The organism is Sphaerisporangium fuscum (assembly GCF_018531465.1).
Lineage (GTDB): Bacteria > Actinomycetota > Actinomycetes > Streptosporangiales > Streptosporangiaceae > Sphaerisporangium > Sphaerisporangium fuscum.
On sequence record NZ_JAHDTF010000042.1, the window covers coordinates 1 to 57326 of the forward strand.

The 57326-nt window shown below is 70.6% G+C and carries 46 protein-coding genes and 2 pseudogenes (1 of these 48 running past the window's edge); 24 read left to right on the plus strand and 24 right to left on the minus strand.

All coding sequences use genetic code 11. The features are described 5' to 3' along the window. Nucleotides 1-167: 167 nt before the first annotated feature. Genes KIK05_RS40265 through KIK05_RS49230 form a run of 4 tightly spaced genes read left to right on the plus strand, consistent with a single transcriptional unit; the run spans nucleotide 168 to nucleotide 7486 of the window. Nucleotides 168-1076 (plus strand): hypothetical protein, encoded by a 909-nt coding sequence (locus KIK05_RS40265; protein ID WP_214416158.1) that lies wholly within the window; start codon nucleotides 168-170, stop codon nucleotides 1074-1076. Continuing rightward, nucleotides 1073-1897: a hypothetical protein gene (locus KIK05_RS40270; RefSeq protein ID WP_214416159.1), complete on the plus strand. Its 825-nt coding sequence runs from the start codon at nucleotides 1073-1075 to the stop codon at nucleotides 1895-1897. The genes KIK05_RS40265 and KIK05_RS40270 overlap by 4 nt, the downstream gene beginning before the upstream one ends. Then, a complete protein-coding gene (locus KIK05_RS40275; RefSeq protein WP_214416160.1) occupies nucleotides 1881-6401 on the plus strand; it encodes a coiled-coil domain-containing protein in 4521 nt (1506 codons plus the stop codon). The genes KIK05_RS40270 and KIK05_RS40275 overlap by 17 nt, the downstream gene beginning before the upstream one ends. Continuing rightward, nucleotides 6398-7486 (plus strand): Wadjet anti-phage system protein JetD domain-containing protein, encoded by a 1089-nt coding sequence (locus tag KIK05_RS49230; RefSeq protein WP_214416161.1) that lies wholly within the window; start codon nucleotides 6398-6400, stop codon nucleotides 7484-7486. The genes KIK05_RS40275 and KIK05_RS49230 overlap by 4 nt, the downstream gene beginning before the upstream one ends. Before the next feature lie 475 nt (nucleotides 7487-7961). Here KIK05_RS49230 and KIK05_RS40285 read toward each other — a convergent pair whose 3' ends face one another. The 3 genes from KIK05_RS40285 to KIK05_RS49235 form a co-directional block, all read right to left on the minus strand. Next, nucleotides 7962-8693, minus strand: a complete 732-nt coding sequence (locus KIK05_RS40285; RefSeq protein WP_214416162.1) for a MerR family transcriptional regulator — start codon at nucleotides 8691-8693, stop codon at nucleotides 7962-7964. 11 nt (nucleotides 8694-8704) lie between these two features. Then, nucleotides 8705-9568 carry an alpha/beta fold hydrolase gene (locus tag KIK05_RS40290; RefSeq protein WP_214416163.1) on the minus strand — a complete coding sequence of 288 codons (864 nt, stop codon included), beginning with the start codon at nucleotides 9566-9568 and terminating at the stop codon, nucleotides 8705-8707. A gap of 177 nt (nucleotides 9569-9745) precedes the next feature. Next, nucleotides 9746-10156 (minus strand): helix-turn-helix transcriptional regulator, encoded by a 411-nt coding sequence (locus KIK05_RS49235; RefSeq protein ID WP_214416164.1) that lies wholly within the window; start codon nucleotides 10154-10156, stop codon nucleotides 9746-9748. A 295-nt stretch (nucleotides 10157-10451) separates the two neighbouring features. Here KIK05_RS49235 and KIK05_RS40300 point away from each other — a divergent pair, with 295 nt between their 5' ends. The 3 genes from KIK05_RS40300 to KIK05_RS40310 all read left to right on the plus strand — a co-directional run bounded on the left by KIK05_RS40300 (nucleotide 10452) and on the right by KIK05_RS40310 (nucleotide 12809). Further along, entirely contained in the window at nucleotides 10452-10922 is a 471-nt protein-coding gene (locus KIK05_RS40300) for a riboflavin synthase family protein (RefSeq protein WP_214416165.1), read from the plus strand. Nucleotides 10923-11100: 178 nt separating this feature from the next. Continuing rightward, nucleotides 11101-11541 carry a YybH family protein gene (locus KIK05_RS40305; RefSeq protein ID WP_214416166.1) on the plus strand — a complete coding sequence of 147 codons (441 nt, stop codon included), beginning with the start codon at nucleotides 11101-11103 and terminating at the stop codon, nucleotides 11539-11541. A 23-nt stretch (nucleotides 11542-11564) separates the two neighbouring features. Beyond that, the gene (locus KIK05_RS40310; protein WP_214416167.1) at nucleotides 11565-12809 is read left to right on the plus strand and encodes an NAD(P)/FAD-dependent oxidoreductase; all 1245 of its coding nucleotides are present in this window, start codon (nucleotides 11565-11567) and stop codon (nucleotides 12807-12809) included. On the opposite strand, the gene KIK05_RS40315 is transcribed toward KIK05_RS40310, so the two are convergent. From KIK05_RS40315 to KIK05_RS40330, 4 genes are all read right to left on the minus strand, one after another. Then, nucleotides 12781-13677: a LysR substrate-binding domain-containing protein gene (locus KIK05_RS40315; RefSeq protein ID WP_214416168.1), complete on the minus strand. Its 897-nt coding sequence runs from the start codon at nucleotides 13675-13677 to the stop codon at nucleotides 12781-12783. The genes KIK05_RS40310 and KIK05_RS40315 overlap by 29 nt on opposite strands. Nucleotides 13678-13760: 83 nt before the next feature. Continuing rightward, nucleotides 13761-14690: an SMP-30/gluconolactonase/LRE family protein gene (locus KIK05_RS40320; protein WP_214416169.1), complete on the minus strand. Its 930-nt coding sequence runs from the start codon at nucleotides 14688-14690 to the stop codon at nucleotides 13761-13763. A 78-nt stretch (nucleotides 14691-14768) separates the two neighbouring features. Further along, nucleotides 14769-15653 carry an SDR family oxidoreductase gene (locus KIK05_RS40325; RefSeq protein ID WP_214416170.1) on the minus strand — a complete coding sequence of 295 codons (885 nt, stop codon included), beginning with the start codon at nucleotides 15651-15653 and terminating at the stop codon, nucleotides 14769-14771. A 12-nt stretch (nucleotides 15654-15665) separates the two neighbouring features. Then, a complete protein-coding gene (locus tag KIK05_RS40330) occupies nucleotides 15666-16928 on the minus strand; it encodes an MFS transporter (RefSeq protein ID WP_250564249.1) in 1263 nt (420 codons plus the stop codon). A gap of 89 nt (nucleotides 16929-17017) precedes the next feature. Between KIK05_RS40330 and KIK05_RS40335 the strand changes: the two genes are divergently transcribed. After that, nucleotides 17018-17929 carry a LysR family transcriptional regulator gene (locus KIK05_RS40335; protein WP_214416172.1) on the plus strand — a complete coding sequence of 304 codons (912 nt, stop codon included), beginning with the start codon at nucleotides 17018-17020 and terminating at the stop codon, nucleotides 17927-17929. A 66-nt stretch (nucleotides 17930-17995) separates the two neighbouring features. Here KIK05_RS40335 and KIK05_RS40340 read toward each other — a convergent pair whose 3' ends face one another. Beyond that, nucleotides 17996-23320, minus strand: a complete 5325-nt coding sequence (locus KIK05_RS40340) for a non-ribosomal peptide synthetase/MFS transporter (RefSeq protein ID WP_214416173.1) — start codon at nucleotides 23318-23320, stop codon at nucleotides 17996-17998. A gap of 43 nt (nucleotides 23321-23363) precedes the next feature. Then, on the minus strand, nucleotides 23364-28154 hold the full coding sequence (locus KIK05_RS40345) for a non-ribosomal peptide synthetase (RefSeq protein ID WP_214416174.1): 4791 nt from the start codon (nucleotides 28152-28154) through the stop codon (nucleotides 23364-23366). A gap of 404 nt (nucleotides 28155-28558) precedes the next feature. Here KIK05_RS40345 and KIK05_RS40350 point away from each other — a divergent pair, with 404 nt between their 5' ends. The 3 genes from KIK05_RS40350 (at nucleotide 28559) to KIK05_RS40360 (ending at nucleotide 31605) form a co-directional block, all read left to right on the plus strand. After that, on the plus strand, nucleotides 28559-28894 hold the full coding sequence (locus KIK05_RS40350; protein WP_214416175.1) for an RICIN domain-containing protein: 336 nt from the start codon (nucleotides 28559-28561) through the stop codon (nucleotides 28892-28894). 117 nt (nucleotides 28895-29011) lie between these two features. Beyond that, on the plus strand, nucleotides 29012-31015 hold the full coding sequence (locus KIK05_RS40355) for a beta-1,3-glucanase family protein (protein WP_214416176.1): 2004 nt from the start codon (nucleotides 29012-29014) through the stop codon (nucleotides 31013-31015). A 56-nt stretch (nucleotides 31016-31071) separates the two neighbouring features. Beyond that, a complete protein-coding gene (locus KIK05_RS40360) occupies nucleotides 31072-31605 on the plus strand; it encodes a S26 family signal peptidase (protein ID WP_214416177.1) in 534 nt (177 codons plus the stop codon). Here KIK05_RS40360 and KIK05_RS40365 read toward each other — a convergent pair. Then, nucleotides 31506-33425 carry an ABC transporter ATP-binding protein gene (locus tag KIK05_RS40365; RefSeq protein ID WP_214416178.1) on the minus strand — a complete coding sequence of 640 codons (1920 nt, stop codon included), beginning with the start codon at nucleotides 33423-33425 and terminating at the stop codon, nucleotides 31506-31508. The genes KIK05_RS40360 and KIK05_RS40365 overlap by 100 nt on opposite strands. 160 nt (nucleotides 33426-33585) lie before the next feature. Continuing rightward, a complete protein-coding gene (locus KIK05_RS40370) occupies nucleotides 33586-33732 on the minus strand; it encodes a hypothetical protein (protein WP_214416179.1) in 147 nt (48 codons plus the stop codon). Between the two features lie 216 nt (nucleotides 33733-33948). Between KIK05_RS40370 and KIK05_RS40375 the strand changes: the two genes are divergently transcribed. Then, a complete protein-coding gene (locus KIK05_RS40375; protein ID WP_214416180.1) occupies nucleotides 33949-34878 on the plus strand; it encodes a helix-turn-helix transcriptional regulator in 930 nt (309 codons plus the stop codon). A gap of 106 nt (nucleotides 34879-34984) precedes the next feature. Here the strand turns inward: KIK05_RS40375 and KIK05_RS40380 are convergent, their stop codons facing one another. Together KIK05_RS40380 and KIK05_RS40385 are read right to left on the minus strand one after the other, a co-directional pair. Continuing rightward, entirely contained in the window at nucleotides 34985-36061 is a 1077-nt protein-coding gene (locus KIK05_RS40380) for a winged helix DNA-binding domain-containing protein (protein ID WP_214416181.1), read from the minus strand. Further along, a complete protein-coding gene (locus tag KIK05_RS40385) occupies nucleotides 36058-37182 on the minus strand; it encodes an epoxide hydrolase family protein (protein ID WP_308250321.1) in 1125 nt (374 codons plus the stop codon). The genes KIK05_RS40380 and KIK05_RS40385 overlap by 4 nt, the downstream gene beginning before the upstream one ends. A 125-nt stretch (nucleotides 37183-37307) precedes the next feature. On the opposite strand from KIK05_RS40385, the gene KIK05_RS40390 reads away from it, so the two are divergent. Further along, a complete protein-coding gene (locus tag KIK05_RS40390; protein WP_214416182.1) occupies nucleotides 37308-38282 on the plus strand; it encodes a helix-turn-helix transcriptional regulator in 975 nt (324 codons plus the stop codon). Nucleotides 38283-38761: 479 nt separating this feature from the next. Here the strand turns inward: KIK05_RS40390 and KIK05_RS47655 are convergent. From KIK05_RS47655 to KIK05_RS40405, 3 genes and pseudogenes are all read right to left on the minus strand, one after another. Then, a pseudogene (locus KIK05_RS47655) lies at nucleotides 38762-38998 on the minus strand (transposase); the annotation flags it as partial. A gap of 4 nt (nucleotides 38999-39002) precedes the next feature. Beyond that, nucleotides 39003-39899, minus strand: a complete 897-nt coding sequence (locus KIK05_RS40400; RefSeq protein ID WP_214416184.1) for a CU044_5270 family protein — start codon at nucleotides 39897-39899, stop codon at nucleotides 39003-39005. Between the two features lie 167 nt (nucleotides 39900-40066). After that, nucleotides 40067-40627, minus strand: a complete 561-nt coding sequence (locus KIK05_RS40405) for an RNA polymerase sigma factor (protein WP_214416185.1) — start codon at nucleotides 40625-40627, stop codon at nucleotides 40067-40069. A gap of 182 nt (nucleotides 40628-40809) precedes the next feature. Between KIK05_RS40405 and KIK05_RS40410 the strand changes: the two genes are divergently transcribed. Beyond that, the gene (locus KIK05_RS40410; RefSeq protein ID WP_250564252.1) at nucleotides 40810-41514 is read left to right on the plus strand and encodes a ferritin-like domain-containing protein; all 705 of its coding nucleotides are present in this window, start codon (nucleotides 40810-40812) and stop codon (nucleotides 41512-41514) included. Here KIK05_RS40410 and KIK05_RS40415 read toward each other — a convergent pair. Beyond that, the gene (locus KIK05_RS40415; RefSeq protein WP_214416186.1) at nucleotides 41495-42691 is read right to left on the minus strand and encodes an amidase; all 1197 of its coding nucleotides are present in this window, start codon (nucleotides 42689-42691) and stop codon (nucleotides 41495-41497) included. The two genes, KIK05_RS40410 and KIK05_RS40415, sit on opposite strands and share 20 nt — an antisense overlap. A 268-nt stretch (nucleotides 42692-42959) precedes the next feature. Here KIK05_RS40415 and KIK05_RS40420 point away from each other — a divergent pair, with 268 nt between their 5' ends. Together KIK05_RS40420 and KIK05_RS40425 are read left to right on the plus strand one after the other, a co-directional pair. After that, on the plus strand, nucleotides 42960-43346 hold the full coding sequence (locus KIK05_RS40420) for a nuclear transport factor 2 family protein (RefSeq protein ID WP_308250322.1): 387 nt from the start codon (nucleotides 42960-42962) through the stop codon (nucleotides 43344-43346). A gap of 104 nt (nucleotides 43347-43450) precedes the next feature. Continuing rightward, nucleotides 43451-43933, plus strand: coding sequence for a hypothetical protein (locus KIK05_RS40425; RefSeq protein WP_214416188.1), 483 nt, complete (start codon nucleotides 43451-43453; stop codon nucleotides 43931-43933). Here the strand turns inward: KIK05_RS40425 and KIK05_RS40430 are convergent, their stop codons facing one another. Continuing rightward, the gene (locus KIK05_RS40430) at nucleotides 43934-44857 is read right to left on the minus strand and encodes an RNA polymerase sigma-70 factor (RefSeq protein WP_214416189.1); all 924 of its coding nucleotides are present in this window, start codon (nucleotides 44855-44857) and stop codon (nucleotides 43934-43936) included. It abuts the gene before it with no gap. 271 nt (nucleotides 44858-45128) lie between these two features. Between KIK05_RS40430 and thrS the strand changes: the two genes are divergently transcribed. After that, nucleotides 45129-46361 carry a threonine--tRNA ligase gene (thrS, locus tag KIK05_RS40435; protein WP_214416190.1) on the plus strand — a complete coding sequence of 411 codons (1233 nt, stop codon included), beginning with the start codon at nucleotides 45129-45131 and terminating at the stop codon, nucleotides 46359-46361. An 11-nt stretch (nucleotides 46362-46372) separates the two neighbouring features. Here thrS and KIK05_RS40440 read toward each other — a convergent pair whose 3' ends face one another. The 3 genes from KIK05_RS40440 to KIK05_RS40450 all read right to left on the minus strand — a co-directional run bounded on the left by KIK05_RS40440 (nucleotide 46373) and on the right by KIK05_RS40450 (nucleotide 49624). Next, a complete protein-coding gene (locus tag KIK05_RS40440; RefSeq protein ID WP_250564253.1) occupies nucleotides 46373-47227 on the minus strand; it encodes a glycerophosphodiester phosphodiesterase in 855 nt (284 codons plus the stop codon). A gap of 235 nt (nucleotides 47228-47462) precedes the next feature. Beyond that, nucleotides 47463-49046: an FAD-dependent monooxygenase gene (locus KIK05_RS40445; RefSeq protein ID WP_214416191.1), complete on the minus strand. Its 1584-nt coding sequence runs from the start codon at nucleotides 49044-49046 to the stop codon at nucleotides 47463-47465. After that, a complete protein-coding gene (locus KIK05_RS40450) occupies nucleotides 49043-49624 on the minus strand; it encodes a TetR/AcrR family transcriptional regulator (protein WP_214416192.1) in 582 nt (193 codons plus the stop codon). Before KIK05_RS40450 ends, KIK05_RS40445 begins: the two co-directional genes overlap by 4 nt. Before the next feature lie 103 nt (nucleotides 49625-49727). Here KIK05_RS40450 and KIK05_RS40455 point away from each other — a divergent pair, with 103 nt between their 5' ends. Continuing rightward, nucleotides 49728-50588 (plus strand): alpha/beta fold hydrolase, encoded by an 861-nt coding sequence (locus KIK05_RS40455; protein ID WP_214416193.1) that lies wholly within the window; start codon nucleotides 49728-49730, stop codon nucleotides 50586-50588. Nucleotides 50589-51077: 489 nt separating this feature from the next. Continuing rightward, nucleotides 51078-51122: pseudogene (locus tag KIK05_RS49605) on the plus strand (hypothetical protein); the annotation flags it as partial. A 170-nt stretch (nucleotides 51123-51292) separates the two neighbouring features. Here KIK05_RS49605 and KIK05_RS40465 read toward each other — a convergent pair. Both KIK05_RS40465 and KIK05_RS40470 read right to left on the minus strand, forming a co-directional pair. Then, on the minus strand, nucleotides 51293-51775 hold the full coding sequence (locus tag KIK05_RS40465; RefSeq protein ID WP_214416195.1) for a metallophosphoesterase family protein: 483 nt from the start codon (nucleotides 51773-51775) through the stop codon (nucleotides 51293-51295). 37 nt (nucleotides 51776-51812) lie between these two features. Further along, complete coding sequence (locus KIK05_RS40470; RefSeq protein WP_214416196.1) at nucleotides 51813-52499, minus strand: GntR family transcriptional regulator; 687 nt, start codon at nucleotides 52497-52499, stop codon at nucleotides 51813-51815. A gap of 232 nt (nucleotides 52500-52731) precedes the next feature. Here KIK05_RS40470 and KIK05_RS40475 point away from each other — a divergent pair, with 232 nt between their 5' ends. Genes KIK05_RS40475 through KIK05_RS40490 form a run of 4 tightly spaced genes read left to right on the plus strand, consistent with a single transcriptional unit; the run spans nucleotide 52732 to nucleotide 55870 of the window. Continuing rightward, nucleotides 52732-53541 carry a LamB/YcsF family protein gene (locus KIK05_RS40475; protein WP_308250324.1) on the plus strand — a complete coding sequence of 270 codons (810 nt, stop codon included), beginning with the start codon at nucleotides 52732-52734 and terminating at the stop codon, nucleotides 53539-53541. Continuing rightward, nucleotides 53538-54158 carry a 5-oxoprolinase subunit B family protein gene (locus tag KIK05_RS40480; protein WP_214416197.1) on the plus strand — a complete coding sequence of 207 codons (621 nt, stop codon included), beginning with the start codon at nucleotides 53538-53540 and terminating at the stop codon, nucleotides 54156-54158. Before KIK05_RS40475 ends, KIK05_RS40480 begins: the two co-directional genes overlap by 4 nt. 37 nt (nucleotides 54159-54195) lie before the next feature. Further along, on the plus strand, nucleotides 54196-55041 hold the full coding sequence (locus KIK05_RS40485) for a 5-oxoprolinase subunit C family protein (RefSeq protein ID WP_250564266.1): 846 nt from the start codon (nucleotides 54196-54198) through the stop codon (nucleotides 55039-55041). A gap of 46 nt (nucleotides 55042-55087) precedes the next feature. Then, nucleotides 55088-55870 carry a putative hydro-lyase gene (locus tag KIK05_RS40490; RefSeq protein ID WP_214416236.1) on the plus strand — a complete coding sequence of 261 codons (783 nt, stop codon included), beginning with the start codon at nucleotides 55088-55090 and terminating at the stop codon, nucleotides 55868-55870. Here KIK05_RS40490 and KIK05_RS40495 read toward each other — a convergent pair. Further along, entirely contained in the window at nucleotides 55867-56703 is an 837-nt protein-coding gene (locus KIK05_RS40495) for a GDSL-type esterase/lipase family protein (RefSeq protein WP_214416198.1), read from the minus strand. The two genes, KIK05_RS40490 and KIK05_RS40495, sit on opposite strands and share 4 nt — an antisense overlap. 149 nt (nucleotides 56704-56852) lie before the next feature. Here KIK05_RS40495 and KIK05_RS40500 point away from each other — a divergent pair, with 149 nt between their 5' ends. Next, nucleotides 56853-57326: the 5' portion of a (2Fe-2S)-binding protein gene (locus KIK05_RS40500; RefSeq protein WP_214416199.1), read on the plus strand. 309 nt of this gene lie beyond the right edge of the window; only the first 474 of its 783 coding nucleotides appear in the window; it begins with the start codon at nucleotides 56853-56855; the stop codon falls past the right edge of the window.

Sequence of the window (57326 nt, forward strand, 5' to 3'; positions counted from 1 at the left end):
CTACAAGGTCATCCGCGAGTTACAACTGCTACTCGCGACCTGGACCGGCGCATGCCCCACCTGCCATCAAAGACTGAAACCGTCACGCCGCAACCGCCATCGACCGACCTAACAAAGCACTACTAGTTCGACGTGGGCGGCTGGCTGACGCCTATCGCGCTGCAGAGATGGCGTTGCGCCGCACGGTGCAGTACGCCGAGTACATCCGTACGCGCCTGGAGGGAATGCGCCGCGACGTCCGCTCGGTGAACTGGGTCCGTGACGTGCAGAGGACGCAGACGGAAGCGCTGGAGCACATCGAGGACCGCATCAACGCCGAGAGCACCATCAAGGACAACTTGGTCCGAATGATGGATAACAGCACCGAGGACGCCACCCCGGCTCAAGCCGCCGAACTGATCGCGATTCTCGATGAGTGTCTGCGTAGGCACGCGGCACTGCAAGCGAACCTGCAGGAAGTCGGCGAACGGTTCCGCGCCGAACAAGAACGGCAAACCTTCGTGCCGTCCCCAAGCCGGTCCTACGTCGACCTCGAGCACCAACTCCTGGAGCCGCTCTTGGAGCTGCCGATACGGCTGGCCCTGCCCCTGTTGGAGGGATTCACTACGGCGGCGGTGCCGCCGCGCCGACCTGCGATCGTCTACCTTCCCGATTTGATCACCGGCTTGATGACGCTGCCGGCGGAGCAAGATGGTGAGGACGGCTTGATCGTTGAGCCAGAGTTCGGCGATGCCGAAGACGTCTCGGCGTTCTCTGACGAGCAGTACGCAGCCGTCGAATCGCTGCTGGCGTCGGCCGATGCCGATGGCGTCCGCCTATCCGAGCTCCTGAAGGCGGCGCGCCGGCTTATTGCCGCGAAGGCCGGTCGAGAGGAGCTCGATCACTTGCTGGCGCTGCACGTGCTGGGGCTGTTCGGTGCGCCACGCTACGACCCCGAGCATCACACGATGCTGGCCGCACTGGCTGACGACAGTGAGCTGGACGACGAGGTGTTCGCCGGGAACGACCTGCTGGTGGTACATGGTCCGGCGTCCACTCCCCCACCGATCAAGAACCGTCCGAACGGGGCCGTATGAGCGACTTCGAGGATATAGCCGCAGTGAGCAGGCTGCTCGCATTCGGATTCCAGCCCGGGCTGACGCCCCGGCGCAACGCCGAATATGCCGCGCTGGTGAGTCGTTACCGCACCGATCCGGCGTTCGCACGGCTGCTACATGCCGCTGCGCGAGGCTTTGACCTGACCGTCATCGCGGTCGGCCCTCGGGCCGGGCTCGTGCTCGGGGCGACGGCCGAAACGCAGTTCGCAGTCAGCATCGCCGACCACATCCGGCAACCCGCCGACCGGCCGATCGCGGCTCTGGCCCACCTGGCCATAGCCGCGCTCGCCTACTACCGGCCCGAAGATCTAGACGATGAATCCCATGTCGGCCGGGTCACGGTCCGCCATGTCGACGAGATGGTCGAGCAGGCTGCCAAGGAGTTGGAGCGCCGCGCGGCAGAAGCCGACGAGGACGACGGGGTTCCGGTCGACCATCCGGATCTGGTCCAGCTGTGGCGCTATTACCAGCGACGCAACCCAGTGGCTCCCACCGGGGACGCCCGGGCCCACTCCAAGAGCAGGCACGCGATCATCAAGCGGGTCGCCGAGTACCTAGCGGACAACGGCATGCTGCGGCGCGCAGGCAACGAGAACGGCGGCACCTACACCACCACGGCCCGATATCAAATCCAGGTGCGAGAAATGGCCGGGCAACAGATGCTCGGCGAGTTGGCCGCGCTCGGGGTTACGGTGGGGCCGGACAGTAAGCCCGCGTTCAGCAGCCCGGATACCGAATCTGCCGATGCGGCCGACACCGTAGTGTCCCCCGCCCCTGCACCAGATGAGCCAGGAGCCTGATGCAGCGATGTATGAGCTAAACCGCGTCCGCCTATACAACATCGGTCCCACCGGAGCCCGCTATGACGACGTCCTGCTTGACTTGTCCGATGGAGGCCCGCGTATCCCGGCCAGCACCCTGATCCCGTCGGCCGGCCAGTTGTTCCGGCGTCCGGCTCTGGCGACGCTACTGGTGTTGGAGAATGGCGGCGGAAAGTCCGTGTTCATTCGGATGCTGCTGTCCACGGTGCTTCCTGACCGACAGTCCCGCAAAGGCCGTGAAGCGTTGCGCGCATATGTGGTCTCCGCGGCGGCCCCATCACATGTGGCCTTGGAATGGGTCAATGTCCGCACCGGTGAAACGCTGGTGACCGGCCACGTACTGTCCCCCGCGGCGGAAGGCAAGATCGACCGGCTGTTCTACTCCCTTAACCCCAACGGGGTCACGACCCTGGCCACGCTGCCGTTCGCCGAGGGCCGTCGGCGGCTGCCGATGAACGCCTTCCACGACGCGCTCAAGCGACTGGACGCTGCCGACAAGTCGCTGCACGTGGAGATCGAGAAACGGCAAGGCGAGTGGGAGAACCACCTACGCCGACTCGGCCTGGAGCCGGACCTGTTCGCGGTCCAGCAAGCGATGAACGTCGACGAGGGCGACGCGGCCGAGGCGTTCAAGACCACCACCGGTCGGCAGTTCGTCGAGTGGTTGCTCAGTAAGACCCTGGACGCCGAGAACTTCACCGAGCTGGGCAACGCCTTCGGCGCCTACGCCAAGAACATCGGGCGACGCGAACAACTACTGCTTGACCGCGACTTCTCCACCGCCACGGCGGCAGCCGCCCAGCGCCTCGCCTCCCGGCACACCGAACAGGTTGCGGCGGCCAAGGCCGCCCAAACAACCGTGGCAACCTTGGCGCAGCTTGCGGCTGAGGTGCAGGAATCTGTCCAGCGTTCGGAGGACGTGCTGCGCACGCACCGCGAGGACCTGGAGACCACGAAGACGAACGCTGCAGGACGGCAACAGATTCGCGATGAGGCAGACCTGGTCCACAAGGAAATACGGCGCAGAACTCTGGTCCTTCGCTACGACGAAGCGCGTGCCGACGCCAAGAAGATCGAGAAGCAGCTTGTCAGAGGACGCCTGGAGCTGGCCGCCTGGACGCTCGTCCCCAAGCTGCTGAAAGCCGCCGCCGCGCACGAGAAGTACCAGGTCGCCAGCGAATTGCTGGATGCCGCCGAACAAGCTGCGGGAGCTGCCCGGCTACGTCGCGATCAGGCAGGGGCTCGATTCGCCGGCGCCCTTCACAGTGCTGAGCAGCGTTGCACAACACAGGCAGACGATCTCGCCCGCAACAGCGCGAAGGACAAGTCGAATGCGGCCGAGGTCGAACGCCGTGCTGGGGAGGATGAACGGCAAGCCACCTCGAAAACCGTCCGTGCCGAGCTGCTGGCCAAGCAGGTCGAGGACGTGGACTACCGCGTGGAGGTGGCGCGGGAACAAGACCTCATTGAGGAAGGCGAATCCGTCTTCGAAGCCGACGCGCGATTGCGCAATAAGGCCGAGGAAAGCAAGATCAAGGCAACGCGAGAACGTGAGGCCGACAAACAACTCAAGCTGGAGGTCCGCCGACTCCATGAGGCCGCGAACCAGTTGATCGAACCCGAGGTGAAGGCCCGGCAGGCAGCCGAGGCTGCGATACGGGCGGTCGAGGACATGGAAGCCGCCGCACGAACGCTTGCCGCAGGGACACTGTTGCGCGAACTCGCCGAACTCGACCGCGACGAGGAAGTCCCTGGCAGCGACCCAGCCCTGTGGTTGGAGGCGAACGCACCCGCGCTGCGCGACCTGGCCACCGCAGCGCAGGGATCAGCTGAGGACCGACTGGACGCGCTGACCTCCGACAACCGGGCGGATCAGCGACTGATCGAAGCACTCGCCGTCGAGGATGAAGCGCTCATGCCGCCGCGCCAGGCGCTTGAGGACCTGTTGGAGCTGCTGGCAGACCACGAGGTCACAGCGACCGCAGGCTGGCGGGCACTGGAACAGCTGGTGAACCCCCGCCTCCACGCCGAGGCCATCCAGGCCCACCCCGCGCTGGTCGACGGGATCGTAGTGGCCGACCAGATCGCCTTGGAGAAGGCGCGGGCGGTACTGGCTGAGGCGCGTCTGCTGCCATCGGCAGCGGTGCTCGTCGCCACCGCCGAGTCGCTGGAGGGAGACCCCGAAGAATCGGGGATCGGGTTCGTCGTGGAGCCGACGCCCGCCCTGCACGATCCGAAGGCTGCTGCCGAGCTGCGGGAACAAGCCGAGGAACGCATCGAAGGCCGCAGCCATGCTCTTCGCGAACTCGCCGAACGCCGGACAGCGGCCTTCCAACTGGGCTATCAGCTCGACAACTGGCTTGTCGAGCACCCGGCAGGCAACGCCGAGCAGCTGCGCTCTGTGGCGGAAACGGCCTCGGCCGCCGCGGCCGAGGCCAAGTCCGTACTCGATACCACCCGCGACGCGCACACGCAGGCCGTTGATGCCCTCGACGAGCATGCCATTGTGGTCGCGGATGCCGAAGAGGCCGCCGCTGCCGATATGCGCATCGCGGAGTCCTTCGGTCGGCTCGCGGTAGACGTCGCCGAGGCCGACAAGAATCGTCTCGAGATCGGCAAGCTCGAAGCGGAAGCAGAAGGGCATCGCGCGGTAGCCCAAGAGCTCCGAGAAGAAGCCGAGCGGCTGCGCAACCAAGCCACCGAATACGCGGTGCAAGCCGAGTCGCTCCGCCGTGACGCCGCCTCGTACGCCGAGCGACTCAAGAAGGTCATCTATGGGAATCAGCCGCTCAGCCTCGACGCGGATGAAGCCGACGTGGCCGCGCTGGAGATTTCCTATGAGGAAGCCGCAGATGGCTTCCGCGCCGTAGAAGTCGGCGAGGACCTACGGCGGCGCGTCAATGACGCGCAGAAGGAAGCGTCGGATCTCGACGCGGAACTACTCGACGAACCGGCCGACATCGTGGCCCGGGCCAAGGCGCTAGTAACCTCCCCGGAGGCTGGAAGCTCCGAGTCCCTCGAGGCCACGAAGCGCCGACTTGACCGCGCCGTGAAGACACTGGAGGTCGAGCACGGCAGACTGACTGAGCGGATCGGCCGCCTGAAAGCGGAAGCATCCTCAGCCACCCAGCGAAACGGGATGCCGTGGACCAGCCTGGATGCCGACTGGACGCCATCGAACCCCTCCGAAGGCGTGATGCTCACCGAACGGGCAATCGCCGCGCTGACCGACGCTGAGGCCCTTCTCAAGGCAGCTTCTGAGTCGAAACAGACTGCCGAGCGCAAGCTCCACAACGCCGAAGCTGCGGCCCGGGACATGACGGTCGTCCACCGCGGCCTTGCCTCCGCAGTCCGCAAGCTGGAGCTTCCGTCCGATTCCGGACCATTCGCCGGAACCGCCGACGAAGCGCAGCAGGCTGCCGATAAGGCGACTGAGGCGCACGGCAAGGCGTCCGACCAACTGCACGAAGCGAACCAGGCCGTGGAGGAGGCCGTCATCACCTTCCGCGAAATGGCCAACCAGAACCGGTTCGGCAAGCTCAAGGCGCCGATTTACAAGCAGCTCACCGAGATCGACAAAGCGTCGCTGATCAAGCGTGCCGACCAGTGGGCGGTCCAGCTGACAGGGCGGGCCGCGAGCCTGACCACCGACCTGGAGAGCTCTGAGCGTCACCGGAAACTCCTGATCGACCAGCTTAAGCACCACGCCGGCGAGGCACTGGCCCTCCTGGAGAAGGCCGAGCGCCTTTCCCGGCTCCCCGAAGGGGCGGGGGTGTGGGCCGGTCGTAGGATCTTGAAAATTGGCTTCGCCAAGCCGGAGTCGCAGGTCTTGGCAGTGCGGATCGCCGAGGTGCTGGACGAGCATGCTCGCACTCAGCCGAACCTGCCCGGCCGGGACCTCGTGCTGCGCTGTGTGGGGGCTGCGGTACCGCGTGACTTCAAGGTGGAGATCCTCAAACCGGACTCCGCAGGCCGCGCCGAATACGCGTCCATCAGTGAAATGAGCAAAGTGTTCTCCGGCGGCCAGGAGCTCACTGGCGCGATCATGCTGTACTGCACACTGGCCGCACTGCGCAGCAGCACACGGACCGGAGCCCGCAGCAGCACCCGCTTGGGTGGGATGCTGATCCTGGACAACCCGATCGGCAAGGCCAGCGCCGACTACCTGCTGAGCCTGCAGATGAACATGGCCGCCGCGCTCGGCGTCCAGCTGATCTACACCACCGGGAACATGGAAGACCGGGTGCTGGCCACGTTCCCGCTGTGCATCCGGCTGCGAAACGATGCCGATCAGCGCACCGGGATACGGCATCTGCACATCACCGATCGCGTCCTCGGCGAGACAGTGCCGGACGAGGACGGTGTTACCGGCCGAGTCTTTGCCGCGCGGTTGCTGGTGAAGCCGCGCGAGCTTGATGCCATGCCCGATGCCAGCGCAAAGGTGCAGCAGGAAAGCTACGACGAGATGGATGACGACCGGTGAGCGACAGCCGCGGTGACGAGGAGGCCGACCGACTACCGCTGTCGGAATCGGCGGCATGCCTATCAGCGATCCTGAACTCGGCGGCGGAACGCCGCGTCGAGCAGGCCGCGATCCTCGCGGCTTTCGTCCAGGCATGCCCGGGGACAGCCGGGACGTCGCAAGGCCGCCCCGTTCTATCCGCGCTCCTCGATGAACTCGCCGACCATCACCTGGTAGAGCTGCCACGCGGTCGTGCCGGGTGGGACAACGCACAGCCACCGCTGCCCCGCTGGCTCCGTCTGCCCCTGCCGCCGAAGCCGGAGACCCGATCTATGCGCGCAACGGCGCCTGTCGTTTGGCGTCGCGAGCTGTCCTGGGCGGGGGCAGACCAACTGACTGCTACGCAGATCGAGATCCTCAAGACGATCAATCGATGGCTGCGCGACACCGACAGGGATGACATCCGGCGGACTGTCGTACCCATGCGCGAACGCTCCTTAGAGATCTTCGGTGATGAGAAGCGCCTTGACGCGCTCGCGACCACCACCTTGTTCGCGCCCGGCCGCCTCACCCTGGCCACACTGTTCGCAGAGCGGATCCCCGCGCCACTGGCCTACGAACGCGTCGGCGACGGCGGCATCGTCCTAGTGATCGAGAACAGCGACACCTTCGAAACCATCAGAGCACTACTGGCTGGCAACGGCGGGCAAATTGGGTACGTGGCATTCGGCGGCGGCCACGCCTTCGAGGCGTCCGTCGCCCGTATCAGGAGGCTGGTCGGCGTGACGGACATCGCCTACTACGGCGATCTTGACGATGCCGGGCTGACCATCCCGCAGCGGGCCAACGTGTCCGCTGCAGCGTTGGGACTCCCGCCGGTCCGTCCCGCCGCCAACCTTTACCGGCTTCTTGTCCGGCAAAACGTCCGAGGGCCAGCCCCGAAACGGGTCGATCCGCTCGTCGCCGAACGCCGTGTCTCTTGGCTGCCCACCACCGTCCGCCGTCAGGCGGCTGACATCCTTGTCACAGGGGATCGGCTGCCGCAGGAAGCCACTGGAACAGTGCTGCTACAACGTGATGATTCGTGGCGTAGAGATCTGCGATAGGCATATGTAGGTCGTTGGCCATGGTGCATCGTCTCTGGCCCGGGACACGATTCCCTTTAGCCGCGGAGTAGGCGCGCGAACGTGAGGATCGGGGATCTCCGGATCCCACGCCTGCTTGCTGCGACGCAAGGATGTTTCCTTTCCCACCCTCAGCACAGAGTTTCATGTCCGTTTGTCACCTCTGTCCAGTTCGGCAGGAGAGGACCGGGTGCTGCGGAGCATCATCACCACACACTATGCGCCTCGTGTTCACACTGAAGCACGGCGGACTTGCCGCGCCACTACCTGACGGGCAGGCGGCCGGGTGCGCCAGAGGGCCTGTTCTAATGGCCAAAGAGGTGCAAGCTCATGGCGCTGTTTGAGCACACGGCTCCATATGCAACATTCGCCTCACCGCCGCGACAGGACCAAGCGCCAGCAGCCCCGAGCCGTTGGCGGCAGAGCTCGTCGGGTGATCACGGCTCCGTCAGGAACTCTAGGGTGAGCCTTGGAGCGAGGGCGGGGTGGAAGCCGACAGTTGGAGGATGCGTCGCCAGGCCGGGGAGGACGCCATGGAGCGGGAGAACATCAAGCTCACCGTTTCGGCGGCGACGACGTCGCCCTGAGACCTGCCTGGGTCCCAGGCCGCCACATCGGCCGCGAGCGCGGGCAGGCGAGGATCGCCGGGATCCCAGTCGATGGCCTCGTCCAGGGCTCGGTAGATCCGGAGGAACTCGGGGTCGTCGAGAGCGGCGTTCTTCGCGGCGACGAATTCGGGGATCGACTCCGGGGACAGGGCCGCGACGATGATCCATACGTCACGTTCGACGCGTATCATCTGTTCGCTGAAGCCCAGGGCGCGTTGCCGGTCGAGGATCTGGGCCACCTCGTCCGATACGAACAGCCGGTCGCCCGCTGTCAGGTCGGCGATGCGCCGGCGGTGCCGGTTGAGCTCGCGCGCCTTCTTCGCCAGCGCCTTGTCGATGTCGGCGACGGCCTTGGCGAACTCCTCGGGCTCCGCGCTGAGCAACTCGTCGATGCGGGCCAGGGGCACCCCGGCGTCGGCCAGGGTCTTGATCCGGATCAGGTCCACCACGGCCTGGGCGGTGTAGCGCCGGTAGCCAGAGCCGTCGCGCTCAGGCTCGGCCAGTAGGCCGCGCTCATGGTAGTGGCGGACGGCGCGGACCGTCACGCCCGCATGCGCGGCGAGCTGGCCGATCGTGAGCATCGGCACCCCTTTCACGACACGCGCCGCCACAGGTCGTCGATGGCCCGCAAGACGGCGTCCGGAGCATCGATGTGAATCGTACTGTGGCGCGCATCAGGCAAAACGCGCGTTTGGCCGTCCTGCACCGAAGCGCCGAGAGCCTGGTAGAGACGGGTCTTGCCCTCGGTCATCTCGCGCAGCGCCTGCTTGGACATGAGGAACTTCAGGCTGGTGTCGATGCCGAGCGCGGCGAGTGCGATCAGCGGCTTGTCCGGAACCTGGCCCGCCGCCTTGAGCTCGTCGCGAAGCTCGGGCATGTTGCTGCGCTCCTCCGCGCCCGCTCGCTGCGACTCGACGCTGGTGTGCTTGGCCAGGAGCGCCTGCCTGATCTCTCCCGGCCACGTGGCGAACATCTTCTTGTACAGGCCACGTGAGAGGAAGGCGACGAGGCGGAGCATCAGGTCGCCCGGCACTGGTTGCGGCTTGAGATGCGTCTTCGCCCCGATCATGTGGATGTCCCATTCCTCGTAGAAGGCGTCGAGATACACCACTCCCGCCACCTCCTCGGGGAACAGCTGGATGAAGCGCCGGGCGTATGCACCGCCGAGCGAGTGCGGCACGAGCACGTACGGGGCGGGCACGCCCGCGGCCCGCAGCAGCTCGCGCAGCTCGGTGGCGACCTCGGCGGCGGTGCGCGGCAGCTCGGCCGGGTCGCTCCAGCCGGTGCCCGCGCGATCGTAGAGGACGGAGGTGGTGAACTCGGCGACGCGCTCGTGCAGATTCAGATAGTCGAGTCCGACGGCGCTGGCTCCGGGCAGGAACACCACGGCGGGACCGCCGCTGCCCGACCGGTGGAGGAAGAGACGGCGACCCTGGACTTCGTAGTGGCGGCCCACGGGGGGGTTGGGTGAAGTAGTCATGCCTCGATGGTGCGACCCTGACGCTGCGTCAATGTCAAGCCCTGCTGTTCGCCCAGGTCAGGCGGCAGATCATCGGCCGCCCTCGCATCACGTGGACACAACGGACGAACCCGCAGCGCTCGCCGGCGCGCACCGAAGGCCCTCGGGCGGACATCATGCTCCCAGGTCGAGGCGAGCGAGTTCGGTACGGCTGGTGACACCGAGTTTGGGGAAGGCGCGGTACAGGTGATGGCCGACGGCCTTGGGGCTCAGGAACAGCTGGGCGGCGATCTCCTTGTTCGTCGCTCCAGCCGCCGCCAGCCGGACCACCTGCGTCTCTTGGGCGGTGAGCTGGGCGGCCAGGGCCGAGGCAGCGGTGGCGGGGACGGCGCGTTCGCCCGCGGCGCGCAGTTCGGCGCGGGCTCGGCCGGCCCACAGAGACGCGCCGAGCTGCTCGAACAGGTCCACCGCCCGGCGCAGGGGGGCGCGGGCCTCGTGCTTCTTGCGCTGGACGCGGCGTAGCCACTCGCCGTGGAGGAGTTCGGCGCGGGCCTGCCCGAACGGGCGGTCGGTGGCCCGCGCCACGGCCTCGAAGAGCTCTGCCGCCTCGACGTCCGGGGCGAGCCCACCAGACGATCGACCTCACATGAATCCAGTGCGCCGATCGTGGTTGATCTTGGCGGCTGATGGGTGGTACAGGTGGGTCGGTGCGATTCCAAGGTGCGGCGGTGACAGCCCGCCGGTCCCGCTGATCGCGGCGGGACGACTCGGTGTGATTCCGGGCCACGCGGTGAGCCCCCGCCACCTCTCGGGCCCTGCTTGCGGCCCCTGATTCTTCATGCGGTGAGGACCGTCCTCCCGCTGTGAGAGGTGGTGTCGGATGTTCACCGGGCACATCCATGAAGTCGGCATGGTGGTGGCCGTCGACCAGACTGGTATCGCGGTCAGAACGCCCAAGGTCGCCGCGAGCGCGCCAGGTTCGGTCTGCCTGAACGGCGTCAGGCTGATGGTCGCCCAACTCGAGCACGAGACGGGCGTGCTGCAAGCCAGACTTACGGGCGAGACCCGCCGCAGATCGACGCTCGATCGGCTCCGGCCCGGTGCGTGGGTCAATGTGGAGACGCCGTTGGCGCTGGGCGACCCGCTGGGCCGTCAGCAGCCTCGTCCTGCATTACGTGGCCGACTACCCGGGGCTGGTGCGGCGCGTCGCGCACTGGCTGCGGCCGGGTGGACGCTCTGCGGGCTGGAAGTGTTCGGTGTTCAGGACGGGCGCAGGTCGCTCGTCGCGACAGGCCAGCAGACGCTGATATGCGTGAAGGAAAGATCCGAACAGCCGGAGGAACGCCGCTGAGGTCGGTGGCGCGAGACGCCTCGCGGCCCGCCCAGCAGGAACCGCTCGCGCACTATGTCATGCCATCGAGAGCATAACGCCATAGCAATATTTATCTTGGACAAGATAGCTCCTGAGCCATAGTTTCGGAGGTGCGAGAAGCCAGGATTGCACCGCGAACGGAAGGGGCGGGATGGCGATGTCCACGCAGCGCGAGGTAGATGAAGCCGAGATCCGGCAGCTGGTCGACAAGATCGTCGAGGGGGTCCAGGGCAAGGATCTCGAAGGTCTGAGGCGCCTTTACGCGACGGACATCGTGTCCTTCGACATCGAGCCGCCCCTCCAGCATGTGGGGGTCGAGGCGAAGCTCGCGAACTGGGCGCCGGTGTTCACGTTCTTCGACCGCGTGAGGTACGAGGTTCGCGACCTGACGCTCACCGTGGGAGATGACATGGCGTTCGGGCACGCCTTCGCGCGTCTCAGCGGCACGCTGAAGAACGGGACGGCGACGAGCGGTATGTGGGCCAGGGTCACGTACTGCCTCCAGAAGATCGACGGCACGTGGTCGATCGCGCACGACCAGGTCTCGGTGCCGCTCGACGTCGCCAGCGGCAAGGGAGTCGTCGACCTCGAGCCCTGATCCCCGAGCTTAGGAGGATCGCCATGAGCGCCGATCCCGGCATCGTCGTCATCGGAGCGAGTCTCGCCGGAGCGAAGGCCGCCGAGGCCCTGCGCCTGGACCATGGCTACGACGGGCCCATCACCCTCGTCGGTGACGAACCCCACCTGCCGTACCAGCGCCCCGCCCTGTCCAAGGGCTACCTCCTGGGCACCACCGAGGCCGGCGAACTCGACGTCCTGGAGCCGCGGTTCTACGCCGACCAGGACGTCACCCTCGCACTCGGATCGCCCGCCATCGCCCTCGACCTGGACGCCCGGCGGGTACGGCTGGCCGGCGGCGCCGAGTTCCCCTTCACCCAGGTGCTGATCGCCACCGGCGCCCGCCCGCGCCGCCTCCAGGTGCCGGGCGCCGACCTCGACGGCGCCCGCTACCTGCGCGACCGCGACGACGGCGAACACCTGGCCACGGCCCTGCGCACGGCCACCGACGTCGTCGTCATCGGCGCCGGCTGGCTCGGCTCCGAACTCGCGGCCGCCAGCCGTACCCTCGGCAACCACACCACCGTCATCGACCCGCTGCCCACGCCGCTCTACCACGTGCTGGGCGACCAGATCGGCGACCTCATCGCCCGCCGCCACCACGACCACGGTGTGAACCTGCTCCTCGGCGACGGCGTCGAGGCCATCCTCGGAACACACTCGGTCGAAGCCATCCAGACCATCACCGGACGGACGATCCCCGCCGACCTCGTCATCGTCGCCGTCGGCGCCACCCCCAACACCGAACTCGCCCGGACGGCCGGGCTGCGCGTCGACGGCGGCGTCCTCACCGATGAGCACCTGCGCACCTCGCACCCGGCCGCCGTCGCCGCCGGTGACGTCGCCCGCCACCAGCACCCGCGCTACCTGAACCCCGTACGGATCGAGCACTGGGACAACGCCGTCACCCACGGCACCGCCGCCGCGGCCTCCCTTGTCGGCAAGCCCACGACCATCGACCACGTCCCGTACTTCTTCTCCACCCAGTACGGCTCCACCCTCGAATACCTGGGGCTCCCCACCACCTGGGACCGCATCGTCACCCGTGGCGAACCCGGCACGCCCGGATTCACCGCCTTCTGGCTCCACCGCGGCATCCCCGTGGCCGCCCTGACCATCGACAACCCGGGTGCCGCCGAACACCTGCGCACCCTCATCGCCACCGCCTACCCCGCCGACCCGGGACGACTCGCCGACCCCGGCACACCCGTGCCGGACCTCAGCGCTTCTCCTGTGGTTCGCCGGTGATCCAGTTCCAGTTGGCGATCGTGGTGCGCATCAGGCGGGCGGCGGTGGACAGGTGGCTGCCGGTCCCCCAGTAGAGAGTGACCACTCGCCGGCAGTCAGGGCTGTCGACGGGCACCCAGGCGGCGGGGACCCGCGTGGCGCTGTTCCGGGCGAAGGCGGGGACGAGACCGACGCCGAGCCCCGAGCTGATCAGGGCCGCGATGGCGCTGAGCTCATCGACCTCGCAGACGATCTTCGGGGTGAGGCCGCGTGCGGCGAAGAGCCGGTCCAGGAGCCGCCGCTGCCAGTGCCCTCTGCCGGCGCTGACGAAGGGCTGATCGGCGAGCTCCTCGACGCTCACCGAGGTGCGGCCCGCCAGCGGATGGCCGAGCGGCGTGGCCAGCCCCACCGCCTCGTCGAGCAGCTCCACCGACTCCAGGCCCTCCGCGGGGATCGGCTGCGAGGCGACGCACAGATCGACGTCTTGAGAGCGCAGCCGGCGGGCCATGTCCTCGGCCGGCGCCCAGCGGAGCTCGACCTCGACGGCGGGGTGGGCGCGCTTGTAGGCCGCCAGCGGCCCGGTGAGCGTGAGGAAGGTCTCCGACGCCAGGCGCACGCTGCCCACCCCGTTGCCGGCGGCCTCTTCGACGGCTCGCCGCCCCGCGTCGAGTTCGCCCAGTGCGCGCTCGACGTGATCGCGGAAGATCCTGCCCGTGTCGTTCAGCCGGAGCCGGCCGCTCCGGTCGAACAGCGGCGTCCCCAGCTCGCTCTCCAGGCGGGCGATGGTACGGCTCAGCGACGGCTGGGCGACGCGAAGCTCCTCGGCCGCGCCACTGAGGTGTTCCAGCCGCGCCACCACCAGGAACTGCCTGAGCGAGTTCAGCTCCATCACGCCTCCAGGTTCATAGCATCGAAGCGATATCAACCTTAGACGAGATAACTCGCAAGCCATGGGACGGGCCGCAGTGCCGTTCAGGGGCGGGAGATGGCGACGGTCGTGTACGGCGTGTCCGGGGTCTGCTCGGTGGTGAAGCGGGCGTTGGGGAGGTACAGGCGGGACCTGAAGGCGGCCACGGTCGCCGGTACGTCGAACCGGGGGCTGCTCACCCGCCGTACGACACGGCCGTCGGTCCCCGCCGCGTTCAGCCGCAGGACGGCCACGGCGTCGAGCCGGTTCTGCACCGCGAACAACGTCCGGCCGCGCAGCAACAGGCCGTCGCCTTCCCGCAGCGACTCGCCGTGCAGGTTCACCCGGCGGGTCCTGCCGGACCAGGTGACGCGGAACAGGGTGCCGGTGTTCGACTGCACGACGATCAGGCCCCGGCCGTCCGGAGTCGGCGTGATGCCGTTGGCGTTGAAACCCGCGTGGTACACCAGGTCCCCCGTGAGCGGGATCCGCCGCGCGGCGGCGGGCAGCCGTCCGCCGCGCAGCGGCAGCTTGTAGAGCACCGGGTTGGTGGAGTCGGTGAACCAGGCGGCGCCGCGGGTGAGGATGACGTCGTTGACGAACGCCGGGCCGGTGGCCAGCCGGTAGGAGGCCAGCACCCGGCCGGTGCGGGTGTCGACGACGCGTGCGTCACCGCCCGTGCCGCCCGCCACGAACAGCCGGCCACGTGAGTCGATCTTCATGCCGAGGGACGGTGTGCCGGGCCCGCGGCTGAAGATCGCGCCGCGTCCGGTGCGGAGGTCCGCGCGGTAGATGGAACCGTCGGCCATGGAACTGATGAAGGCGGACCCGCCGGGCCCGATGGCGATGCCCTCGGGCCGGAAGCCGTCGGGCAACGAGATCGTCGTCGGGAATCTCCCGGCCCGCTGGTCCGATGTCGCCCCGGCGGTGCCGTCCATGCTGACGGCCAGTGTGAGTGCGGCGAGAGCCGTACCAAGGCCCCTGATCATTCGCATCGTCCGATGCCCTTTCCAGCTCTGTGCGGGTCTTGCCGAGTGCCGCCGGCGGCGGCGTGCGGAAGAAGACCGGCGGGGTCAGTCCCCGTCGGCCGGGGTGAACGCCGCCGCGTGGTCGCGGGCGAAGTCGGCGACGTCGCGGGGCGGACGGCCGAGGAGGTCGGCGACCGTGCCGGTGGTGAAGTCCCCCCAGCCGGAGGCGTACGCCCGCGCGTACTCCTCGAGCATGTCGACGATCCATCGCGGAACGCCGTGGCCGAGCAGTGCCTTGCGCTTGACGTCGTCTCCGACCGGCAGGTAGGTGATGGGCCTGCCGAGAGCGAGGCTCAGCCGGTCGGCGACGTCGTCGAACGTCAGCGAGCGCGGGCCGGTGAGGGTGTACGTCCGGCCGTGGTGGCGGTCGGGGTCGTCGAGGAGCACGCGGGCGGCGCACTCGGCGATGTCACGTGCGTCGATCATGCCGATCCGCGCCGTGGCCATGTTCAGCGAGAACGTGCCGCCGGTGGAGATGTCGCCCGCCTCGTTCAGCAGGTTCTGCATGAACCAGTGGGGACGCAGGATGGTCCAGCGCATGCCGCACCGTTCGGTCTCCCGGTCGGACAGCGCGTGCAGCCTGCCGCTGCGGGTGGGGGCGTCGTGTGCCGCGCCGACGACGGACAACCGCACGACGCGCTCCGCGCCGGCCTGGCGTGCGGCCCACAGGATGTTCATGTTGTGCTCCGGTGCGCGCGGGCCGTTCGGGGTGAGCAGCCACACGTCCTGCACGCCCTCGAAGGCGGGCGGCAGCGAGCGGGCGTCGTCGAGGTCGCCGACGACGACCTCGGCGCCCTGCACGCGCGGGCCGTCCGCTCCGGACTCTTCACGGACGAGAGCACGAAGGTCCACATCGGCCCCTGCCAGCGCTTCGATCAGTGCGGTGGACACGGTTCCGGTGGCTCCGGTGATCAGTACGGTGCGTCGCACGCTCGTTCTCCTTCAGAGGTGTCGGTTGGCCGAGGCGATCGGTGTCGTGTCAGGGGCGTGGTGGACCGAGGTCGCCGGGGGTTCGCCTGCCGCCCGGCCGGTGGTGACGCGCTCCAGGACCCAGAGCACGACGGTCCCGGCCGCGAAGGCGCCGCCGAGGACGCACACGCCGGTCCAGCCGGTGTGCGCCCAGACCACGGAAGCCAGCGCGGACCCCACCGCGCCGCCGACGAAAAGGGAGGTCATGAAGGCGGAGTTGATCCGGTTGCGGGCCTCGGGCCGCAGCGCGTAGAGGACGTTCTGGCTGCTGTTGAGCACCGCCTGATGCGCCAGGTCCAGCACGATCACACCGGCGAGCAGCCAGACCAGCGAGCGTGCCCCTGCGGCGATCGCCGGCCAGGACGCCACCAGCAGGACCGCCCCGGTGCCGGTCACACGCTGGACGTGGCCGCGGTCGGCCAGCCGTCCCGCCACCGTGGCGGTCAGCGCGCCCACGGCGCCGACCAGCCCGAACAGGCCGATGGCCGACTCCGACCAGCCGTACGGCGGCCGCACCAGCAGGAAGGTCAGCGCCGTCCACAGCGCGCTGAACGAGGCGAAGCTGGAGGCGGTGATACCGGCCCGCCACCGCAGCAACGGTTCGTACCGGAACATCGCGACCGTCGAGCGCAGCAGGTCAGGGTAGGACCGGCGTCCGCCGTCTCCGCCGAGCCGGGGCAGGAAGGTGCGCAGCAGCACCGCCATCAGCGCCATCAGGACCGCGTTCGCCCAGTAGACCGTCCGCCACCCGCCCAGCTCGGACAGGGCTCCGGAGGCGGTACGGGCCAGCAACAGGCCGAGCATCAGCCCGGTCATCACCGTGCCGACCACCCGGCCGCGCTCGGCCGGGTCCGCCAGCGTCGCCGCGAACGGCACCACGACCTGTGCTCCCACCGAGGTCAGCGCGGTCAGGGCCGTACCGGTCAAGAGCACCGTGCCGTTGGGGGCGGTGGCCGACACCAGCAGGAACACCGCGGTCGCCGCGTAGAGCGACACGGCGAGCCGCCGCCGTTCCATCAGGTCGCCGAGCGGCACCAGCAGGATCAGCCCCAGCGCGTACCCGGCCTGTGCGGCCGTCACCAGCAGCGCCGCCGTCGATGGCCCGATCCCCAGTTCCCGGCCGACCAAGTCGAGCAGCGGCTGCGCGAAGTAGTTGCCCGCGACGGCCGAGCCGGTCGCCACCGACATGAGCAGGAGCAGCCCGCGCGACAGGCGGCCGTCCGTGTGAGGTCTCATCCCCGTCATGCCCCCAGCCTCGGGGACACCGGATCAATGAGTCCAACGCATGTTTGTCATCGACATCGATCGTGTAACACGATTGATCCATGGAGCTTCAGCAAATGCGCTACGTCGTCGCCGTCGCGGAGACGAGCAACTTCACCCGGGCCGCCGAGCAGTGCCTGGTCGTCCAGTCCGCGCTGAGCCACCAGATCGCGCGTCTGGAACGTGAGCTGGGCGCCAAGCTGTTCGACCGCACCAGCCGCCGCGTCCGGCTGACCTCCGCCGGCGAGGCGTTCCTCCCCGCGGCCCGCCAGGCTCTCGACGCCGCCGAACGCGCCCAGGCCGAGGTGGCGGCCGCCGTCGGCGAGATCCGCGGCCGGCTCGCCATCGGCGCCATCCCGACCGTCGCGGCGGTCGACCTGCCGGCCGCGCTGAAACGGTTCCACCTGCGGCACCGGCAGGTACGGATCAGCCTCCGCTCGGGCGCGAGCGAGGAGCTGATCGAACGGGTGCGGCAGGGCACCCTGGACGCCGCCTTCCTGGGACTTCCCCTGGACGCACGCCCCAAGGGCGTCCGCGGCCGCGAACTGGCGCGCGGCGACCTCGTCGCCGTGGTGGCGCCCGATCACCCGCTGGCGGCCAAGGACCACGCGAACCTGCACGAGCTTTCGGACGAACCGTTCGTCGACTTCCCTCCGGGCAGCGCCGCGCGGGCCCAGTCGGACGAGGCGTTCGCGGCGGCCGGAGCCCGGCGCGACGTCGCCTTCGAGGTGACGACCGTGGACTTCATGGCCCGCCTGATCCGCCAGGGCCTCGGCATCGGGATGCTGCCCGCCGCCTTCGTGTCCGAACTCCCCGACCTGCGCGTCCTCCGGCTCGGCGACGCTCCCGCCCGCATGGAGTACCTCGTCTGGAGCCGCTTCCCGCTGTCCCCTGCCGCCGCGGCGTTCCTGTCCGCCCTCGGCGTCCCGGCGGCGGGGTCCTCCCCCCAGCTTGGGCAGGACCACGCCGAGTAGGCGGTCGGTCGTCAGGTATCCGGCGTGGCGGGGGTCGTGCGAGCGGCCCCCGGCTCGGCCGGCCTGTCAGGCGTGGGTGCGGGTCAGCTCCTTGTCGGCCTCCTCCTGCAGGCTGTCGAGGTCGTCGGCGATCTCGGCGCCCACCAGCGCGTCCGGCAGGTCGTCCTCCATCCGCCGCAGCGGCCGGAACCACAGCCCGAGGGCGCCCCACACCACCAGCAGCAGGCCGGTGACCGCGAGCAGCAGTCCTACGCCGCGACCGGGACCGACCCCCACGATGTCGCCGAGGACCGTGCCGTCCAGCGCCCCGCCCGGGTCCAGCAGCGGGCCGAACAGGGCGGCCAGCGGCGGCGCGGTGAGGAAGGCCAGCGGCGTCATGGACACCGCCATCATCTGGTTGGTCGCCAGCACCCTGCCCTGCAGCTCCAGGCCCACCTTGCGCTGGATCATCGACAGCCAGTGGGCGTTGAGCATGCTGAGGAACAGCCACGACAGCAGGCCGCCCACGGCGGCGAGGACGACCGACGGGCGCAGCCCGATCAGCGTGATGCCGAGTCCGAAGCCGCTGACGAAACCGACCATGCCGATCGCCCGCCGTTCGGTGCCTCCCCAGAGCATCATGACCAGCGCGCCGAGCACCGCTCCGAGGCCCTGCGCCGCGGTGACCGTACCGACGGCCGCCGCGTCGCCGAAGGACAGCACGGCCGGCACGGTCACGGCCAGGGCCAGCATGCCGAGGTAGTTCTCCACCATGAAGAACCCGATCATGATCATCAGTGGGCGCCGCCGCAGGAGGAAGCGCCAGCCGCCGGCCAGGGCCTTCCCGAAGCCCTCCTCCAGGCGGTGGAACATCCGGTCGGGGAAGCGCACCATCAGCAGCGTGGACAGGCCGAAGACGAACGTGACGACGTCCACCGCCACCACGCCGTGCAGCCCGATCATCGTGATCAGCGCCGCCCCGGCGATCGGCGCGATCAGCATGCCGAGGCCGGTGCCGAGATTGGCCACGGCGTTGGCCTGCATGAGGTACGGCTTGGGTACGAGCTGTGCCACCGCCGCGAGGTACGCGGGCCGGTGGAAGGCCGTCACCAGCGACAGCAGGCCGGACACGACGCCCACCTGCCAGATCTCCAGCCGCCCCACCGCCAGCAGCACCACCAGCGCGGCGGTCGCCACGGCCGACACGGCGTCGCAGGCCAACATGACCAGCCGGCGGTCCACCCGGTCGGCGACGGTGCCGCCGACGGGCGAGGCGAGCAGCGACGGCAGGGTGGCCAGCATCGAGACCAGCGCGTAGTCCGACACCCGCCCGCTCTTCTGGTAGGCCCACACACCGAGGGCGAACGCGGTCAGCGCGCTGCCCAGCAGCGACATCGTCTGCCCGGCCGCGACGGTGTAGAAGCGGCGCAGGTCGCGGCGGGCGGCCTCACCGACCACCTCCACGTCGGCGACCGGCTCCGGCACCCGGCCCGCCGCCCAGTCGCCCAGATGGGCGTCGATCAGCTCGGCCAGCCGCGTGGCCTGGTGCTTGAGGAAGTAGTGACCCGCACGGGGGATCGTGGCGAGCGCCACCCGTTCGGCGAACGCGCCCCACTCGCGGTAACGCTCCTGGTAGAGCTCGGTGGTGCGGTCCCGTTCACCGATCACGCACAGCACCGGCGCCGCCAGCCGGCGTTCGCCGCCGCTCGCCAGCGCGCCGCTGAACCACGCGTGAGACTGCTCCACGTCGTGCTTCAGCGCGCGCAACATGATCGTGGTGTCGCCCATGTCCTCCTCAAGCCCGCCCAGGGTGCGCAGGAAGTCACGCGTGGCGCGGTCGGAGGTCCACTTGCTCGCCGGGAACATCTTGTTCCACCAGGCGGAGACACGGCCGGGCAGCCGGGCGTCGGGGAAGCTGCCGCCGACGAACAGCCCGGCCACGGGCACACCCGACTCCTCCAGCCGGAGCGCCAGCTCGGTCGCCGCGGCCGTGCCGACGCAGTGTCCGTAGACCGCGACGGGTCCGGTGGTCAGCGCCGAGAGCTCCTCCACGACGCGATCGGCCAGCTCGGGCAGGGTGAGCATTCCCTCCTCGGGCCGGGCGGGGTCGTGACCGGGCAGCTCGACGGCCAGCACCGCCGTCCCGGGCCGGCGGGCCGCGAGCTCGGTGGCCAGCGGCCCGTACGCGGCCGCCGACCCGCCGCCGTACGGCACGCACAGGACGGTACGGGTCGCCACGGCGGGGCCCGCCAGCCGGTGCAGCAGGCCGGGCTCGGCCGTGTCGCCGGAGTCCAGGTGGGCGGCCAGCTCGCGGATCGTCGGCCGGGTGAACAGATCGATCACCCGCAGCGCCGGGTCGATCTTCTTGACGGCGCGCACCGCGGTGAACGAGTCGCCGCCGAGGGCGAAGAAGTCGTCGTCGACGCCGAGGTCGTCGGTGCCGAGCATCTCCGCCCAGACCTCGGCGACGCGCAGCTCGGTCGGCGTGCTCGGAGGAACGCGGCCGGCGGCCGCCGCCACCTCCGGCGCGGGCAGCGCGGCCCGGTCGACCTTGCCGATCGGGGTGAGCGGCAGCTTGTCGAGGACGACGATCGCCGACGGCACCATGTAGTCGGGCAGCCGCTCCCGCAGGCCCGCCCGCACGGCCGCGACGTCGACGGTGCCGGGCGCGACCCAGGCGGCCAGCCGCCGCGCGTGACCGTCGCCGGTGGGCAGCACCACCGCCTCCAGCACGCCCGGCTGGTCGTGCAACGCGGCCTTGACCTCGCCCAGCTCGACCCGGAACCCACGGATCTTGACCTGGTCGTCGATCCGGCCGAGGAACTCGAACCTGCCCTCCGCGTCGAGCCGCACCCGGTCGCCGGTGCGGTAACACCGGATGGTGCCGGTGACCGGGTCGGGCACGAAGCGCTCGGCCGTCAGGTCGGGGCGGCCGAGGTAGCCGCGCGACACGCTGGGGCCGCCCACCCAGAGCTCTCCCGGTACCCCCGGGGGCAGCGGCCGCCCGGCCGGGTCGACCACGTACAGGTCGATGTTCGCCACCGGTCGGCCCAGTGGGACGACGGCGGAACCCGTGGGCGTGCCGGGCACGGTGAAGGTCAGCACCGCCACGGTGGTCTCCGTCGGGCCGCAGTGGTTCTGCAGCTCGAGGTCCGGCCGGACGGCTCTGATGCGGGCGGCGAGATCCCAGGAGGTCGCCTCGCCCGCGAGGATGAGCAGCTTCGCCGGGAGCATGGCGGCCAGATCGCCGTGCGCCGACAGCAGCTCCAGATGGCTCGGCACCATCTTCAGCACGTCGAGCGGGTGGGCCGCGAGGTAGGCGGCGAACGCGCCCGGGTCGGTGGCGGTGTCCTGGTCCAGCAGGTGCACGGTGGCGCCGCTGAAGATCCCGCCGAGCAGGGAGGTCAGCACCAGGTCGGACGCCGTGGTCGAGACGACGCCGAACGAGGCGTGCCCGTCGCCGACGCGCTCGAACACCGCGTGCAGGTAGTGCACGATGTTCCGGTGCTCCACCGCGGTGCCCTTCGGCCGCCCGGTCGACCCCGAGGTGAACAGCACGTAGGCCAGGTGCTCCGGGGCGACGGCCACGCCGGGGGAGGTCTGCGGCAGGTCCTGGGCCAGCACGTCCTCCAGGACCAGCGCGCCGGGCAGCCGCGCCGCGTGCGCCCGTTCGGCCAGCGCCAGGCGGGCGCCGCACGACATCATGTACGCCAGCCGGTCGGCCGGATAGGCAGGGTCGATGGGCATGTACGCGGCGCCCGCCTTCAGCACGCCGAGGATCGCGGGGATGAGCGGCGGGTGCCGCTCGACGAGGACGCCCACGACGTCGTCGGCCCCGATCCCTTCGGCGATCAGCCGGTGGGCGATCCGGTTGGCCTGCCGCTCGACCTCGGCGTACGTCAGCGAGCCCAGGGGGCCGGCGACCGCGACCGCGTCGGGTGTGCGCGCCGCCCAGTCCTCGAACCACGCGTGCAGTGGTCTGGTCAGGTCGTATTCGCGACGCGGGCCCGAGGCCGCCGGGCCGGTGACCGGCTCCAGCGGCACCGCCGCCGCGGGGGCGTCCAGATCGGCGAGCATGCCCTCCAGCAGCGACACGTACCAGCCGGCCAGCCTCCGTGCCGTGCCTTCGTCGAACAGGTCGGCGCGGTAGGCCAGCGTCCCTTCGTAGCCGTCGCCGGCGTTGGTCAGCGCCAGGCTGAGGTCGTGCTTCACGCTCCTCGCCGGCGGCTCGAAGACCTCTGTCTCCACACCGGGGAAGTACGGCGGCTGCGGGCGGCTGTCCACGACGTTGAGCAGCGCCTGGAAGACCGGTGTGGTGGCGAGGCTCCGCTCCGGGTGCAGCAGTTCCACCACCCGCTCGAACTGGACCTCCCGGTGCGCGAACGCGTCGAGCGCGGCGTCGCGCACCCGGGAGATCAGCTCGCGGCCCGTCGGCCCGCCCGACCGGTCGCCTCGCATGACCAGGGTGTTGACGAAGCAGCCGAGCATCGTCTCGGTGTCGGGGTGCAGCCGGCCGGCCTCCGGGACGCCCACCGGCACGTCCTCGGTGCCGGACACCCGGCCGAGCACCTCCTGCAGGGCCGCCAGCAGCACCATGAACGGCGTACCGCCGGCCTCGGCGGCGGCCGCCCGTACCTTGGCGGTGAGCTCGGGGCCGAGCCGGACGGGGACCTCCCCGCCCACCCAGTCGGCGACGGAGGGCCGGGGGCGGTCGGTGGGCAGGTCGAGCACCGGTTCCAGGCCCGCCAGCCGGTCGGTCCACCAGCCGACGTCGCCTTCGGGCTGCTCGGCGAGCCACTGCGCGTAGTCCCCGTACTGCACGCGGGGCTCGGCGGGACGCTCGCCCAGGCCGAGCCCGGCGCTGTAGAGGGCCGCCAGCTCGGCCAGCGCGAGACCCCGGGACCAGGCGTCGAAGGCGATGTGGTGCACGGTCAGCAGCAGCACGTGCTCGTCGTCGTCCAGGCGGTACAGCACCGCCCGGGCCGGGGGCTCGGCGTCCAGCGCGAACGGCCGGTAGGCCTCCTGCTCCAGCCGCTCGGCGAGCAGTTCACGGTCGGTGATGTCCTCCACGGTCACCGGCACCTGTTCGGCCCCGACCACGGACGTGGCGTCCTGGTCGACCAGCGTGCGCAGCACCTCGTGCCGCTCCATCAGCTCGCGGACGGCGGCCAGCAGCGCTGCGGTGTCCAGCGGGCCGCGCAGCCGGACGGCCGTCGGGACGTTGTAGGCGCCCCGGTGCTCCGGCGTCGCGAACTGGGACAGGAACCACAGCCGTGCCTGTGGCGGCGTCAGCGGCGCGGGAGAGTCCGCGGCTCTGACGGGAATGCCGGGCACGGCGCGGGTCGCGGTACGGCGGGCGGCGGCCAGCCGCGACGCCAGCCGGTCCTGAAGGCTCTGCCGCACCTCGGTCATCGGGTCACTCGCTTTCTCGCGGGAGCCGTCACGATGTCGTGTCTCATTCGGCCGCCTCCAGCTCGGCGAGCAGCAGCGCTTCGACGGCCGCGGCGAACCCGGAGAGCACCGGTCGCTCGAACAGCAGCCGCACCGGCACCTCCAGGGCCAGCGCCTCCCTGAGCCGTCCGATGACGAGCATCGCCGCCAGTGAGTGGCCGCCGATCGCGAAGAAGTCGTCGTCCGCGCTCACCACCTCCAAGCCGAGCACGGCCTGCCAGATGTCGGCGACCAGCAACTCGGCGTCGCCGCTCGGCGGGACGAGGGCGCGGGTGACGGCGTGGTCGGGTTTGGGCAGCGCGCCCCTGTCCACCTTGCCGGAGGAGGTCGTGGGCAGCGTCTCCAGTGCCACCCACTGACGGGGGACCATGTAGTCGGGCAACCGCTCGCGCAGCACGGCCTCCAGCTCGGCGGTGTCGGGCGCCGCGCCGACGAGGTAGCCGACGAGGTGCTCCTCGTGCACGGCGACCACCGCGTCGGGCACGTGCTCGCGCAGCACCACCTCGATCTCGCCCAGCTCGATCCGGTGCCCACGCACCTTCACCTGGTGGTCGCGGCGTCCGAGGAAGTGGAGCGTCCCGTCGGGGCGCCAGCACGCCAGGTCACCGGTGCGGTAGCGGCGCTCGCCCGGGGCGAAGGGGTCGCCGGCGAACGCGCCGGTGCGCAGGCCGCGGTAGCCCCTGGCCACGCCCACACCGCCGATCCACAGCTCACCGGGCACGCCGGGCGGGACGAGACGGCCCGACTGGTCGAGCACGTACGCTCGTTCCCCGGGCAGCGGGCCGCCGATCGGCACGCTGTCCCCGACGGGCGCGACGATCCTGACCATGGTGGAGTAGATGGTCGTCTCGGTCGGGCCGTAGGAGTTCCACAACTCGCCCACTCTGGTCAGCAGGTCGACTGCCAGCGCCGGGTCGAGGACCTCGCCGATGCTGACCACGCGGACCCGGTCGCCGCCCGCCCAGCCGGCGGCAACCAGCATGCGCAGGGTGGTGGGGGTGGCGGTGAGCAGAGTGACTCCCGAGCCGTCGATGCGCCGGGCCACGGCGTGCCCGTCGACCGCCGAGTCGCGGTCGAGCAGTTCGAGGCGGAGCCCGTTGCACAGGCTCACCCACAGGTCGAAGCCGAAGACGTCGAACGAGAACGGCGTCAGGCCGAGCATGACGTCGTCGTCCCGGACGCCGGGCATGACCCGAATGGCCGCCACGAACGCCACCAGGTTGGCGTGGGTCACCTCCACGCCCTTGGGCCGTCCGGTGGAACCGGAGGTGTAGAGCACGTACGCCAGACCGTCGGGCGGGACGTCCTCGTCGGGCGGGGACGCCGGGTCGAGAGCGGTCACGTCGAGCACGGTGGCGCCGCTGGATTCGGCGAGGCCTCGCGCGACCGGCACGGTCTCCCCGGCCGCGAGCACGACCGTCGCGCCGGAGTCGGTGAGCTGGTGCCGCAGCCGTTCGGCCGGGTGGTTCGGCTCCAGCGGCACATAGGCCGCCCCCGCCCTGGCCACGCCGAGGAGCGCGGCGGGCAGGTACCTGTCCCGCGGCAGGCAGACGCCCACGACGTGGCCGCCCTCAGGAGCCGGGTACGGCGCGAGGGCCGTACGCAGCGCGGCGGCGACGCGGGCCGACGTCTCCGCCAGCTCGGCGTAGGTCAGCCGCCCCTCCCCGTCGGCCACCGCGACCCGGTCGGGGACGCGTCGGACCTGTTCGAGGATCTCGTGCACCACCGTGGCGCCGGCTCCGGGAAGCGGCTCGCCGTTTCCCCAGGTCAGCAGAGTGGCACGTTCCTTCGCGGTCACCAGTTCGAGCGCCGAGATCGGCCGGTCCGGATCGCCGGCCACGGCCTCCAGCAGCCGCAGGAACCGGTCGGCGAAGGACTCGGCGTCCTGCCTGGCGAAATGGTCGACGTCGTACTCGAGCTGGATCTCCATGCCGTCGACCGTGGTGTTCACGAACAGGGTGTACGGCGCCTGCGCCCCGCCGCCGCTCACCTCGCCGAGCAGTTCCACGGTGAGGTTGCCGCGTTCCAACCGCACGGGCAGCGCCGGCGGCTGGTACGACAGCACGACCGGGGTGAGCATCGTGCCGCGCGGGCGCTGGACGCCGGAGACGGCCAGGCGCTCCTCGGCGGTCAGGCCGATGTGGTCGAGCGAGCGGGCCGTGGCCGCCGCCGACCGGGTGACGGCGCTCCGTACCGGCAGGTCGCCGTCGAGGCGAAGCCGTACGGGGAGCACGTCGACGAGCGGGCCGACCAGGGCCTCCAGCTCGGGATGGGCCCTGTCGGCGACGGCCGCGCCGAGCAGCACGTCAGGCCGGTCGGTCTGCGCGGCCACGAGCAGGCCGAGGACGGTGAAGTACACCGCGAACGGCGTCGTGCCGGTCGTCGCGGCCAGCTCCGCGATCTTCTCCGCCGTCCGGGGCGGCACCTCGCGCACCAGCCGTTCGCCGAGGAAGCGGCTCGGGCCGCTCCGCGCGCGGCCCGACAGGTCGTACGGCGGCACCGCCCCCGCCAGTTCCTCCGCCCAGAACGCGCGCAGCCGTTCGGTCCTCGCCGCGTCGGCGGCGAGCTCCCGTTCCATCAGCGCCACGTCGCCGACCTGGACGGGCTGCTCGGCGACGGCGCCGGTCAGCGCCGTCATCAGCGTGGCGGTGGACCAGCCGTCGTAGGCGGTGTGGTCGGCGACGACGAGCAGGTCGGCGGTCCGTTCGTCGTGCCAGAGCAGGGCCGCGCGCAGCAGCGGGACGTCGGTGGTCACGTCGAAGCCGTGGACGGCGAGCCGTTCGGCCAGGCCGTCGGCGTAGCGGTGCTCCTCCAGCGGGACCGGCGCGGGCGGCCGTACCTCGGCCACCGGCTCGCCGTCCTCGCCGGTGACGATGACCGAGCGCAGCACCTCGTGCTCACGGACCAGCGCGTCCAGCGCGGCCCTGACGGGCTCGGCCGAGTCGAGGCCGGTGAGGCGCAGGCGGACGGCGATCGTCGTGGCGTTCCCGCTGCGGCCGACCTGACGCAGCAGCCACATCCCGTACTGGGCGGAGGTCAGGGGATAGCGGTCCCTGCCGGGGTGGCGGACCGGAGGGTGCGGTGCGGGGACGGTGTCAGCGGCCGCCACGAGCGGGGCGAGCTCCGCGATCGTGGGGCGGCCGAGGAACGTGGTGAGCGCGACCCGGACGCCGAACTCCCGCTCGATCAGCGCGCAGATCCGCGCCGCGGCCAGCGAGTGGCCGCCGAGGTCGGTGAAGTGGTGACCGACGCCGACCCGCTCGACGCCGAGCACCGAGCCGATGATCTCGGCGAGCCGCCGTTCGGTGTCGTCGCGCGGCGGGACGTAGGCGCCGGCCTCGTGGGTGAACTCCAGCGCGGGCAGCGCGGCCCGGTCGGCCTTGCCCGTGGGGCCGAGGGGGATGTGCTCCATCAGCGCGATCCTGGACGGCACCATGTAGTCGGGCAGCCGCTCGCGCATCCACTGGCGAAGGCCCGCCTCGCTCGGCGCCTGTCCCGGGGACGGTTCCACGTAGGCGACCAGCCGCCGTACACCGCGGGCGTCGTCCCGGCTCAGCACGACCGCGTGGTTGACATCCGGGTGCCGGGTGAGCATGCCCTGCACCTCGCCCAGCTCGACCCGGAATCCCGCCACCTTGACCTGGTCGTCGTCGCGGCCCGCGTAGTGGTGGACACCGTTCTCGCGGCGGACGAGGTCTCCGGTGCGGTAGTGCCGCACGCCCTCGTCGTCGGTCACGAACCGCTCGGCGGTCAGCTCCGGGCGGTTAAGGTACCCGCGGCCGACCAGCGCTCCCGCCACCCACAGCTCGCCGACCTCGCCGTCGGGGAGCGCCCGTCCCTCGGCGTCGCGCACGCTGAGCACGCAGCCGGCGTAGGCGGAGCCGATCGAGGGCTCGTCCGTCCCCTCGCGGGGCACGTCGGACGATGTGCAGGTCACCGTGCATTCCGTGGGGCCGTACACATTGACGACCCGGCGGACGCCGGGGTTGGCGTACATGCGGTCGGCCAGTGCCCTGGTCAGCGGCTCGCCACCGGTGAACACCGTGCGAACCCCGCCGGGGAGCGGCTCACCGAGCAGCGCGACCATCGCGGAAGGCGCGCCGTACACCGTCGTCACCTCGTCGCGCGCCGGGAGCGTGTGCAGCGCCAGCAGGTTGTCGGCCACGATGACGGTCCCGCCGCAGAGCAGCGGGAGGAACATCTGCGACACCGAGGGATCGAAGCACACCGAAGTGGCGAACAGCATGCCTCCGAGTTCGTCGGGGTACAGCGAGGCCTCGTGGCGCAGCAGCGCCATGACGTTACGGTGCTCGATCACCACGCCCTTGGGGCGTCCGGTCGAACCGGAGGTGTACATCACGTAGGCGGGATCCGCCGGCGTGCCGGGTGCCGCGGCCTCCTGTTGGCCTGGTGCGGCGGCCCCCGAAGTGCCGGCGCCGATCGACTCGATCAGCAGAGCCTGGGCGCCGCTCGCCCGCAGCACCGCCTCCTGCCTGCGGGCCACCGGCCGCGAAGTGATCAGGTGGGCCATGTCCGCGTCGGCGGCGATGAACTCCAGCCGGTCGGCGGGGTACGCCGGGTCGAGGGGCACGTACGCCGCGCCGGCCTTCCACACGCCGAGCAGGGCCGCGATCAGGAATTCGTCCCGGTCCAGGCACACGCCCACGAAGTCGCCCCGGCCCGCGCCGCGGGCACGTAGTTCACCGGCGATCCGTTCCGCGCACGCGTCGAGGTCCGCGTAGGTCACGCGGGTCGTGCCGGCCACCACGGCGGTGCGGTCAGGGGTACGCCGCACCTGCTCCGCGAATGCCTCATGGACTAAATCGGTTTCGAGGATGCCGCCCATAAAGGATCCCCCCAGTCAGGTCCTGTCAGTCGCGGCAAGGCTCGCATGATCGTGTGACGAGACGGGAATTATGTGGGGTTCCGTTATCATAACGATCAACATGACGGTAAGTAAGGATGAATGACCGTATCGTGGTCTTCCTTCCCTCGTCTCCGGCGCCGCCGGTGATGCTCTTCGTCAGCACCCGCCACTGAGACTCCCCACGTCTCACCCGGTCCCACATCGTCGCTGGTCGACAGCCGGGAGCCGTGCGACCGCAGATCACCGGGGGGCTTGACGAGCAGTGAAGAAACTGTAAATGTTCTTTGCAGAGAGCGCTCTCACGCCTCATCGACCCCCCATTGAGAATCGCCGTGAGACTCATCGCACTGACCGGCGCCGCGGTGTTCGCCGTCGCGCTCAACAACACCAACGCGCAACGCTGGACGTTCACCGGCGGCACGCTGCGCAGCCAGAACAACAAGTGCATGGACGTCGCCTGGGGATCGCGCGACAACGGCGCGGTGATCCAGATCGCGAACTGCAGCGGCAACCCCGCCCAGCAGTTCGTCCTGAGCGGCGCGGGCGACCTGGTCAATCCCCAGTCCAACAAGTGCGTCGACATCAAGGACTGGAACGGCAACGACGGCGCCGCGCTGATCCAGTACGAGTGCCACGGCGGCGCCAACCAGAAGTGGCACCGCGGCTGATCCGCACCCGCCCGTGCCTCTGCCGCCCGTCCGGCACGGCCGGGCGGCACCACCGCAGTCCCCTTACGCCGGGCGGAGAGCCGTCCGCCCGGCGTACAGGCCCAGAGGAGTCGAGGTATGCGCCTCTTGTCCCGACGATGGCGGCCGGCTCTGGTCGCCGCCCTGCTACTCGCCCAGGCGGTCGTCCTCACGACCGGTCAGCAGGCGGCCGGCGCCGCCGTCTCGCAACTGCCGTTCACCGTCACCAACAACTCCGGCCGCGGCGACGCGACCTACATCTACGTCACCGCCCGCACCCCCGCCGGCCAGCAGGGATACGTGGACGCCTCCGGCACCTGGCGCGCGTGGAGCTACCCGCCGTCGATCCCCAACGGCCCCGTCCCGGCCCCCGACGTCTCGATCCCCGGGCCGGGAAACGGTGCGCGCAAGACCATCACCTTGCCGCCGAACCTGGTCGGCGGCCGCGTCTACGTGTCGATGGGGTCCAAACTGCAGTTCTTCCTGACGACGAACGGCCTCGTCGAGCCGGCGCCCTGGGTCGCCAGCGACCCGAACGCCAACGTGCTCTACGACTGGACGGAGTTCGCCCGGCAGAGCAACGGCGGCACCGGCATCTTCATCAACTCCACGACGGTCGACATGTTCGGCATCCCGCTGACGGTCAGCGTCACCGACACCTCCAACAACACCCAGACGCAGGGCATCACCGGCAACCGCACCGGCATCCTGAACGCCTTCGGCGCACTGGGGTCGCCCTGGTCGGGCCTGACCACGACACGCTCCTCCGACGGCCTCCCGCTGCGGGTGCTCGCGCCCCCGCACGGCATCGAGAGGGGCTCGTTCTCCTCGACCTACCTCGACTCCTACATCGGCGACGTGTGGTCGTACTACGCCACTCACCCGTTGACCGTGCAGACGTCACTGGGCACCTTCACCGGCACGAACTGGACCTTCAGGGGAACCTCCGGCAACGTGATCGGCACGATCCCGAAGCCGACGACCCGTGAGGTCTTCGCCTGTTCCGGTGCGATGCAACCGCCGAACCAGCCCGACCAGGCCGCGATCCTCGCGGTCGGCGCGCGCGTGTGCGCCGGGCTGAACCGGGCCACACTGTCGACGGCGAGCCGGGTCATGTACGACACCCAGCCGACGACGGACCCGACGAAGTTCTACGGGCAGTCCGCCTCGAACCTCTACAGCAAGACCATCCACGCCAACTCGCTGAACGGCCTGGCGTACGGCTTCCCGTACGACGACGTCGGCAACTTCGGCCCGACGATCGACCAGCCCGACCCGTCGTCCGCCGGCATGACCATCGGCGGCTTCGGCACGGGCGGCGGCGGCACCGTAAGCGGCCAGCCGATCACCGGCCCAGGAGGCAAGTGCGTGGACGTCGCGGGCGACGACACCGGCGGCAACGGCGCGCCGGTGCAACTGTGGGACTGCCAGTCGTACGCCGTCGACCAGCACTACACGATGGTCGGGAACACGCTGCGCACCTTCAACGGCGGCAAGTGCCTCGACGTCGTGGACAGCGGCACGGCGAACGGGTCGAAGGTGCAGATCTGGGACTGCTCCGGCACCGGGAACCAGCAGTGGGTGCTGCAGTCCGACGGCTCCATCAAGAACACCGGATCCGGCCGGTGCCTCGACTCCCCCGGTGGCGCCACCGGCAACGGCACGCGGCTCCAGATCTACGACTGCAACGGCAGCGCCGCCCAGCGCTGGACGTTCCCCGGCGGGGCGAACATCGCCGGCCCCGGCGGCAAGTGCGTCGACGTCGACGGCGACGACACCGGCGGCAACACCACGGCCGTGCAACTGTGGGACTGCCAGTCGTACGCGAAGGACCAGTTCTGGACCTGGAACGGCCAGACGCTGCGCACCCTCGGCCGCTGCCTCGACGTGAAGGACGGCGCCACCGGCAACGGGGCCGTGCTGCAGCTGTACGACTGCAACACCACGGGCGCACAGAACTGGGTGCAGCTGTCCAGCGGTTCCATCCAGAACCCGCAGTCCGGCCGCTGCATCGACGCCCCCGGCGGCAACACCACCAACGGCACCCGCCTACAGCTCTACGACTGCAACAACACCGCGGCCCAGCACTTCACCGTCCAGTGACCTCCGGCCCCGGCTCCGGCGCACCACCGGAGCCGGGGTGCCAGGTGCAGGTCGGTTTGATCGTTTTCGTCTACAGTGAGACCGTGTGGTACGCGCTCATCCTCGCGGCGCTGCTCGTCGCCGTCGCGGCCGTCGCGGTGGTCGCCGCCCGGCGCAGGTTCGTCGTCGTCCAGGTGAGCGGATTGAGCATGTGGCCGACGTACCGTCCGGGTGACCGGGTGCTGGTCCGCCGCACCGCCGGGAGCGAGGTGCGGCGCGGTCACGTGGTGGTGTTCGAGTCGGCCGGCCGCTCGGAGTGGAGCTCCGGTCCACTGCCCCCACCCGCCGCGGGGGCCTGGACCATCAAGCGGGTGGCCGCCCTGGCGGGCGACCCTGTGCCGGACGACGTGGTGCGGGCGGTGGCGGCGCAGCCGGGTGCGATCGTTCCCGAGGGTGCGCTCGTGGTCCTGGGAGACGGCGCCGAGTCCAGCGCCGACTCCCGCATGTGGGGCTACCTACCGGCCGACCGCGTACTCGGCGTCGCCGTACGCAGACTGTCACCCGGTCCCTCGTCCCCCGACTCCGAGCCATCGGCGTTCCCGGTCCCGTAGCCGTCGGCGTCGCCGGTCCCGTAGCCGTCGGCGTCGCCGGTCTCGTAGCCGCTGGCCTGCAGGATGAACAGGCGGGCGTACTCGCCGCCCGTCGCCATGAGCTCGTCGTGGGTGCCGCGCTCGGTGATCCGGCCGTCGCTCAGCACCACGATGAGGTCGGCGTCCCGCACGGTGCCGAGCCGGTGCGAGATCAGCACGCTCGTCCGGTCACCGCGGTAGCGCCGCAGGCCGGTGTGCACCTCGTGCTCCGCCTCGGCGTCCAGGCCCGAGCTGGGCTCGTCCAGGATGAGCAGGTCCTGGCGCCGGCGCATGTACGCGCGGGCCAGGGCCAGGCGCTGCCACTGCCCGCCGGACAGACTGACCCCTGCCTGGCCGCCACGATCGCCGAAGATACGGCTGAGCATGGTGTCGTACCCGCGCGGCAGAGCGGCGATCGCGTCGTGGACGCCCGCCTGGCGGGCCGAGTCGTGGACGTGGTCACGGTCACCGGCGGCGGTCAGGTCGCCCAGCATGATGTTCTCGGCGGCGGTGAGGTCGTAGTCCATGTGGTCCTGGAACACCGCGCCGATCCGCCGGCGCAGGTCGTCCGGGCTCGCGTCGCGCAGATCCACTCCGTCCCAGGTGATCCGCCCCCGCACCGGGTCGTACAGCCTCAACAGCAGCTTGACCAGCGTGCTCTTGCCCGCGCCGTTCACCCCGACGAGGGCGACCGTGCCGCCGGACGGGATGAACAGGTTCACCCCGCGCAGGATCCAGGGGTGCTCCTCGCTGTAGCGGAACCACACGTCGCGCAGTTCGATCCCCTCGCGCAGCGCGGGCAGCGCGGTGGGCACGGCCGGAAGGGGCAGGTCGGGCTCGGACTCGACCACCGCCGTGTAGTGGCCGAACATCAGCAGCGCGTTGTGGGAGTCCGCCCACTGGCTGACGATCGTGGTCATGGCCGCCTGCACTCCGGCGACGGCCGCGACGAACACCGTCACGTCGCCCACGGTGATGCCTCCGGAGGCGGCGCTCAGGATGGCCCACAGCAGGCCTCCGGCCGCCACGGCGCTCCCGACCAGCGCCATCACACCCTGGCTGCGCAACGTGCGACGATCGACGTCCCTTTCGGTGAGGTTGATCCCGCGCACCTCGTCGAGCATCCGCGTCCGCAGGAAGTCGCCCAGACCGAACAGCCGCACCTCCTTGGCCGCCTCCGGCCGGGTGAGGAGCTCGCCGTAGAACACCTGGCGGCGCATGGCGGGGGTCATCTCCCACATCACCTCGGCCCGCCGGCGACTGAGCACGAGCTGGATGCGTACCGACGGCAGCGCGGCGACGACGATGACGGCCACCATGAGCGGGTTGACGGCGAACAGCGTGGCGACGAAACCCGACAGGGTGATGAGCGCCTGGCCGATCGCCAGCGCGCCGACGACCAGCCGATCGGGTGCGTTGTGGCTCGACTCGTACGCCAGCTGGAGGGTGTCGTGGAAGGCCGGGTTCTCGAAGCGGCTGAGCCCCGGGTGGCGGTTGACGGCCCGGAACAGCCGGTCGTAGATGAGCAGCCGCAGTGACCTGCGCAGTTGCCCCTCCACGTACACCGACACGTGCGGCAGCACGATGGCGGCCAGGCCGGCGAGCGCGAGGCCACCGCCCAGCGGCAGCAGGGCGACCAGCCCGCCGCCCCTGGCCAGCGCGTCGAGGACCAGCTTCGTCAGCCAGGCGGTCGCGACCGGCGCCACGCCGGTGAGGACGCCGAGGACGGCCGAGCCGACGGTCGCCGCCGGGTGCGCCTTCCAGGCGAGGGCCGCGACGACCTGGACACGCCTGAGCAACATCGGCGTCCCTTACGGTTCAGCGGTACGAGGTGCGAACGGCCGCGCGAGAGGCACGGGCGAGGGGGATCCCTCCGGAGAAGATGAACGGCACGGCACCGTCCCGCGGCGCCGTGCCGCTCCGTCGTCAGCGGTGCCAGGGCTCATACCTGGCCGCTCACCATCAGTAGTGGCAGTACGTCTTGCCGGCGTAGACGCAGCACGTCATGCGGCGGAGAGTGTCCCACCAGCAGGCCTCGGCCTTGGCGGTGGTGGTGGGCAGAAGCTTGTCGAGCAGACGGTCGCTCATCTTGTTGAGAGCACGGAGCATGGGGGGATCCTCCTTTGTCGCGGACCTCGGCGGCGAATATCGGCGGTACCGAAAGGGCGATATGTGTGATCACCGCCACCGACAGCAGGACAATAACCACTGAAGATCAAGTGACGTAAGCATGCGGGACTGGCATCAAACTGCACGACCGTGCAGCTTAGTGTCATTTCGGGCAATTCACCCGTTTCTGCCATATTTGCCATACTCGGAGCCCACATGAGCCTCAGCAGTCTCGGTCTGACCGCACTCGATGAAACCGTTTACCGCGCTCTGCTGAGCGGCGGCGAGGCGACCGCGGGCGACCCGGACAGCGTCAGGGCGGCACTGGAACGGCTCGTGGCACTGGAACTCGTGCAGTTCGATGCGGACGGCCGACCCGTCGCCGTCGAACCGGAGATCGGGATCAGCCGCCTGATCAGACGGCGCCTGCTGGAGACGAGCGCGGAGCAGCGCCGCATCGCCGCCGCCTGGGAGACGCTCCACATGCTGAACGCGCGGCGCCGCGAACCCGACCGCGTTGTCGTCATCGAAAGAATCGACGGCGCCGACCAGGTCGACGAACGGATCTGGTCCCTGGCACGCGACGCGCAGGAAGTGCTGACCGTGCACTCCGACCAGCGGCGACCGCGCACGGACATGCTGCCCACCTACCTCCAGCGGCTCGGCGAGGGCGTGCGATGGCGCACCATCGTCTCCCGGAAGAGCCTGCTGGACCTGGAACTCCTGGAGTACAGCATCACCCTGCACCGGGCCGGCGACCACCATCGCCTCGTCGACGACGCCGGGCAGCAGATGGTCATCGTGGACCGCTCGGTGGCCTTCGTCCCCACCGTGCCGGGCGAGGGCTACTGCAGCGTCCTGATGATCTCCCAGGCGGGCGCCGTCGCCACAATGGTGAACCTGTTCGAGCGGGTGTGGGCCCACGCGGTGGACCTCGAACCCCAGCCCGCCCCCGTCACCCTCGCCCCCAGGGAACGCCAGGTGCTACACCTACTGTCCAGCGCCGACAAGGACGAGATCGCAGCCCGAGAACTCGGCATAAGCCTACGAACCTACCGCCGCCACGTAGCCGACCTCCTCGACCGCCTAGGCGCGGCGAACCGCTTCCAGGCCGCCCTCCTCGCCAAGCAACAGGGCTGGATCTGAAGAAACCTTCTCCCCCTCGGCACCATGCTGCCGCCGTGTCGGCGAATCACCGCCATTTCGATGCGCGGCGGGGTGGTCCACGATGATCGCCGGCCGGTCAACCGACCTACGGTTCGTCGAGGACTATGTCGCACGTCGCCTGGGGCGCGACGAAAGCGCACAACTGTGCGGCCTCGGTCAGCAGGGCGTCGCGATCCGTACGCCCCAACTTGGTGAACGGCTGGATGCGCAGCGTTCGATCCCGGATCTGCCAGGTGCCCTGCCACATGCCATCGACCAGGAAGGTACCGGCGGTCGCGCCGTTGCCCGGCGGGAGCGGCACGGAGCGGTTGCCGGGGATCACTCGGGTGCGGTCCTTGTGTGACAGCAGCAGATTGTCGTATTCGGGCAGGAACCGGGGTGGGGCGGGCATGTCCTCAGAAGGCCGGGGCGCGTCGGGGAGGTCATAAAGCGTCTGCCGCTCCTCTCCGCGGAACGCCCGCAATGGCAGCCGCTCCACCACCTCGCGCAGGCGGGTCAGCCCGGACCACAACTGGATGTCCGCGACACTCGCCGGACCGAACGCGCCGAGATAGCGCAGTACCAGCTCATCGACCGGCACCGAACGCAGCGGCGCGCCCAGCCAGCTCTCCACAGGTGTCCATGCGGCGGGGCCGTTCTCGCCCCAGATGCCCCGCGGCGGCACCTGGCACAGCGCGATGTGATGCGTCGCCGCGTAGGCCAGCGCGCTCGGATCGGCGTCCGGCCGGCGTTCCACGAGCAGCTCGCCGAGCTCACCGCGGGTGCGCGGCTGCTCCTCCAGCAGCCGCTTCGCCTGCCTGAGCAGCGCATCCCGGTCCACTCCGTCGATACCGCGGCGAAAGTGCGCGCGGAACCCGGCGGCATGCAGCGGATAGAACAGCGCGCGCCAGCCCAGGCAGTCGCGTGCGCTGACGAGATGCACGGTGTTGCGCATCAGGTGCAGCCGTACCACCTGACGTTGCTCGGTCAGCGCCGACAGCTCGTCCGCCGTGAAGTCTTGAAGGCGGGCCCACAATCCCACGTACGGGGCGAGCGGCGCCTGGGACTGCATCCCGCCCAGGTGCTCGATCGCGTCGATCGCCCGTGCCGGCGCTCGTTCCAGAAGGTACTGGCGAGCCAGCGTGGCCCGGTTGAGACGACGCCGGCTCAGTACATCGGTCACCGCAGTGGCCCGAAGAAGGCCTGCAGGTCCGCCGCCAGCAGGGCCGGGGCCTCCATCGCGGGGAAGTGCTTGCCGCGCTGGAACTCGCTCCAGTGCGCGTCAGCCGGCGCGGGGACCAGCTTGCGCACCGTCTCGTCACTGCCGAAGACCGCGAAGCCCTGCGGTACGGCGGGCGGCGCGCCCCAGTCGGACGAGTGCGCCTGCTCGTACAGGGTGTGCGCGGCGGTGGCGCCGGAGCCGGTGAACCAGTACAGGCTGACCGTGGTGAGAAGCTGGTCGCGGTCGACCGGCAGGTCGGTCCACTCGTGGACCTTCTCGGCGATCCAGGCGAGCTGCAGCAGCGGTGAGTCGACCAGGCCGTAACCGATGGTCTGCGGACGGCTGTTCTGGATCGCCAGGTAGCCGGAACCTTCCTTGCTGAACGCGTCCATCCGGCTGAGGATCAGCTTGTCGACCGGGTCGTTCTCGTCGAGCCGGCCGGCCATCCCCGGGATGAAGGTGGCGACGTTCGCGGCGGTCAGCGGATCGGTCACGACGTGTACGCCGATGACATGCGTGCCGTCGAGGCCGGCGACCATGCCCGACACGCCGGCGCCGACGTCACCGCCGTGGACGCCGTACCGCTCGTAGCCGAGCCGGCCCATCAGCTCGACCCAGGCGCGTGCGGTGCGGCCCATCGCCCAACCGGTCGCGCTCAGCGGGGTGGAGAAGGCATAGCCGGGCAGCGACGGCGCGACGACATGGAAGGCCTGGCCCGCGGCAGGGTCGACCAGCGGCTCGATCAGGTGCAGGAACTCGGCGACGGAGCTCGGGAAGCCGTGGGTGATCAGCAGCGGCTTGGCATCGGGATGGTCGGACTCGATGTGCAGGAAGTGGATGCGCTGGCCGTCGATCTCGGTGGTGAACTGTGGGTACCGGTTGAGCCGTGCCTCTTGGGCACGCCAGTCGTACTGCGTGCGCCAGTACTCGGCGAGCTCCTTCAGGTAGCCCAGGGGTACGCCGCGGGTCCACTCCGCGCCGGGCATCTCGCCGGGCCAGCGGGCGTTGGCGAGCCGGTCGTGCAGGTAGTCGACGTCGGGCTGGGGGATGTCGATGCGGAAGGGCTGGATGCCGTCGCTCACCGCGCTTCTCCTTGTCAACGGGGCCGGTACGGCCGGACGTGCGATGGGAGCTCTTGTGCTCACGCGGAGAAGACTAGGAACATTAACGGAAAGGATCGTTCCTAGATTGTCGTCGGGATCGAAGAATGCTGGAAACTTCGGCGCGGCTGCTGCGCCTGCTGTCCCTGTTGCAGGCCCGGCGCGACTGGACCAGCACCGAGCTCGCCACTCGGCTCGGCGTCACCACCCGCACCATCCGCAATGACATCGGCCGGTTGCGCGCGCTCGGCTATCCGGTCGATGCGCGGCCGGGTGTGGCCGGCGGGTACCGGCTCGGCTCGGAGGGTGCCCTGCCGCCGCTGCTGCTGGATGACGATGAGGCGGTGGCGGTCGCGATCGGCTTGCGTACCGCCGCCAGCGGCTCGATCGCGGGGATCGAAGAGACCTCCATGCGCGCGCTGGCAAAGCTGCAGCAGGTGCTTCCCTCGCGGCTGCGCCGCCGGGTGAGCGCCTTCCAGACGTACGCGCTGCCGATGCCGTCACGCGGCTCGCAGGTGGATCCCGACGTACTGACCGTGATCGCGAGTGCGTGCCGGGACCATGAGCGGCTCCGTTTCGACTACCGGGCGCATTCCGGGACGGCCAGCCGGCGCTCGGTGGAGCCGTACCGCCTGGTGAACGACCGGCGGCGCTGGTACCTGGTGGCCTGGGACGTGGACCGGGACGACTGGCGTACCTTCCGGGTCGACCGGATCGAGCCGCGGACGCCGACAGGGCCGCGCTTCACGCCGCGTGCGCTGCCGCCCGACCCGGAGATCATGGCGCAGGTGGCACGCGGAGTCGGCGAGGCGACCTGGCGGTACCGAGCCCGGGTGATCGTGGACGCGCCCGCGTCATACGTGCGGGGTCGGCTGCCGATCCCGGTGGAGGTGCAACCCCTGGGCGAGGAACGGTGTGCGTTCGAGCCGGGCTCGGACCATCCGGAGATGCTCGCCCTCTATCTGGGCATGCTGGACGCGGACTTCACGATCGTCGACTCGCCGGAACTGGTGGACGCGCTACGCGCACTGACGAGGCGCTATCAACGCGCGATCGACACCAGCCAGAAGACATCCGGCTGACCAGTACGGCAGTCCGAGGTGCTCGGGCCTGACGGCCGGGGCGCCGAGTCGGCTTGGGACGAGCAACGTCATCAGCATGAGTCGGAGCAATTGTCAAGACCTTTGGATAGGACCACAGCCTTGTCAGCGAGGCGGGTTAGGGTGGGCGGCGCCCGCTCGGGTTCCGGCCCGCAGTGTCTGCCATCAGCGGCCTGGGGCAAAGGGGGGTGGCTGGACGGTCCCTCTGGTACGCCTCAGGGAGCGGAGCAGACGCCCGATCCCACCCCCCTCCACCCTCCTCGGCGCGCCGCCCGGCGCACCGCTCGGACGCGTGCTCATGCCGCCAGTTCCTCGCGCTCGACCAGGACGCCGTTCTCGAACCTGGCACCGGATCGGACCAGGGCGACGAGATGGGCGCCGGTGATCGCGCGCCAGCGGGCCTGAGCGGACTCAACGAGCTTGAACGCAGCAGCGCTGGGGCCGAGCGGCGGGGAACACCTCGGCTCGGTGGACTCCCGCAGCCCCTCCGCGAGCGCAGTGAGCTCCTTGGTGCCGTCCAGGCGGACTCCGAGCAGCACCAGCACGCAGGAGTGGGCCTGTCCGAGCCGGACCTTGGGGTGCACGCCGTCGGCCCATACATAGACGAAGTCGCGGTCCGACAGGTCGCGCCGCTGGAAGGCGGCGTGGTCGTCCTGCCACTGCCTGGTCAGCCTCGTCACCGTGGCCGGCGACAGCCCGGGGTCAGCCGCGGGCGGGGCCGGTCGGCTTGGGGGCGGGGACGAGCGGGGGCAGGTTGTCGGTCCACTCGGAGGTGAGGACGGTGGTCGTGCCCTCCTTGAAGATCTTGCCGTCCTTGCCGCTGCGGTAGCTCGAGCCCAGGACCAGCGAGGAATCGGGGTCGATGATGACCTTCATGTCCACGCCGAGATCGGAGATCTCCAGGCCTTCACCGGGGCGGTTCAGGCTGTCGTTCGCAGGGCCGGTGCTCTTGACGATGGGCATCGTGGCCAGTGCCCGGTAGGCCGCGGCTCGGACCTCGGGCGGGGCGGGCAGCTCGCCCAGCAGGGTGGTCAGGGAACTCGCGGCGAACCAGTCACGCGCGGTGGGGTCCACATCGCCGTCGCCGTTGTCGATCTTGTCGAAGATCCACGCCTTCAACTCCTCCGGATCGGTGGGCAACTGCTGGATCTGGGCGAAGGTGACCTGGTTGTCGGCCAGGAGGAACGACTTGCGTCCCTTGACCTTGTAGACGCTGTCGCCTGCCTCGGAGGCCACCCATGCCTGCCCGTCTCGCCCGACCCAGGTCTCATTCAAGCGCTTGGGGAACGTCCGCTTGCCGCCGCGCCCGCTGTACTCGCTCTTCAGATGCCAGTAGGTCCCCGAGTCGGACCTGGTCTGCGCGGTGGTGGCGGCGGCCAGCAGGATCTGCTGGGTGGACATGGGGGCCGACGCCACCGGCGGGCTCTGGTGCGGGCGGACGAGTGCCGGAGAACCGGTGGTGGTGGTGATGACGACGACGGCCGCTGCCGCGGTCGCCGCGGTCGCCAGGCCAAGCCAGGCGAGGTTCCAGCGCCTCGGCCGCGCCGGAGAGGCACCGGGCGTCCACGAACCGCTCCGCGTCCGAGAAGCGCCCGGCATCCCAGAAGCGACCCGCGTCCCGGATGCGCTCTGCCTCCGAAGAACGTTCTGCGGCGAAGAAGCGCTCATCGTCCGAGAAGCGTTCTGGAGCCGGCGACGGCCCTCGTGTACGACGGCGTCGGAAGGGTCCGGCTTGGACAGCATCTTGCTGATCATCTCCAGGTCGTTCATCGTTCGAGGTCCTCCAGTGCGGTGCGGAGCTTCTTGCGGGCGCGGCTCAGGCGGGAGCCGACGGTGCCGTACGAGATCTGCAGGCTCTGTGCGATCTCCTCGTGGCTGAGCTGGCTGAGTGCCATCAGCAACAGCACGTCCCGCTCGCCTCGGGTCAGCTTCATCAGCGCCTTCGCCAGCTGAGGCTGCAGTCGTCGGGCGCTGACCGCGCTGACGACCCGGCTCTCGTGGCTGTCGGTGGCCGGCTCGGCGCCGGCGCGGACCAGGGCGCGGTAGTGCCGGGCCTCCTGCCTGCGGTGCTTCGACACGAGGTTGGTGGCGATGCCGAAGAGCCACGGCCGCAGGCCGCCGCGCTCGGGGTCGAACTTGTCCCTGCCGTGGAACGCGATGAGGAAGGTCTCGGCGGCCAGGTCGTCGGCGGCCTGTACGTCCAGTCGTCCGGCGATGTAGCGGTAGATGTCCCGGAAGTGCCGGTCGTAGATGGCCGAGAACAGGGCCGGATCGCGGGCCAGCTGGGCGTCCGTGAGGTCCTCGGCCGCGCCCAGTTCCGCGGTCACGTCTTCGTCTCCGTCATGCGGGCACCTCTCGGTCTCGGTCGGTTCTCGCCTGCACTTGTCCGAACCGGCCGATCGCTTTCCCACACGATTCCTTACCGGGCCTGGGCGACCCCCTGCAAGCGTGCAGAACCTTCACAAGCGGACCCCCGTAATCTGCACACCGCCTCAGTAGCTTCCCGGCCATGACCGATTTCACGGACTGGCTGCGCGACTTCGAGGGGGCGGCGCTGCTGCGGCGGACGTGGGGGGATCCGGACTGGGGGCAGGGCGCGCGGCTGGCGCCCGAGCTGGTGAGGAGTCTGCAGCGGTTCCAGGTGGGTGAGGACGGCGACGGGCGCAGCCTGGTGGGCAAGGCCGACCGGGCGGGTGACCTCGGGTACGCGGAGGCGGTCCGGCTGTTCGTCGCGGAGGAACAGGAGCATGCCCGTCTGCTGCGGCGCCTGCTGGAGGCGGCCGGCGAGACGACGATCCCGGGGCACTGGAGTGATGCCGTCTTCGTCCGCCTGCGGCGGCTCCTCGGTCTGCGGACGGAGTTGATGGTCCTGATGCTCGCCGAGGTCGTCGCGTTGAGCTACTACCGGGCCGTGCGCGACGGCGTACCCGACCTCCTCGCCGCGGAGGTGGCGGGCCGGATACTCGCCGACGAGCTGCGTCACGTGCCGTTCCACTGTGACCGCCTGCACGGGTCCTTTCGTACGTCTTCGCACCTGTCCCGCAGGACGGCCGAGGCCGTGTGGTGGCTGCTGCTGGCGGGCGTGCTGGCCGTGGTCGTCCTCGACCACGGCCAGGCCCTGCTCGGCCTCGGGGTGTCCCGGATCGTCTTCGTCTGTCAGGTCGTGGCGGACTTCCGCGCCGTCGTCGGGGAGGTCATGTCGCCTGACCGCTGACGGAGAACCGGGGAGTGCGGTCCTTCCACGGCAGGGCCCGTTCGAGCTGGGCGGCGATCCGGAAGAGCAGGTCTTCACGACCGTAGGAGGCGACGATCTGCACGCCGATCGGCAGGCCGCCGTCGCCTGTGCCCAGGGGCAGGCTGATCGCGGGCTGGCCGGAGATGTTGAACACCATCGTGAACGGGCCGTAGTCGAAGATCGACTCCAGCCAGCTCGTCAGGGTGTGGGCGGGATCGTCGTACCGCAGGGTGCCGTGCGGCGCCGGGAGCCGGCCCAGGGTCGGGGTGACGAGCAGGTCGTACTCGGTGACGAGGTGCCCCATCCGCTCCAGGGCCCGGCCGGCCTCCACCGCCGCCGCGGCCACCTCGCCGTCAACCACCGCACCCGACCACGCCTCGGTGGTCAGGGCCACGCGCAGACGGCCGGGGTCGGCTCCCGGCTCGTCGGCGTACCGGCCGCGAGGGGGCGGCGCGGTGTACTTGTCGCCGACACCGGGACCCTGGACGGCGTCCAGCAGGTGGGCGGCGTCGCGGACGGTGCGGGTGAGCGCGAACTCGCAGGCCATGCCGAGCATCGCCTCCCCCTGGTCGGGTCCGCACGGTACGCGGCCCCGGCTCGGCTTGAGTCCGACGAGCCCGCAGCAGGCGGCCGGGATCCGTATGGATCCGGCCCCGTCGCTGCCGTGTGCGAGAGGTACGGCACCGGCGGCCACCAGGGCGGCGGCGCCGCCGCTCGAACCGCCCACTCCCCGCTCCAGGTCCCACGGGTTGCGGGTCGGCCCGTGTTCGACGGACTCGGTGGAGAAGCTGATCGTCAGCTCCGGCACGGTGGTCAGGCCCAGGGTCACCAGGCCGGCGGCGCGGAAGCGCGCCATCAGGTCGCTGTCGTGCGGGGGGACGATGCCGGGCAGGCTGCGGCTCCCGAGGAAGAACGGGACGTCCTTCGCCACCGGCCCATGGTCCTTGATCAGGAAGGGCGCTCCGGTGAACGGGCCGTCGCTCGCGTGGTCGAGCGCCGGGGAGAACACCGGCAACGCCAGGCCGTTCACCTGCGCGTTCGCCACGGCCAGGGCCCGCCGGGCCACGGCCTCGACCTCGGCGGCGGTGACCTCACCCGCCTTGATCAGGTCACGGAGCCCGACGGCGTCGTACTGGGTGTACTCGTGGAGGTGCATGTCGAGAGTCCTTTTCCCGGCGCCGGAGATTCGACGACGCCGTCACGTCGATCACTGTCGGATTCGTCCAGAAAGGTGGACAGCCTGAACGAGGGCGATGGACCGGGCCGCCGGCCTCGGCGACCATCCCCTGCTGGTGATCGACGTGTCACTACGCTCGCGACATGGGTCCCATGCTGACGGCAGCCGCCCCCACCGTCGAATGAATTACCGTCCGGACAGGGCATCGGGCCGAGAATGGGATCTCGACCGCGGAGAGGTGGGACAGGTGACCGAAGATCTTGCCGGCGCGCTGCGGGAGGCCGAGCGGCGGCTGCAGGCGGCGCAGCTCGCCGGGGACGCCGACACGCTCGACGAACTGCTCGACGACCGCCTCATCTTCACGGGCGGACCGGACGGCGCCCGGTACACCAAGCAGGACGATCTCGAGATCCAGCGATCACGCAGGCAGGTGCTCTCGAAGGTCGAGGAAGAGGACCTGGTCGTCCTCGTGGAAGGGCGTTCCGGCGTGACCTGGTTCCTCGGCACGCTGGAGGGCACCTTCGACGGCACGCCGTTCAGCGCCCGCCTGAACTTCACCCGGACCTGGGTCCACAGTCCCGGTTCCGGCTGGCGGGTGGTCGCCGCCCATGCCAGCCCCGCTCCGTCCGGCTGACCCGACGGCCCGGATCACGGGTGGGTTGCGGAAGTCTTCCGGCGTTGCCGATGCCGGGAACCGGCCCCTATAACCGTTTGGAACGGTTGAACGTTAGGGGTGGGATGAGGGGACGGCGGTTCGGCCGTGCGATCGGCGTGACGGTCGCCGCGGCGCTGGTGGCCGGGGTGGCCGGCGGAGCCGGGGCTCGCCTGCTGATGCGGGGAGTCGCGCTCGCCATGGGGGCGGACGGCCAGATGTCCCTGGCAGGGACACTGGGGATCTTCCTCGTCTTCGTGGTGCTCGCCGTACCGGCCGCCGCGACCGCGACCGCCCGCCCGATGATCATGCGTGGGGGCCGATGGGTCACGGCGGGTCTGGAGGGCTGGGCGGCGGCCCGCACCGGCCTGAGCGACGCGCAGGCCGTCCTGCTGGCCGACGAGGGACGGCTGCCGCTTCTGGCCCTGCTGACCGTGGCCTTCGCCGCTCTCGTGGTGGCGTACGGCCGGCTCGCCCAGCACGTCATGCGCCGCCTCATGAGAGGTCCTGACGCTTCGACCGGCCCGGCTTCCGCATCGCCCGCCCAGGCGGCCGTCACCACGGAGTGATCACTCCGAGAGCCGGCGCGCCTGTCGTACTTCACGGTCGATCGCCCAGGCGTCCGCCACCGGGCCCAGGTGTCCGAGCTTGTCGGGGTTGATCACCAGGCGGATCGCCTGGATCCGCCCGTCGAGGACATCGAGCGCCAGGGTGTGGAGCACCTTGCCGTCCCGGTCGCGGACGATCGCGCCCGGCTGGCCGTTCAGCTCGTTCGGCTCGACCGTCATGTCGAACCGGGCCATCAGGGGGAAGACGGAGGCGAGCAGCCGGGCCACGTTCTCCGCACCCATGACGGCCCTGGCCAGCTGCGGGGCCTTGCCGCCGCCGTCGCCGACCATCGACACGTCGGCGGCGAGCATCTCCCGCAGGCCGGCGACGTCGCCTTCGCGAAGGGCGTCGAAGAACCGCGACGCCAGTTCCTCCCGCTCTTTGCGGTCCGCTTCGAAGCGGGGCCGGCCTGCGGCCATGTGACGGCGCGCCCGTACGACGAGCTGCCGGCACGCCGCCTCCGAACGTCCCACCGCCGCCGCGACCTCGGGAAAGCCGAAGTCGAACACCTCCCGCAGGACGAAGACCGCGCGCTCGAGCGGGCTGAGCCGTTCCAGCAGGAGCAGGGCCGCCATCGACAGGGAGTCGGCCAGCTCCGCCGAACGCTCCGGATCCTCGTAAGGGTCGGCGAGAAGCGGCTCGGGGAGCCACGGCCCGACGTACTCCTCCCGCCGGACACGGGCCGAGCGCAGCACGTCGATCGAGATCCGGGTCACCGTGGCCGACAGGAAGGCCTTGACCGACCTGGGTTGCGTCGGGGAGGCCTCGTAGCGCAGCCAGGCCTCCTGGACCGCGTCCTCGGCCTCGCTCACGCCGCCCAGTATCCGGTAGGCGATCGAGAACAGCAGCGGCCGCAGCTGCTGGAATTCCTCGGTCCTGGTCACGTCGACTCCCCCTTGAACCCCTGATCCTCTCAGCCCCATACGACGTGACACCGGCCGCGCCTGTGACATGTCCGGGAACCCGGGCTCCGGAAAAGGGACGTGTCGAGATCCGTTCGGTCTGCTAGCGTTTCCGGCATGAAGCGCGCTGCTGTGACGACGACGCCGGAGAGTGTCCCGGCGCGCTGACAGACGACTTGATCGAAGCCCCGGGGCGAGTGCCCCGGGGCTTCGACGTTCGGTCACTCGCCTCGCCGTCCGCGAGGAGACCGCGATGCATGATCACCGTAAGCTCGGCCGCGAGCTGGGCCTGTTCGACACCGACCCGCTGATCGGCGCCGGGCTGCCGTACTGGCTGCCGGACGGGGCCGTGGTGCGGCACACCCTGGAGGAGTACATCCGCGACGCCGAGCGGCGGGCGGGGTACCGGCACGTGTACTCGCCCGTGCTGGGCAAACGCGAGCTGTACGAGATCTCGGGGCACTGGTCGCACTACAGCGACGACATGTTCCCGCCGATGGACCTCGGGGGTGAGCAGGTCGTCCTGCGGCCCAGCCTGTGCCCCCACCACGCGTTGATCTACCGCTCCCGCTCGCACAGCTATCGGGAACTGCCCCTGCGGATCGCCGAGCTCGGCGGCATGTACCGCTCCGAGCTCTCGGGGGTCCTCGGCGGGCTGACCCGTGTACGGGCGATCCAGCTGAACGACGCGCACATCTTCTGCACCCTGGACCAGGTGGCCGACGAGGCGGGCGCGGCGCTGGAGATGATCCGGCGGGCGTACGAGGCTCTGGGCATCCGGGCCGCCCGTTACCGGCTCTCGCTCCCCGGGCCGGGCGGGAAGTACGTCGCCGCCCCGGAGATGTGGCGGCGGGCGGCGGCCCTGCTGACCGAGGTGCTCGACCGCTCCGGCCTGGCGTACGAGGCCGGCGAGGGGGAGGCGGCGTTCTACGGCCCGAAGATCGACGTGCAGATCGCCGACACCGCGGGACGTGAGTCCACCCTGTCCACCGTCCAGGTCGACTTCCACCAGCCGGAGCAGTTCGATCTGCACTACATCGGTGCGGACGGCGCGAAACATCGGCCGGTCATGGTGCACCGCAGCATCATCGGCAGCGTGGAGAGGGCCGTCGCGCACCTCATCGAGCTGCACGGCGGCGCCTTCCCCGCCTGGCTGGCTCCCACCCAGCTGGTGGTGCTGCCCGTCTCCGAGGCCGAGATGCCGGACGCCGTGCGGCTTGTGGCCAGGTGTGCGGATCTGGGGCTGCGCGCGGAGATCTCGGGCCCGGAACAGGGCAGCCTCGGCGCCCGCGTCCGGGCCGCCCGGCTCGTCCCGTACCAGGCGGTGATCGGCGCGAAGGAGGCGGCGGGCGGCCAGGTCGGCCTGCGGCTGCGGGACGGGCACCGGCTGGAGGCGCGGCCGGCCGAGGAGGTGCTGGCGCGCATCGGCTCGGCCGTCGCCTCCCGGAGCCTGGATCTGTGGGACGCCGTCGACCAACTCCTGTAGGAACTCGCCGGCTAGGCGGCTTCGGTGTCGGCGCGCAGAGTGCTGGGTTTGTTGGTGATGACGCCGTCCACGCCGTAGGAGATCAGGCGGCGCATGACGTGGGGGTCGTTCACCGTCCAGGTGTAGACGTCCATGTGATTGTGGTGCACGCTCCGGACGTACCGGGGCGTCACCTCCCCGTACGGCGGGATGATCAGGTTGGCGTAGCGTGCCAGCTTGGGGAGTCGCGTGGCCTTGGGCGTGCCGATGAGGCCGGTGGGGACGGCGGGCATGAGGCGGTGGAACCTGCGAATCGACTTCCAGTCGAACGACTGCACGATCACGCGGCCCGGACGCAGCCAGGAGGGGCTGCGCCGCAGCTCACGGGCGATGCGTGCCTCGATTCCGGGGTAGAGGCGGGGCAACTTGATCTCCAGGAGCAGCCCGAGGCCTCTTCCGCGCATCGTGCTCAGCAGGTGCCGGAGCGTGGGCACGCGCTCTCCCCGGTACCGGGAGGAGAACCACGAGCCGGCGTCCAGCTTGCGGATCTCGGCCAGGGTGAAGTCCCGCACCCTCCAGGGGGCTCGACGGGGGAAGACCTTCTCGACGTCGGTGGTCCGGGTGAGGGTCGGGTCGTGGATGACGATCAGCTGGTGGTCCTTCGTCTCCTGGACGTCGAACTCGATCATGTCGGCGTGCTGGCGGGACGCCAGGGTGAAGGCGGCGATGGTGTTCTCGGGCGCGTGCGCCGACGCGCCGCGGTGCGCGACGTACATGATCGCGGCTTTGGCGGCGGCGCCCGGGACGGAAGCGGGTGCGGCGGCCGGAACCGCCGCGGTCAGAGTCGTCAGAGTGGTCGTGGTGATGAGGCCGAGTCGTCGCAACATGGGTCTCCCCGGGTCTGACGGTGCCTTACGCCCTCAATCTGACACGGGGTGACAACCAAGAGTTGATGGTTGAGTAACCGCTGGATGCCGCATGGATGAGCATTTGCCGCATGACTGTACATATCAACCTGTCCAGGTACGGCCACCGGGTTTCCCGAGGCGCCTCTGGAGGGCGGCGTGACGGCCCGTCACGCCGCTTGGTTGATCAGCAGAGGAGCGGCCTCCCCGGATGGCCTTACTCTGCTCTGCCCTTTTGAAGGACGGCGGTGACCTGCCGGAGGTAGTCGTCCACCTGCTCGGGCCGTTCCGTCACGATGCCCAGGTAGCCGTCCGGGCGGACCAGGACGAGCAGTCCGGCGGTCGCGTCGAATCCGTAGAGCCGATCCACCTGCCCGCTGTGGTCGACGACGGCGTCGGCCCCCGCCGCCTCCCCTGGGCGCCTGATCAGGTGCACGTGGACCGAAGGGCCGTATCGCTCAGCGGATCCGGCATCCGTCGGGATGCCGCCCGCGCCGAGGATGAGCAGCGTGAAATGCACGCCCCGGAACAGGTCGAACAGCCGTACGCGACGGCCGGTCGTGTCCTGGCACCAGGCGTCCGGCGCGCGGTCCCCCGCCCGCAGACCGCTCGGGGTGGCGCGGCCCTGATCCGCCAGCGGGCCCGCGTGGTAGTTGAGCCGGAGTTGGAAGATGTCCGGCTCGCCGCCCCGCTCGTCCCCGGATGGCGAGCGGAAGTTCCCGCGATGCAGGCGGGTCGACACGCCCAGCACGTCCGCGGCGACCGGCAGCCGTTCCGCCTCATACGTGTCGAGCAACGCCTCCGGGGCGCCGGACAGGACGCCGGCGAGCTTCCAGCCGAGGTTGTAGGCGTCCTGGACGCTGGTGTTCAGGCCCTGCCCGCTCGCGGAGGAATGCACGTGCGCGGCGTCGCCGGCCAGGAACACCCGGCCCACCCGGTACCGGTCCACCATCCGGACGTTGATCCGGTAGAGCGAGATCCAGTTCAGGTCGCGCAGCACGATGTCGGTGCGGCCGGACCGTTCCTCCAGCAGCTTCCGCACCGACTCCAGCGTCAGTTCCGGCACGCTGCCGGCGTCCACGGAGGCGACGAACTGGTAGAGGTCGGTGCCGGGCATCGACCACAGGGAGAAACGCCGGGTGAGGTCGCCGCCGCTGGTCAGGATGTGGCAGTGATCGCCCTCCAGGCCATCGGCCCTGACGTCGCCGATCAGAGTGCGCTCGCTCTCGAAGGTCTCCCCCTCGAAGCCCACACCGAGCGTCTTGCGGACGAGGCTGCGACCTCCGTCCGCGCCGACCAGGTATCCGGCCCGCACCTGCTCGGCGCCTCCGTCACCAACCAGGGTCACGGTCACCCCGTCATCGTCCTGGCTGAATCCGGTCACCTCGGTGCCCAGGTCGACACGACCGCCGAGCTCGACGAACCGGTCGTGCAGAATGCGGTCGGTCCGCCACTGCGGGAGCAGCCATGTGCCGGGGTAGGGGACACCGGTCCCGGAGGCGACCGGCCGGATGCCCAGCAGGTCGGTGACCGTGCGGGTCCACCGCACCTCGCTGCCCGAGTAGAGGCGGAAGGCCGGGAACGGAGCTCCCTGGGCCAGCACCGCGTCGATCACACCGAGATCGTCGAACACCTCCAGGGTGCGGGGTTGAAGGCCCTTCGCGCGGGACCCGGCGAACAGCCGGTCCGCCCGGTCCACGATCCGGCAGTCGATCTTCCGGCGGGCCAGTTCACAGGCCAGCGTGAGCCCGGTCGGCCCGGCTCCGGCGATCAGCACCGGCACGTCCGCCTTTTCGTTCATCGGTCTCCTTGGGCGGGGAAGGTTCGGGTCAGCAGGGGCACGAGCAGGTCGTCCACCAGGTCGGCCAGGAAGTCGTGGTCGAGCGGCCGGCCGAGGATCGTCCGGCGCATGATCTGGCCCTCGGCCACCTCGTGGGCCCGCTCGGACGAGGTGCCCTCGGGGACCTCACCGCGGGCCACGGCCCGCTCCACGATGGTCAGGAACGGTCCGAGGTCTTCGTCCGCCACGTGTTGCCGCAGGGCCTCGGCCAGTTCGGCGTCGATCCGCATCGCGTGGATCAGCCCGGTCATCATGGTCACGTAGCGGTCGTCGAGCCGCGCGCACATCATGGTCAACGCGGCCAGCAGATCGCCGCGCAGGGTGCCGGTGTCCGGGACGTCGACGACGAGCTCGGCGTCGTGCGCGTCCAGAGCGGCCTTGACGAGTTCCGCTTTCCCCCGCCATCGGCGGTAGATGGTCGCCTTGCTGGCATGCGCCCGCTGGGCGACCAGGTCCATGGTCAGCGCCGGGTAGCCGATCTCCCCCAGCACCTCGATCGTCGCCGCCAGGATCGCCTGCTCCCGGGCAATGCCTCTCATCACATCGACCTCAAGTGAACGAAACGGTACCGTACACTTCCCAGCGTAAGCCGGACCGGACAGCGGGCGGCAACGGCGTCTGGTTTCACGAGGGGCAAGGCGAATGAGCGGCAAGACGGCGATCGAGTGGCATGACGGTGCGGTGACGTCGGGAGGCGGGACGACGATCGCGTTTCTCAGCCACGGGCACGGGCCCGGGCTGGTGGTGATCCCCGGGAACAACCGGCGCGCCCACCATTACGGGGCCCTGGCACAGAGGCTGTCGGATACGTACACGGTGCACGTGATCGAGCGGCGGGGACGCGGCCGGAGTGGACCGCAGGGCCCGGGCTACGGTGTCGAGGCCGAGGTCGACGACGCTATCGCCGTCATGGAGCGCACGGGCTCACACCTGGTCTTCGGGCACAGCTACGGCGGCCTGGTCGCCCTGCACCTCGGGCTGCGGAAGAAGGTGGCCGCGCTGATGGTGTACGAGCCGGGCGTGAGCATCGAAGGATCGTTCGACGCCCGCTGGCTGCCGTCTTTCACCCGCTCACTACAGGAGGGCAGGCACACCTCGGCAATGGCGACCTTCCTCAAGGGCACCCGCCTGGCCCCCATCGGAGACGCGCCGGCGCCGGTCTTCCGCGCGCTGGCGTTCCTGCTGCTCCACGGGGGCGAGGGCCGTGACACGCGGGCCATGATGGCGACGACGCCGAGGGAAATCGGGGAGATCGCCCGCCTGGACTCCGACGGCACCAGGTACGCGGGCGTCGCGTCCCCCACGCTGCTGATGGGCGGCGAGAAGTCGCCCGCCTACCTGACCGGCGTGCTCCCCCGCCTGGCAGGAGTGATACCCGACGCCCGGCACCTGATCCTGCCTGGGCTGGACCACAACGCCCCCGACCTGAACGCGCCCGACGTGGTCGCCGGGCAGATGCGCGCCTTCATCCAGGGGCGGCTCGCCGAGGAGCGCCCCCGGTAGCGAGGACGACCCGTCGTACCACCGGGACGGCTGGGGCGGGGCCCCGGCGACAGGGCGACACCGAGGCCCCGCGGAGCCGGCGCCACTATCGGTGGCCTTTTCGATCTCGTGACGGCGGGCCGACGGGGTCGGAAACGGTGATCGAAATTACGGTAAAGAGCCTGGACCCGTCCCTGAGAGCTCCGGGAAAGCGCAGCCTATCCCCCTTATCCGATGACCATGGCGGACGAGAAGCGCGGCGATAGGGACCGGATAGCGACCCCTAATACCTTCGATATTGCAGCAAGGGAAACGCCGCCGCCAGCAAGCCGAGGGGTCAGCCGAAATGAAGAAAATCATGAAGACCACCGCCGCCCGGATCGCATTCGTCACGATCGTCGCCGCCGGTGGCTGTGCTTCTCTCACCACGCTGGCCGCGGCCGCGACCACCGGTTCCACGCCTGCTGACACGGTGGTCACCCCGGTGACGACGCCGACCCCGACCCCGCCCCCCACCACCGACGGCGGAACGCCATGGGGATGAGCATTCCCTGACGTCCGACGCGGCCGGAGCCGAGAGCTCCGGTCGCGCTCACGCGTTTCCGTCCCGCCATGAATCCCTGACCCCGATCGTGAATCCGGGACGGAAACGCGCGGACCGTATATGGCATCCACATGAATAACCGTGGCATTTCCCTGAAATCATTCTCCGAGAAAGGCGTCCGTCAGGTGACCGGGACGATCTCGGCGCTGAGGAGCCGGCCTTCTTCGATACGCAGGAGACCGATGGTGCCGTGGGGCTGGCGGCGGCGGTCGGTCGGCGAGCCGGGGTTGAAGATGCGCAGGCCGTCCTCGTAGTGGTCGAGCGGGATGTGCGAGTGGCCGAAGACCACGAGGTCCGCCGCCGGGAAGCGCCGGCGCATACGCGCCCACCGCCCCGCGGCCGCGCCGCTGTCGTGGATCATCGCGACCTTCAGCCCCGCGACGTCCAGCTCCAGGGTTTCGGGGGCGTCGACGTCGGGGCCGTCGTTGTTGCCCTTGACCGCGTGGACCGGCGCGTACGCGGCCAGTTCGTCGAGCACGGTGGCGACACAGACGTCACCGGCGTGCAGGATGAGGTCGGCTCCGCGCAGGTGTTCGGCCACCCGCGGCGGGCACGACTTCCATCGCCGCGGGGCATGGGTGTCCGAGAGCACCACCACGTTCACCGTTCCAGCATGGCACGCACGGACGGCGAATCGCCTGCTAGAGGTGGGCCTGGACGAGTTGGCGCTCGGCGTCGGCGAGGTAGGCGGCCAGGAGGCGCTCGGCCCCGTCGGCGTCGCCGGCCTCGAGGAGCTTGAGGATGTCGCGGTTGCGGCCGATGTAGGGCTCGTGGAAGGCGCGCGGGTTGTTCATCGCGAGGAAGCTGAGGCGCAGCTCGGCGAGGAGCCGGCCCATCATCTCGTCGAGCCGGGAGCTGCCGGCGAGTTCGACGATGGCGTGGTGGAAGCGCATGTTGGCGGTGCCGACCTCGGGCCAGCGGCGCTCGGCGGCCGCGCGCTCGGCGGCCTGGACGGCCTCGCGCAGCACCGCGAGGGCCTCGGCGGAGGGCGGGGCCGCCGTGCGGATCGCGGCGCACTCGACCAGGCGCCGCACGCGGTAGAGGTCGACGACGTCGTCGGCGGTGAGGCGGCGGACGAACACGCCGCGGTTGAGCTCGTGGACCAGCAGCCGCTCGTGGGACAGCAGGCGGAAGGCCTCCCGCAGGGTGTTGCGCGAGACGCCGAGCGCCTCGCCGATCGACTCCTCCGACAGCCGGGTGCCGGGCGTGAACATGCCCTCGGTGATGTGGTCGCGCAGGATGGCGGCGACCCGCTCGGCGGTGCTGGTGCGGCCCAGCAGGACGCGGTCTCGCACCAGGCGCTCGGCCGCCTCTTCGGCACCGCCCATGTCGACCGCCAGCCCTTCTGGAACCCCGAGTTCGCGAAGAATCTTACCACGAGCCTATTGTCTGATTGTTGAACGAAACTTATGTTGAAAGACGTCGGCCCGATCCGGTCGTACGGGCTCGCCGTCGTGGCGCTGTCGGGGCTGCCGGAGACCCGGGCCCGGCGGCTGTCCTGAGACGGCCGGAACCACACTGCGAGACTGGAATCGAAGACATCGGACACCGGAGCTCACCGTGCCTCGCCTGATCAGAACGATCGACCTCAACTCCGACCTCGGGGAGGGGTTCGGCCGCTGGGAGCTGGGTGACGACGAGGCGTTGCTGTCGATCGTCACCAGCGCCAACGTGGCCTGCGGATTCCACGCGGGCGACCCGTCGACCATGCGCCGGACGTGCGAGACGGCGGCCGCGCGCGGCGTGGCGATCGGCGCGCAGGTGAGCTACCACGACCTCGCGGGGTTCGGGCGGCGCTTCATCGACGTGCCGCCCGGACAGCTCGCCGACGAGATCGTCTACCAGATCGGCGCCCTGGACGCCTTCGCCCGCATGGCGGGCAGCAAGGTCTCCTACGTCAAGCCGCACGGCGCCCTCTACAACGCCATCGTGCACCACGAGGCGCAGGCGGGCGCCGTGGTGGCGGCGGTGCGGGCGTACGACCCCTCGCTGCCGGTCCTCGGTCTGCCCGGCTCGCAGTGGCTGCGCCAGGCCGAACTGGCCGGGCTCGCCCCGATCGCCGAGTGCTTCGCCGACCGGGCCTACACCCCGGCCGGCAGCCTCGTGCCGCGCGGTCGTCCCGGCGCGGTCCTGCACGATCCCGACCTGGTGGCCGAGCGCTGCGTGCGGATGGCGCGGGGGGAGCCGATCGAGGCCGTCGACGGCACACCGCTGCTGGTCCGGGCCGCGTCGATCTGCGTGCACGGCGACAGCCCGAACGCCGTCGAGATGGCCCGCAAGGTACGGGCCGCCCTCGTCGCCGAGGGCATCGAGATCACGCCGTTCGCCGGGAGGGCCGGCGCCGGCGAGCCGGAAGGGACGCGACCGTGAACCCCGGTTTCCGCAGGTGCGGCGACGGGGCGGTCCTGGTCGAGCTGGCCGGCTCAGAGGAGGTCCTCGCCCTGTACCAGGCGTTCGCCCCCGGCCCGCCGGAGGGCGTCACCGACGTGGTCCCGGCGGCCCGCACGCTGCTGATCCGGTTCGAGCCGCCCGCCCGGCCCGACACGGTGGAGGCCGCCGTCCTCCGGGCCCGCCCCGGCGGGGGAACACGGCGGGCGGCCGGTGAGGTCGTCGTCCCGGTCGTGTACGACGGCGCCGATCTGACCGACGTCGCGTCGCTGGTCGGGCTGTCGGAACGGGAGGTGGTCGAGGCGCACACCGGCACGCCGTGGACGGTGGCGTTCTCGGGGTTCGCGCCCGGTTTCGGCTACCTGGTGGGCGGCGATCCCCGGCTGGTCGTCCCCCGCCGCCGCGAGTCCCGTGTGCGGGTGCCGGCCGGGTCGGTGGCGCTGGCCGCCGGGTACAGCGCGGTGTACCCCGGCGAGTCGCCCGGAGGGTGGCAGCTCATCGGCCGCACCGAGCTGACCGTGTGGGACGTCGCCGCCGACCCGCCCGCGCTGCTGCTCCCCGGCACGCTCGTGCGATTCCGGGAGGCGCAGGGTGGGTGAGGCGGTGCGGCACCTGGAGGTGCTCGCGACCGGGCCGATGGCGACCGTCCAGGACCTCGGGCGTCCGGGGCTGGCCCACCTCGGCGTGGGCCGCTCCGGCGCGGCCGACCGGGGCGCGCTGCGGCTGGCCAACCGGCTGCTGGCCAATCCCGAGGACGCGGCCGCCCTGGAGATCACCCTGGGCGGGCTGAAGGTGCGCGCGCACGGCGACCTGCTCGTCGCCCTGGCCGGCGCGCCGTGCCCGGCCACGGTGACCGACGTCGCCGGGCGGGCGCGGGCGATCGGCCACCAGGCCCTCGAACGGCTGCCCGACGGCGCGACGCTGCGGCTCGGGGTGCCGAGACGCGGCCTGCGCACGTACCTGGCGGTGCGGGGCGGGCTGGACGTCCCCGAGGTGCTCGGCTCGCGGGCCACCGACATCATGGCCGGGCTCGGCCCGGGGCGGCCCGAACCGGGGCAGCTGCTGCCCGTCGGGCCGCCGCCCACGGTGTTCCCGCTGGTCGACCTCGCGCCGGTGCCCGAACTCCGCCCCGCCGAACCCGTCCTGACGATCATGCCCGGCCCGCGTGACGACTGGTTCACGCCGGAGGCGCTGCGGGTGCTGTGCGCCGAGCCGTACGAGGTCACCGCCGACAGCAACCGGGTCGGGATGCGGCTGCGCGGGCCCCGGCTCGAACGGGCGCGGGACGGCGAGCTGCCACCCGAGGGCATGGTGCCGGGCGCCCTCCAGGTGCCGCCGTCCGGCCAGCCCACCCTCTTCCTCGCCGACCACCCGGTCACCGGCGGCTACCCGGTGATCGCCGTGGTGTGCGAGGCGGACGTCGACCGGGCCGCCCAGGTACGTCCCGGGCAGCGGATCCGCTTCCGGCCCCGCACCGCATGAAGGCCTGACCCCCACTACGGAAGGAAGCCCAGCGATGTCGCAGACCATGGTCGATCCGGCCCGCCTGACCCCCCAGCAGGCCCGCGCGCTCTTCCGCGGAGGGCTGGTCACCCCCACCTCCGGCTGGTCGCCGGGCTGGGCCCAGGCCAACCTCCTCGCCCTGCCCAAGGAGCAGGCGTACGACTTCCTGCTGTTCGCCCAGCGGAACCCGCGCCCGTGCCCGGTGCTGGACGTCACCGAGGCCGGCGAGGTCAGTGCCTCGATCTTCGAGGGTGACCTCCGCACCGACCTTCCGGCCTACCGGGTGTACGAGAACGGCGAGCCCGTCGCGGAGGTGACGGACGTGCTGTCGTACTGGCGGGACGACCTGGTCTGCTTCCTCATCGGCTGCAGCTTCACCTTCGAGGCGGCGCTGCTGGAGGCGGGGGTGCCCGTGCGGCACATCGAGAGCGGGACCAACGTGCCGATGTACCGCACGAACCTGCCCTGCCGTCCGGCCGGGGAGCTGTCCGGGCCCGTCGTGGTGTCGATGCGGCCCGTGCCCGCCGAGCTGGTGGCGACGGCGGTGCGCGTCACCTCCCGCTACCCGGCGGTGCACGGCGCCCCGATCCACGTCGGCGACCCGGGCGCGATCGGGATCGCCGACCTCGACCGGCCCGACTTCGGCGACCCGGTCGAGGTCCGCCCGGGAGAGCTCCCGGTCTTCTGGGCCTGCGGCGTGACGCCGCAGGCCGCCGTGATGCGCTCGCGCCCGCCGTTCGCCATCGGCCACGCTCCCGGCCACATGGCGATCACCGACGCCCGCGACAGCGCCTATCTCGTGCCTTAGAGGACTGAAGACCAGCCGAAGCCGGCCGCCCAGGTCACGTCGGCGAGCACTTTCTGCCCGCTGGTGTTGGGGTGGAAGTAGTCCCAGGTGCTGACCTGGGAGAGCGCGAACGGGTAGGCGAAGACGGCGCCGCCGTCGTACGTGCAGGTGGCGTGCTCCGCGCACACCTTGGCCAGCACGGCGTTGAAGTCGGCCACCCGCTGGCGTACCCGGTCGCGCCGCTGGACGTCGGCGGTGGCGGTCGAGGTGGGGTTGGCGAGCATCGACTGGCAGACGCTGAGGAGCGACCAGGTGGAGCGGGCGGAGGAGCTGTCCTTGCCGACCTGCCACAGCCGCTTGATGTCGGGGATGCTGGAGACGAAGATCGCGGCGCTGGGCAGGCCGGTGGTGAGCGTCTGGACGGCGGCGCGGAACCTGGACTCGAAGTCGGCGACCGAGGTCATGCCGGACTCCGACGACGTGCAGGCGTCGTTGGCGCCGATCAGGATGGTGACGTAGTCGACTCCCTGGGAGACGGCCTGCTGCGCCTGGCCGGCCATGTCGGCGACCTTGGCCCCGGACTTGGCGTCGTTGTAGGCGACGAGGGAGGGGTTGACGGCGAGGAGGCGACGGTAGTGGCTGTAGACGGTGGAGTAGCTGCCGGTGGACCACGACCGGGACGGGCAGTCGACGTAGAACCCGCAGGCGTTGAACCCGCGGGTGATGGAGTCGCCCATCGAGGCCATGGAGTCGGGGACGGGCGGGGCGGCGGCGTCCGCGACGGCGGGGACGGCCGGGGCGAGCGCGAACGCGACTGCTGTGAGGAGGACGAGGGTGCGGCGGCGGATGTCCAAGCTGGTCTCCTGGGGCTCTCCCCCGAGTCGGCTGGTTGCTCAGAATGTCGGCCCGCTTTGCCGCTTTGACAAGGTCCCATTACACGGTAGTGACCCGCCGGTAACATCCCGGGCGCGTTTACGCTGGAGCACGCGGAAGGGAGGCGCGCATGAGGGCGGATCCGGAGCTGGTCGGACGGGCGCTGGCCGAGGTGTCGGCGGTGGGGCCGTACTTCGAGCTCCGCACGGACCCTGGCGTCGAGGACGACCTCACGTGGCGGCCGCTCGGCGAGCTGTCCACCGACACGGACGCGCTGCGGGCCAAGATCGCCGACCACGGGCGGCGGCTCGGCACCCGGGAGAACCGGGTGGCGGCGTCGATCCTGTTCCAGGGGCTGGCGGCCCGGTTGTGGTCCCCGGTGGTGGCGACGGTCGCCGCCCACGGGCTGCTCCCGGTCGGCGCCTCGGCGCACCTGCGCTGGCGGCCGGTCCCCACCGGCCCGCTCCCCCTGTGGGCGTCCCGGACGGCGGGCTGGGAGCTCCTGCCGGACCCCGCCGACCGTGCCGAGCGGGTCTACCGCGCCGTGGTACCCGAGTTGCTGGAGCCCCTGGTGGCCGCCGTCCAGGGCATCACCAAGATCTCG

Excerpts from the sequence above, each read along its gene's own strand:
- KIK05_RS40440 (WP_250564253.1), bottom strand. The coding sequence starts at position 47,227 with ATGTTGCGACGACTCGGCCTCATCACCACGACCACTCTGACGACTCTG.
- KIK05_RS40415 (WP_214416186.1), bottom strand. The coding sequence starts at position 42,691 with ATGCACCTCCACGAGTACACCCAGTACGACGCCGTCGGGCTCCGTGAC.
- KIK05_RS40445 (WP_214416191.1), bottom strand. The coding sequence starts at position 49,046 with ATGAACGAAAAGGCGGACGTGCCGGTGCTGATCGCCGGAGCCGGGCCG.
- KIK05_RS40490 (WP_214416236.1), top strand. The coding sequence starts at position 55,088 with ATGGTCGATCCGGCCCGCCTGACCCCCCAGCAGGCCCGCGCGCTCTTC.
- KIK05_RS40485 (WP_250564266.1), top strand. The coding sequence starts at position 54,196 with ATGGCGACCGTCCAGGACCTCGGGCGTCCGGGGCTGGCCCACCTCGGC.
- KIK05_RS40340 (WP_214416173.1), bottom strand. The coding sequence starts at position 23,320 with ATGACCGAGGTGCGGCAGAGCCTTCAGGACCGGCTGGCGTCGCGGCTG.
- KIK05_RS40275 (WP_214416160.1), top strand. The coding sequence starts at position 1,881 with ATGAGCCAGGAGCCTGATGCAGCGATGTATGAGCTAAACCGCGTCCGC.
- KIK05_RS40410 (WP_250564252.1), top strand. The coding sequence starts at position 40,810 with ATGACCGATTTCACGGACTGGCTGCGCGACTTCGAGGGGGCGGCGCTG.
- KIK05_RS40455 (WP_214416193.1), top strand. The coding sequence starts at position 49,728 with ATGAGCGGCAAGACGGCGATCGAGTGGCATGACGGTGCGGTGACGTCG.
- KIK05_RS40390 (WP_214416182.1), top strand. The coding sequence starts at position 37,308 with ATGCTGGAAACTTCGGCGCGGCTGCTGCGCCTGCTGTCCCTGTTGCAG.
- KIK05_RS40305 (WP_214416166.1), top strand. The coding sequence starts at position 11,101 with ATGTCCACGCAGCGCGAGGTAGATGAAGCCGAGATCCGGCAGCTGGTC.
- KIK05_RS40370 (WP_214416179.1), bottom strand. The coding sequence starts at position 33,732 with ATGCTCCGTGCTCTCAACAAGATGAGCGACCGTCTGCTCGACAAGCTT.
- KIK05_RS40320 (WP_214416169.1), bottom strand. The coding sequence starts at position 14,690 with ATGCGAATGATCAGGGGCCTTGGTACGGCTCTCGCCGCACTCACACTG.
- KIK05_RS40285 (WP_214416162.1), bottom strand. The coding sequence starts at position 8,693 with ATGCTCACGATCGGCCAGCTCGCCGCGCATGCGGGCGTGACGGTCCGC.
- KIK05_RS40270 (WP_214416159.1), top strand. The coding sequence starts at position 1,073 with ATGAGCGACTTCGAGGATATAGCCGCAGTGAGCAGGCTGCTCGCATTC.
- KIK05_RS40330 (WP_250564249.1), bottom strand. The coding sequence starts at position 16,928 with ATGAGACCTCACACGGACGGCCGCCTGTCGCGCGGGCTGCTCCTGCTC.
- KIK05_RS40400 (WP_214416184.1), bottom strand. The coding sequence starts at position 39,899 with ATGCCGGGCGCTTCTCGGACGCGGAGCGGTTCGTGGACGCCCGGTGCC.
- KIK05_RS40355 (WP_214416176.1), top strand. The coding sequence starts at position 29,012 with ATGCGCCTCTTGTCCCGACGATGGCGGCCGGCTCTGGTCGCCGCCCTG.
- KIK05_RS40375 (WP_214416180.1), top strand. The coding sequence starts at position 33,949 with ATGAGCCTCAGCAGTCTCGGTCTGACCGCACTCGATGAAACCGTTTAC.
- KIK05_RS40315 (WP_214416168.1), bottom strand. The coding sequence starts at position 13,677 with ATGGAGCTGAACTCGCTCAGGCAGTTCCTGGTGGTGGCGCGGCTGGAA.
- KIK05_RS40365 (WP_214416178.1), bottom strand. The coding sequence starts at position 33,425 with ATGTTGCTCAGGCGTGTCCAGGTCGTCGCGGCCCTCGCCTGGAAGGCG.
- KIK05_RS40470 (WP_214416196.1), bottom strand. The coding sequence starts at position 52,499 with ATGGGCGGTGCCGAAGAGGCGGCCGAGCGCCTGGTGCGAGACCGCGTC.
- KIK05_RS40335 (WP_214416172.1), top strand. The coding sequence starts at position 17,018 with ATGGAGCTTCAGCAAATGCGCTACGTCGTCGCCGTCGCGGAGACGAGC.
- thrS (WP_214416190.1), top strand. The coding sequence starts at position 45,129 with ATGCATGATCACCGTAAGCTCGGCCGCGAGCTGGGCCTGTTCGACACC.
- KIK05_RS40425 (WP_214416188.1), top strand. The coding sequence starts at position 43,451 with ATGAGGGGACGGCGGTTCGGCCGTGCGATCGGCGTGACGGTCGCCGCG.
- KIK05_RS40310 (WP_214416167.1), top strand. The coding sequence starts at position 11,565 with ATGAGCGCCGATCCCGGCATCGTCGTCATCGGAGCGAGTCTCGCCGGA.
- KIK05_RS40300 (WP_214416165.1), top strand. The coding sequence starts at position 10,452 with ATGTTCACCGGGCACATCCATGAAGTCGGCATGGTGGTGGCCGTCGAC.
- KIK05_RS40450 (WP_214416192.1), bottom strand. The coding sequence starts at position 49,624 with ATGAGAGGCATTGCCCGGGAGCAGGCGATCCTGGCGGCGACGATCGAG.
- KIK05_RS40265 (WP_214416158.1), top strand. The coding sequence starts at position 168 with ATGGCGTTGCGCCGCACGGTGCAGTACGCCGAGTACATCCGTACGCGC.